This window comes from Sedimentitalea xiamensis (assembly GCF_030164465.1).
In the GTDB taxonomy this organism is placed as follows: domain Bacteria; phylum Pseudomonadota; class Alphaproteobacteria; order Rhodobacterales; family Rhodobacteraceae; genus Sedimentitalea; species Sedimentitalea xiamensis.
On the sequence record NZ_JASNJE010000012.1, the window covers coordinates 1 to 56965 of the forward strand.

53 protein-coding genes (1 of these 53 cut by a window edge) are annotated in these 56965 nt (G+C 63.8%); 25 read left to right on the top strand and 28 right to left on the bottom strand.

From position 1 onward, the window contains the following. Positions 1-207 (top strand): transposase (locus tag QO034_RS11180; RefSeq protein WP_407696758.1); only part of this gene is annotated, 207 nt, incomplete at its 5' end. Between the two features lie 42 nt (positions 208-249). On the opposite strand, the gene QO034_RS11185 is transcribed toward QO034_RS11180, so the two are convergent. The 3 genes from QO034_RS11185 to QO034_RS11195 are packed head-to-tail and all read right to left on the bottom strand — an operon-like array spanning position 250 to position 3356. Continuing rightward, on the bottom strand, positions 250-960 hold the full coding sequence (locus QO034_RS11185; protein ID WP_284485618.1) for an ATP-binding cassette domain-containing protein: 711 nt from the start codon (positions 958-960) through the stop codon (positions 250-252). A gap of 9 nt (positions 961-969) precedes the next feature. Next, a complete protein-coding gene (locus QO034_RS11190; protein ID WP_284485619.1) occupies positions 970-2139 on the bottom strand; it encodes an FtsX-like permease family protein in 1170 nt (389 codons plus the stop codon). After that, positions 2136-3356, bottom strand: coding sequence for an HlyD family efflux transporter periplasmic adaptor subunit (locus QO034_RS11195; RefSeq protein ID WP_284485620.1), 1221 nt, complete (start codon positions 3354-3356; stop codon positions 2136-2138). Before QO034_RS11195 ends, QO034_RS11190 begins: the two co-directional genes overlap by 4 nt. 258 nt (positions 3357-3614) lie before the next feature. Between QO034_RS11195 and QO034_RS11200 the strand changes: the two genes are divergently transcribed. From QO034_RS11200 to QO034_RS11240, 9 genes are all read left to right on the top strand, one after another. Next, a complete protein-coding gene (locus tag QO034_RS11200) occupies positions 3615-4199 on the top strand; it encodes an ANTAR domain-containing response regulator (RefSeq protein ID WP_284485621.1) in 585 nt (194 codons plus the stop codon). After that, on the top strand, positions 4196-5371 hold the full coding sequence (locus QO034_RS11205; RefSeq protein WP_284485622.1) for a CmpA/NrtA family ABC transporter substrate-binding protein: 1176 nt from the start codon (positions 4196-4198) through the stop codon (positions 5369-5371). The genes QO034_RS11200 and QO034_RS11205 overlap by 4 nt, the downstream gene beginning before the upstream one ends. 264 nt (positions 5372-5635) lie before the next feature. Beyond that, positions 5636-7003, top strand: a complete 1368-nt coding sequence (locus QO034_RS11210) for a CmpA/NrtA family ABC transporter substrate-binding protein (RefSeq protein WP_284485623.1) — start codon at positions 5636-5638, stop codon at positions 7001-7003. 28 nt (positions 7004-7031) lie between these two features. Then, positions 7032-8114 (top strand): ABC transporter permease, encoded by a 1083-nt coding sequence (locus QO034_RS11215; protein WP_284485624.1) that lies wholly within the window; start codon positions 7032-7034, stop codon positions 8112-8114. A gap of 5 nt (positions 8115-8119) precedes the next feature. Continuing rightward, positions 8120-9799, top strand: a complete 1680-nt coding sequence (locus QO034_RS11220; RefSeq protein WP_284485625.1) for an ABC transporter ATP-binding protein — start codon at positions 8120-8122, stop codon at positions 9797-9799. 5 nt (positions 9800-9804) lie between these two features. Beyond that, entirely contained in the window at positions 9805-12240 is a 2436-nt protein-coding gene (gene nirB / locus QO034_RS11225; RefSeq protein WP_284485626.1) for a nitrite reductase large subunit NirB, read from the top strand. Continuing rightward, complete coding sequence (nirD, locus tag QO034_RS11230) at positions 12237-12566, top strand: nitrite reductase small subunit NirD (RefSeq protein WP_284485627.1); 330 nt, start codon at positions 12237-12239, stop codon at positions 12564-12566. Before nirB ends, nirD begins: the two co-directional genes overlap by 4 nt. After that, entirely contained in the window at positions 12566-15196 is a 2631-nt protein-coding gene (locus QO034_RS11235; protein WP_284485628.1) for a nitrate reductase, read from the top strand. The genes nirD and QO034_RS11235 overlap by 1 nt, the downstream gene beginning before the upstream one ends. A gap of 237 nt (positions 15197-15433) precedes the next feature. Then, entirely contained in the window at positions 15434-15823 is a 390-nt protein-coding gene (locus tag QO034_RS11240) for a hypothetical protein (RefSeq protein ID WP_284485629.1), read from the top strand. A gap of 199 nt (positions 15824-16022) precedes the next feature. On the opposite strand, the gene QO034_RS11245 is transcribed toward QO034_RS11240, so the two are convergent. Further along, the gene (locus tag QO034_RS11245; protein WP_284485630.1) at positions 16023-16508 is read right to left on the bottom strand and encodes a flavodoxin family protein; all 486 of its coding nucleotides are present in this window, start codon (positions 16506-16508) and stop codon (positions 16023-16025) included. 189 nt (positions 16509-16697) lie between these two features. Between QO034_RS11245 and thpR the strand changes: the two genes are divergently transcribed. Both thpR and QO034_RS11255 read left to right on the top strand, forming a co-directional pair. Continuing rightward, complete coding sequence (thpR, locus tag QO034_RS11250; RefSeq protein WP_284485631.1) at positions 16698-17246, top strand: RNA 2',3'-cyclic phosphodiesterase; 549 nt, start codon at positions 16698-16700, stop codon at positions 17244-17246. Positions 17247-17359: 113 nt separating this feature from the next. Then, a complete protein-coding gene (locus QO034_RS11255; protein WP_284485632.1) occupies positions 17360-18034 on the top strand; it encodes an ankyrin repeat domain-containing protein in 675 nt (224 codons plus the stop codon). 31 nt (positions 18035-18065) lie between these two features. Here QO034_RS11255 and QO034_RS11260 read toward each other — a convergent pair whose 3' ends face one another. From QO034_RS11260 to QO034_RS11290, 7 genes are all read right to left on the bottom strand, one after another. Continuing rightward, a complete protein-coding gene (locus QO034_RS11260; RefSeq protein WP_284485633.1) occupies positions 18066-19724 on the bottom strand; it encodes a Na/Pi cotransporter family protein in 1659 nt (552 codons plus the stop codon). Positions 19725-19740: 16 nt separating this feature from the next. Further along, entirely contained in the window at positions 19741-20562 is an 822-nt protein-coding gene (locus QO034_RS11265) for a phosphodiesterase (protein WP_284485634.1), read from the bottom strand. A gap of 4 nt (positions 20563-20566) precedes the next feature. Then, positions 20567-21376, bottom strand: coding sequence for a carbohydrate ABC transporter permease (locus tag QO034_RS11270; RefSeq protein ID WP_284485635.1), 810 nt, complete (start codon positions 21374-21376; stop codon positions 20567-20569). Continuing rightward, complete coding sequence (locus QO034_RS11275; protein ID WP_284485636.1) at positions 21373-22266, bottom strand: carbohydrate ABC transporter permease; 894 nt, start codon at positions 22264-22266, stop codon at positions 21373-21375. The genes QO034_RS11270 and QO034_RS11275 overlap by 4 nt, the downstream gene beginning before the upstream one ends. Positions 22267-22337: 71 nt before the next feature. Beyond that, the gene (locus QO034_RS11280) at positions 22338-23594 is read right to left on the bottom strand and encodes an ABC transporter substrate-binding protein (protein ID WP_284485637.1); all 1257 of its coding nucleotides are present in this window, start codon (positions 23592-23594) and stop codon (positions 22338-22340) included. Positions 23595-23632: 38 nt separating this feature from the next. Then, complete coding sequence (locus tag QO034_RS11285) at positions 23633-24667, bottom strand: ABC transporter ATP-binding protein (protein WP_284485638.1); 1035 nt, start codon at positions 24665-24667, stop codon at positions 23633-23635. Continuing rightward, positions 24664-25446 (bottom strand): DeoR/GlpR family DNA-binding transcription regulator, encoded by a 783-nt coding sequence (locus QO034_RS11290; RefSeq protein WP_284485639.1) that lies wholly within the window; start codon positions 25444-25446, stop codon positions 24664-24666. Before QO034_RS11290 ends, QO034_RS11285 begins: the two co-directional genes overlap by 4 nt. A 266-nt stretch (positions 25447-25712) precedes the next feature. On the opposite strand from QO034_RS11290, the gene QO034_RS11295 reads away from it, so the two are divergent. Then, a complete protein-coding gene (locus QO034_RS11295; RefSeq protein ID WP_284485640.1) occupies positions 25713-26597 on the top strand; it encodes an HAD-IIA family hydrolase in 885 nt (294 codons plus the stop codon). Between the two features lie 335 nt (positions 26598-26932). Then, entirely contained in the window at positions 26933-27568 is a 636-nt protein-coding gene (locus QO034_RS11300; RefSeq protein WP_284485641.1) for a TetR/AcrR family transcriptional regulator, read from the top strand. A 36-nt stretch (positions 27569-27604) separates the two neighbouring features. Here the strand turns inward: QO034_RS11300 and QO034_RS11305 are convergent, their stop codons facing one another. Genes QO034_RS11305 through QO034_RS11325 form a run of 5 tightly spaced genes read right to left on the bottom strand, consistent with a single transcriptional unit; the run spans position 27605 to position 31591 of the window. Then, entirely contained in the window at positions 27605-27772 is a 168-nt protein-coding gene (locus QO034_RS11305) for a hypothetical protein (RefSeq protein ID WP_284485642.1), read from the bottom strand. Further along, positions 27769-28656 (bottom strand): NAD(P)-dependent oxidoreductase, encoded by an 888-nt coding sequence (locus QO034_RS11310; RefSeq protein WP_284485643.1) that lies wholly within the window; start codon positions 28654-28656, stop codon positions 27769-27771. Before QO034_RS11310 ends, QO034_RS11305 begins: the two co-directional genes overlap by 4 nt. Further along, positions 28656-30182 (bottom strand): tripartite tricarboxylate transporter permease, encoded by a 1527-nt coding sequence (locus QO034_RS11315; RefSeq protein WP_284485644.1) that lies wholly within the window; start codon positions 30180-30182, stop codon positions 28656-28658. Before QO034_RS11315 ends, QO034_RS11310 begins: the two co-directional genes overlap by 1 nt. Positions 30183-30191: 9 nt before the next feature. After that, a complete protein-coding gene (locus QO034_RS11320) occupies positions 30192-30623 on the bottom strand; it encodes a tripartite tricarboxylate transporter TctB family protein (protein ID WP_284485645.1) in 432 nt (143 codons plus the stop codon). Further along, positions 30620-31591, bottom strand: coding sequence for a Bug family tripartite tricarboxylate transporter substrate binding protein (locus QO034_RS11325; RefSeq protein WP_284485646.1), 972 nt, complete (start codon positions 31589-31591; stop codon positions 30620-30622). Before QO034_RS11325 ends, QO034_RS11320 begins: the two co-directional genes overlap by 4 nt. 399 nt (positions 31592-31990) lie before the next feature. Here QO034_RS11325 and QO034_RS11330 point away from each other — a divergent pair, with 399 nt between their 5' ends. Together QO034_RS11330 and QO034_RS11335 are read left to right on the top strand one after the other, a co-directional pair. Further along, entirely contained in the window at positions 31991-32866 is an 876-nt protein-coding gene (locus QO034_RS11330) for a TIGR01459 family HAD-type hydrolase (RefSeq protein ID WP_284485647.1), read from the top strand. Positions 32867-32969: 103 nt separating this feature from the next. After that, the gene (locus tag QO034_RS11335) at positions 32970-33413 is read left to right on the top strand and encodes a MaoC family dehydratase (RefSeq protein WP_284485648.1); all 444 of its coding nucleotides are present in this window, start codon (positions 32970-32972) and stop codon (positions 33411-33413) included. Positions 33414-33677: 264 nt separating this feature from the next. Here QO034_RS11335 and QO034_RS11340 read toward each other — a convergent pair whose 3' ends face one another. After that, positions 33678-33815 carry a hypothetical protein gene (locus tag QO034_RS11340; RefSeq protein WP_284485649.1) on the bottom strand — a complete coding sequence of 46 codons (138 nt, stop codon included), beginning with the start codon at positions 33813-33815 and terminating at the stop codon, positions 33678-33680. 56 nt (positions 33816-33871) lie between these two features. Between QO034_RS11340 and QO034_RS11345 the strand changes: the two genes are divergently transcribed. Then, a complete protein-coding gene (locus QO034_RS11345; RefSeq protein ID WP_284485650.1) occupies positions 33872-36061 on the top strand; it encodes a hypothetical protein in 2190 nt (729 codons plus the stop codon). 88 nt (positions 36062-36149) lie between these two features. On the opposite strand, the gene QO034_RS11350 is transcribed toward QO034_RS11345, so the two are convergent. Then, on the bottom strand, positions 36150-36515 hold the full coding sequence (locus QO034_RS11350) for a hypothetical protein (RefSeq protein ID WP_284485651.1): 366 nt from the start codon (positions 36513-36515) through the stop codon (positions 36150-36152). A gap of 199 nt (positions 36516-36714) precedes the next feature. Between QO034_RS11350 and QO034_RS11355 the strand changes: the two genes are divergently transcribed. The 3 genes from QO034_RS11355 to QO034_RS11365 are packed head-to-tail and all read left to right on the top strand — an operon-like array spanning position 36715 to position 39160. Continuing rightward, positions 36715-37647: a bifunctional riboflavin kinase/FAD synthetase gene (locus tag QO034_RS11355; RefSeq protein WP_284485652.1), complete on the top strand. Its 933-nt coding sequence runs from the start codon at positions 36715-36717 to the stop codon at positions 37645-37647. Continuing rightward, on the top strand, positions 37644-38114 hold the full coding sequence (locus QO034_RS11360; protein WP_284485653.1) for a YcgN family cysteine cluster protein: 471 nt from the start codon (positions 37644-37646) through the stop codon (positions 38112-38114). The genes QO034_RS11355 and QO034_RS11360 overlap by 4 nt, the downstream gene beginning before the upstream one ends. Continuing rightward, on the top strand, positions 38114-39160 hold the full coding sequence (locus QO034_RS11365; RefSeq protein WP_284485654.1) for a threonine aldolase family protein: 1047 nt from the start codon (positions 38114-38116) through the stop codon (positions 39158-39160). Before QO034_RS11360 ends, QO034_RS11365 begins: the two co-directional genes overlap by 1 nt. On the opposite strand, the gene QO034_RS11370 is transcribed toward QO034_RS11365, so the two are convergent. Both QO034_RS11370 and QO034_RS11375 read right to left on the bottom strand, forming a co-directional pair. Continuing rightward, positions 39157-39969: an alpha/beta fold hydrolase gene (locus tag QO034_RS11370; protein ID WP_284485655.1), complete on the bottom strand. Its 813-nt coding sequence runs from the start codon at positions 39967-39969 to the stop codon at positions 39157-39159. The two genes, QO034_RS11365 and QO034_RS11370, sit on opposite strands and share 4 nt — an antisense overlap. Continuing rightward, positions 39966-40568, bottom strand: coding sequence for a 2-hydroxychromene-2-carboxylate isomerase (locus QO034_RS11375; RefSeq protein ID WP_284485656.1), 603 nt, complete (start codon positions 40566-40568; stop codon positions 39966-39968). The genes QO034_RS11370 and QO034_RS11375 overlap by 4 nt, the downstream gene beginning before the upstream one ends. A 107-nt stretch (positions 40569-40675) precedes the next feature. Between QO034_RS11375 and QO034_RS11380 the strand changes: the two genes are divergently transcribed. Together QO034_RS11380 and QO034_RS11385 are read left to right on the top strand one after the other, a co-directional pair. Next, complete coding sequence (locus QO034_RS11380; protein ID WP_284485657.1) at positions 40676-41695, top strand: ribose-phosphate pyrophosphokinase; 1020 nt, start codon at positions 40676-40678, stop codon at positions 41693-41695. 358 nt (positions 41696-42053) lie between these two features. Continuing rightward, the gene (locus tag QO034_RS11385) at positions 42054-43697 is read left to right on the top strand and encodes an arylsulfatase (RefSeq protein ID WP_284485658.1); all 1644 of its coding nucleotides are present in this window, start codon (positions 42054-42056) and stop codon (positions 43695-43697) included. A 303-nt stretch (positions 43698-44000) separates the two neighbouring features. Here the strand turns inward: QO034_RS11385 and QO034_RS11390 are convergent, their stop codons facing one another. From QO034_RS11390 to QO034_RS11415, 6 genes are all read right to left on the bottom strand, one after another. Then, positions 44001-44417, bottom strand: a complete 417-nt coding sequence (locus tag QO034_RS11390; protein WP_284485659.1) for a F0F1 ATP synthase subunit epsilon — start codon at positions 44415-44417, stop codon at positions 44001-44003. Between the two features lie 11 nt (positions 44418-44428). Beyond that, complete coding sequence (atpD, locus tag QO034_RS11395) at positions 44429-45853, bottom strand: F0F1 ATP synthase subunit beta (RefSeq protein ID WP_284485660.1); 1425 nt, start codon at positions 45851-45853, stop codon at positions 44429-44431. Between the two features lie 18 nt (positions 45854-45871). After that, complete coding sequence (locus QO034_RS11400; protein ID WP_284485661.1) at positions 45872-46747, bottom strand: F0F1 ATP synthase subunit gamma; 876 nt, start codon at positions 46745-46747, stop codon at positions 45872-45874. Positions 46748-46758: 11 nt separating this feature from the next. Further along, positions 46759-48297 (bottom strand): F0F1 ATP synthase subunit alpha, encoded by a 1539-nt coding sequence (atpA, locus tag QO034_RS11405; RefSeq protein ID WP_284485662.1) that lies wholly within the window; start codon positions 48295-48297, stop codon positions 46759-46761. Next, complete coding sequence (locus QO034_RS11410) at positions 48298-48858, bottom strand: F0F1 ATP synthase subunit delta (RefSeq protein WP_284485663.1); 561 nt, start codon at positions 48856-48858, stop codon at positions 48298-48300. Positions 48859-49190: 332 nt separating this feature from the next. Beyond that, positions 49191-49925 carry a methyltransferase domain-containing protein gene (locus QO034_RS11415; RefSeq protein WP_284485664.1) on the bottom strand — a complete coding sequence of 245 codons (735 nt, stop codon included), beginning with the start codon at positions 49923-49925 and terminating at the stop codon, positions 49191-49193. Between the two features lie 61 nt (positions 49926-49986). Between QO034_RS11415 and gloB the strand changes: the two genes are divergently transcribed. From gloB to QO034_RS11430, 3 genes are all read left to right on the top strand, one after another. Continuing rightward, positions 49987-50754 (top strand): hydroxyacylglutathione hydrolase, encoded by a 768-nt coding sequence (gene gloB, locus QO034_RS11420; RefSeq protein WP_284485665.1) that lies wholly within the window; start codon positions 49987-49989, stop codon positions 50752-50754. A gap of 174 nt (positions 50755-50928) precedes the next feature. Beyond that, positions 50929-53250, top strand: a complete 2322-nt coding sequence (gene clpA, locus QO034_RS11425) for an ATP-dependent Clp protease ATP-binding subunit ClpA (RefSeq protein WP_284485666.1) — start codon at positions 50929-50931, stop codon at positions 53248-53250. Continuing rightward, positions 53250-54212 carry a M23 family metallopeptidase gene (locus tag QO034_RS11430; RefSeq protein WP_284485667.1) on the top strand — a complete coding sequence of 321 codons (963 nt, stop codon included), beginning with the start codon at positions 53250-53252 and terminating at the stop codon, positions 54210-54212. Before clpA ends, QO034_RS11430 begins: the two co-directional genes overlap by 1 nt. A gap of 6 nt (positions 54213-54218) precedes the next feature. On the opposite strand, the gene QO034_RS11435 is transcribed toward QO034_RS11430, so the two are convergent. Then, positions 54219-56345, bottom strand: coding sequence for a peptidoglycan -binding protein (locus QO034_RS11435; RefSeq protein WP_284485668.1), 2127 nt, complete (start codon positions 56343-56345; stop codon positions 54219-54221). A gap of 3 nt (positions 56346-56348) precedes the next feature. After that, positions 56349-56965, bottom strand: the 3' portion of a protein-coding gene (locus QO034_RS11440; RefSeq protein ID WP_284485669.1) for a biopolymer transporter ExbB. Its footprint extends 565 nt past the window's final position; 617 of the gene's 1182 nt are visible here — the last part of the coding sequence; its start codon lies off the right edge, out of view; it ends in the stop codon at positions 56349-56351.

Consider the following 56965-nt stretch of genomic DNA (forward strand, 5'->3'; position numbering starts at 1 on the left):
CTGGGCGCGACCGCGCAGATCAAGCAGAACCCATCGCGCAGCGGCGGCAAGGGGATCGACTGGGCACTCTACAAGGAGCGTCACCTGGTTGAGTGTTTCTTCAATCGGATCAAACGGTTCCGTCGTATCGCGCTGCGCTGCGAAAAGACAATCTCGTCCTTTCGGGCATTCGTTGCCCTTGCCTGTGCTATGACATGGCTCGCCTAATGCAGACGCCGCCTAGGGCGCGGCGCGGGCTGACGGCACGCGCTATCGCGGGGCGGTGTCGGACACGATCCGCCCGTCTTCCATCGTCAGGACGCGGTCGGCCAGGCCCATGATCCTGTCGTCATGCGTCACCATCAGCGTGGTCGTTCCCCGTTCCCGCCCCAGCGCCTTGAGGATTTCGACCACCACCCGCCCGCTTTCCTGATCCAGCGCGGCGGTGGGTTCGTCGGCCATCACGATTTCCGGGTTCCCGACCAGGGCGCGGGCCACGGCCACCCGCTGTTTCTGCCCGCCGGACAGGTTGCCGGGCAGGTAGTGCAGCCGGTGGTCCAGCCCGACCATGCGCAGGGCATGGGCCGCGGCGTCGTCATAGCGGTCGCGGTTGCCGTGGGTGCCGTGCACTTCCAGGCCCATGCGCACGTTCTGCTGCGCCGTCAGGCTCGCATGCAGGTTATGGGCCTGGAAGATGAACCCGATCCTGCGCCGCAGCGCCACCTGCGCCGGTTCGCTGGCGCCGTTCAGTTCGGTGCCGAGCAGCCGAAGCGAGCCGTCCATGACGTCGCGCAGGCAACCGATGAGCGTCAGCAGGGTCGTCTTGCCCGATCCCGAAGGCCCTTTCAGGATCGTGAGACTGCCGGGCGCGATGGACAGGGTCGCGTCAAAGATCACCTGGATCCGGGTTTCGCCGCTTCCATACCAGTGATTGAGGTGGCTCACGACGATCGGGTCGGGCGTGCCGGGCTTGCGATACATTGCCGTCTCCTAGAACAGGTCGGCGGGATCGGCCGCGTTCAGCCGCCGCGTCGCCACCGCGCCGGATACCGCACAGGCGGCGAGCGTTCCCAGGAACACGAGGAAGACGACCGTGCCATCCATGTTGATCGGCAACCCGGTCGCGGTCCTGAGCAGGGAGTGGACCCCCCAGGACACGAGACTGCCGGGAACGAAACCGAGCAGCGCCAGGATCATCGCCTCTTCGAATATGATGCCGAGGAAGAAGCCGGGAGCGTATCCCATTGCCTTGAAGGTCGCGTATTCCTTCAGGTGATCGGCCACATCCGTGGACAGCACCTGGTAGACAATGACGATTCCCACCAGCACCCCCATCAGCACACCGAAGCCGAAGATGATCCCGGTGGGCCGTTTGGTGGTGGAAAACACCACGTCGTCATCCGCCGCCTGCGCGATGGTCCGGATGCGCAGATCCGACGGCAGGTCGGCCCGAAGCCGGTCGATCACCGCGGCGGCGTCATGTCCGGGCGCGAGTTTCAGCAGGATATGGTTCGGCGCGCCCGACTGGCGTTGCGGAAACAGGCGCAGGAAGGTCTGGTCCGAGGTCAGCACATATCCGTCCGCCGAAAACCCGACGCCGCCGGTGAACGTATCGGCAAAGCTGATGGTGTGGCCCATGATTTCGGTGGTCAGCGGGCTGTGGGGGCGGATGCCGGCCAGCACCTGTTGGTCGATCTGGCGGGTTTTCAGGTCGATCATCGCCACGTCGGGCAAGGTCAGGGACACGATCTTGTGCCGCACCTGCGGTGAAAAGAATCCCGTCTTGACCGGGTCCATGGCCAGCAGTTGCAGCTTTGTGTCGTTGCCGTTCTGCTTCCACTGAACGGAGCCCATGTAAAGCGGCGTCGCATCGGCCACGCCCGGATCGCTCATGGCGCGGAACATCCATTGGCGCGGCACGTTGCTGCCTTCGGAGATGGTGTTGGCGTCCTTTGCCGACAGGATGATGTCGGCGTTCAGCATCTTGTAGGTGTCGCGCGTCGCGGTGTTCATGCTGCCCATGATGCCCAGTTGAACGAAGACCAAGACATTGGCGAAGGCCACGCCCGCGACCGCCGACGCCAGCCGTCCGTAGTTGTGTGTCAGTTGCAGCCAGCCGACCGGCATCCGGCCCAGCAACCGGGCGAGAAGCGCGGTCACGGCTCCATCTCGCGGGTGTCGATGCGGGCGACAAGTTCCAGGTTGGTGAAACGCGCCGCGCGCGCGCTGTCAGGGGCATCGAGCGCCACCAGAACCTTGACCACGCGGGCATCGGTATTGGCGGCGATATCGCCGGCGACGATCGCCTGCTGCTGCACCAGCAGGCCGACCTGCCGGACCTCGCCGCGCAGGGTCAGGTTCAGCGCCTCGCCCAGAAGTTCGACCTTCTGGCCGGTCTTCACCGCGTCGATCCGGGATTGATGCACTTCGACTTCGGCCATCATCTGGGACACGTCGCCCAGCGTCATCACCCCATCCTGGCCGGGGGTCTCGCCCGGTCGCGCCGCGATGTCGAGCACCGTGCCGTCGATCGGCGCCACGATCCGGCCCTTGTTCAGGTCGAGCCGCGCGCGTTCCAGTTCGGCCTGCGCCGCTTCGAGATTGCGCAGGGCGACCACCACGTCGGGCTGTTCGTCGAGCACATCGCTGAGGTATTGCGCCAGCGCCGCCTCCGCCCGTTCGACACCGCGCGCCGCCTGATCGGCGCGGGACAGGGCCTGGTCCAGTTCCGCCTGGGTGGTGAACCCGCGGTCAAACAGCGATTGCGTGCGCGCAAGGTCCGCCGCCGCCACCTTGGCAATGGCCTGGGCTTCGGCCAGATGCGCCTTGTCGACGGCCAGATTGGTCGAGATCGTCTGCCGGGTCTGCACCAGCGCCGCCTCGCGCACCGCGACATTGGCCACGGCGGTCGCCAGTTGACTTTGCAGTTCGGGCAGGTTGTCCAGCGTGGCGAGCAGGTCGCCCTTGGCGATGGTGTCACCGACCTTGACCACGATCTCCGCAAGGCGGGCGTTCTGTGCCCCGAACGGCAGCGCCACGACGCTGGTGTCGCCGCGCGGCATCAGGCGCGCCAGCCCGATCACATCGGTCGGAACCAGGGTGTCCGCGACCTCGTCGGGCAGGGCGACCCCGGCGGGCAGGGCGAACGGCCGGGACGTTCCGCCGCCGGGTTCCAGCCCGGTCACGGAGAACAGGGCGCGCAGGCCCGGCGGCTGGAAATAGATGCCGATGAAACCGCCAAGCATGAGGGTGAGCATGCAGACCGGCAGCAGCCAGAGCCGCCGCCATTTGCGTCTGGCGGCAGGCGGCGCGCCTTGCGTGTCATGGTCGATGATGTCCAGCGTCAGATGGTCATTCGGTTTTTCGGACTCGGGCATGAGCGCCTCGTGGCAATGGATTCCACCGCAAGAGTGGCGGCGCCGTGACCGACATGCAATGGGTCGTTCGGGCGCAGTCGGGCCCGTGCCCGCGGTTCGGGGGGAGAGGGGGATTGCCTGTCGAGTCGCCGGTTCGAACATCGCGGTCTGGCCGGGGATGCACAAAATCCAGGCAGTTGCCGGGATTCCCGATCTCCCCTGCACAATTCCTCGGCGGGGAACTTGCCTCGCTTCTGTCTTGCCGCCCAAAAGGTTCACATGGAAAGCAAGCTGATCATTGTCGTTGTCGAGGAGGACCGGGGCCATGCGCTCGGGATCGTCGAGGCGCTGAAGGACAGCGGAGAGCACGAGGTACATGTCATCGGCGCCAGCACCGGTCTGGCGCGAAAGATCGCGGCCCATGCGCCGGACGTGGTCCTGATCGACGTGGACAACCCGACCCGCGACATGCTGGAGGAACTGACGCTGGCGTCCGGGCCGCTGGAACGCCCGGTGGCCATGTTCGTCTCCGGTGCCGCCAGCGGACTCGCGCAGGCGGCGATCGATGCCGGATTGTCCGCCTATGTGGTCGACGGGCTGAAGCCCGAACGGCTGCGGCCGGTGATGGATACCGCCATCGCGCGGTTTCGCATGATGCGCCAGATGCGCACGGAACTGGCCGAAACGCGGCGTGCGCTGGAAGAACGCAAGGTCATCGACCGCGCCAAGGGCCTGCTGATGAAGGCCCGGGGCATCGACGAAGACGCGGCCTACATGCTGTTGCGCCGCACCGCGATGGATCAGGGGCGCCGGCTGGCCGATGTGGCCGAGGCGCTGGTCACGGCGTCGGGGCTGCTGAGATGAAGCCGGTATCGCTGTCCGTCGCCTACATGCCGCTGGTGGACGCCGCGCCGCTGATCATCGCGCAGGAAATGGGCTTTGCCGACCCCGAGGGGCTTTCGCTGGACCTGATCGCCGCGCCGTCCTGGTCTTCGGCGCGCGACATGCTGGCATTTGGCCGGGTCGACGCCGCGCATCTTCCGTCTCCGGTTCCGATCGCCATGGCGCTGGGGCTGGGTGGAGTGGCGACGCCGCTTTCCGCCGTCCTGGTGCTGTCGGTCAATGGCAATGTCATCGGCGTCAGCCGCGCGCTTGAATCGCGCCTGCGCGACCTTGGGTCCGATTTCGATTTCGCAGACGCACGCAAGGCCGCCACCGCGCTTGCCAAGGCCGCGACCGGGCCGCTGGTCTTCGGTGTGCCCTTCCCGTTTTCGATGCATGCGGAACTGCTGCGCTACTGGTTTGCGCGCACCGATCTGGCCGACAGGGCAATCGAGATCCGGACCGTGCCGCCGCCGCTGATGGCCAGGGCGCTCGCCGACGGAGAGGTGGATGCCTTCTGCGTCGGGGAACCCTGGGGATCGGTCGCCGTGGACATGGGGGCCGGGGCGCTGCTGCTTCCGGGCAAGGCCATATGGGCCTTCGCGCCGGAAAAGGTGCTGGCGGTGCGCACCGAATGGGCGGAAACCGAACAACGGCTGCTCGGCGGCCTGATGCGCAGCGTCTGGCGGGCGGGGCGCTGGTTGTCGCAGCCCGGCAGCCGCACGATTGCCGCGGAAATCCTGTCGCGTCCCGCCTATCTCGACCTGCCCGCGGAGCTGATCGACCGGGCCTTGACCGGGCGCTTCACCATTTCCGGACAGGCGGAACAGCGCGCCGTTGGCGATTTCCTGCATTTTCACAGCGGCGCGGCCAATTTCCCCTGGCGCAGCCAGGCCCGTTGGATCGCGCATCGCCTGAGCCGGCAAAACGGGCTGGACAGCGCCGCGGCGCAGGATGCGGCGGCGGCGGTATTTCGCACCGACCTGTTTCGCCGGCATCTCGCCAGCACCGACGCCGACATGCCCGGCGCGTCAGAGAAAATCGAAGGCGCGATTCGGCACCCGATGGCCGTTGCATCGCAGAAAGGCCGGCTGAGCCTGCTGCCGGATGCGTTCTTTGATGGCTCGAATTTTGATCCAAAGACCGCCGATTGACCAAAATTCTTGCAGGTTCGGGCGCCGTTCCGGGAAAAATCGCTCCAAAATGCCGCAGGTTCCCCACTTTGCTGTTCCGCTGGCGCTGCGCTGCGGCATAACTAGACCATCGGTTCGCAACGGGGTGGGCCGAGACGAAATTCTCCCAATGACAGGGATATCCTGAGCAAGGCCGCTCGCTTTCCGCCGACATCCGGCGGGCAGTGACGTGGCCTTTTTTCGTTTGCCCGGTTCCTCCTTCCGGGCGCACCGAAAGGAATGACGATGAAAAGACTGATACTGGCTTTGACCGCCACAACCGCTTTGGCCAGCCCTGCATTCGCCGGAATGCTCGAACTGGAAAAGGATGAACTGACCTTCGGCTTCATCAAGCTGACGGACATGGCGCCGCTGGCGGTGGCGTATGAAAAAGGCTTCTTCCTGGACGAAGGGCTGTTCGTGACGCTTGAAGCGCAGGCCAACTGGAAAGTGCTGCTGGATGGCGTGATCGACGGCCAGCTGGACGGCGCGCATATGCTCGCGGGGCAACCGCTGGCGGCGACCATCGGCTTCGGCACCGAGGCGCATATCGTGACGCCGTTCTCCATGGACCTGAACGGCAACGGGATCACCGTGTCCAACGAAGTCTGGGAGATGATGCAGCCGCATATCGCGAAGACGGAAGACGGCCGGCCGCGGCATCCGATCAGCGCATCGGCCCTGGTCCCGGTGGTCGATGCGTTCCGCGCCCAGGGCAAGGCGTTCAACATGGGCATGGTGTTTCCGGTGTCCACGCATAATTACGAACTGCGTTACTGGCTGGCCGCCGGCGGGCTGCATCCGGGCTACTACAGCCCCGAGAACGTCACCGGGCAGATCGGCGCCGACGTGTTCCTGTCGGTCACGCCGCCGCCGCAGATGCCGGCGACGCTCGAGGCGGGCACGATCCACGGGTATTGCGTCGGTGAGCCGTGGAACCAGCAGGCCGTGTTCAAGGGAGTCGGTGTTCCGGTCATCACCGACCACCAGATCTGGAAGAACAACCCCGAGAAAGTCTTCGGGATCACGGCGGAATTCGCCGAGGCCAATCCGAACACGACGCTGGCCGTGACCAAGGCGCTGATCCGCGCCGCGATCTGGCTGGATGAAAACGACAACGCCAATCGCCCCGAAGCGGTCGAGATCCTGTCGCGGCCGGAATATGTCGGGGCGGATTACGAGGTGATCGCGAATTCGATGACCGGGTTCTTCGAATTCGAAAAAGGCGACAAGCGGGATATCCCCGATTTCAACGTCTTCTTCCGCTACAACGCCACCTATCCGTTCTATTCCGATGCGGTCTGGTATCTGACGCAGATGCGCCGCTGGGGCCAGATCTCTGAGCCCAAGAGCGACGGCTGGTTCGACGAGGTGGCGAAGTCGGTCTACAGGCCGGAGATTTACCTTCAGGCCGCGCGGCTGCTCGTCGAGGAGGGGCTCGCCAATGAGGCCGACTTCCCATGGGACAGCGACGGCTACAAGCCACCGACGCCCGGCTCCGACATCATCGACGGCATTGCCTATGACGGACGCCAGCCAAACGCCTATCTGGAAAGCCTTCCGATTGGGCTGAAGAGCGACGAGCGCGTCATCGGAAACGGCGTCGAAGGCTGACAGGCGCAGGACAAAAGGAACTTATTCCATGACGACCATAGACCCCGATTTCGCCGGTGCGGAGGCAAAACAGGCCCGCAAGGAGGCGTTGTTCACCCGCATCAACACCGCCGACAAATGGTTCCAGATCCTCGGTCTGGGCTGGATCACGCCGGTTCTGAAAGTCGCGGCGGGCGACAACCCAAAGGCCCAGGCGGCGGAAATCTGGCGGCTGCTGGCCGTCCCGCTGCTGTCAATCTGCGCCTTTCTGCTGCTCTGGGGCATCCTGGCCCCCAAGGTGCAGACCAGCCTTGGCGCCGTGCCGGGCCCTGCGCAGGTCTGGGCCGAGGCGGTCAATCTTCACGAGGATGCAAGGGCCAAGGCCGAAAGCCGTGAAAAATTCGAAACCATGGTCGAGAAGCGCAACCAGAAACTGATCGATGCGGGCCGCGCCGACGAGGTGAAGCAGATCGCCTATACCGGCGCGCCCAGCTATTACGAGCAGATCCTGACCTCGATCAAGACGGTGTTCTTCGGGTTTCTGATCGCGACCGTGGTGGCCGTGCCGTTGGGGATTGCCGCCGGACTGTCGGCGACCGCGAACGCGGCTCTCAATCCGCTCATCCAGATATTCAAGCCGGTCTCGCCGCTCGCCTGGTTGCCCATCGTGACCATGATCGTATCCGCGCTCAACGCCACCAACGACGGTTTGTTCGCGAAATCCTTCCTGATCTCGGCGATCACGGTGACACTTTGTTCGCTCTGGCCGACGCTGATCAACACATCGTTGGGCGTGGCCTCGATCGACAAGGACCTGGTGAACGTTTCCAAGGTTCTCAAGATGAACACCTGGACCAAGATCACCAAGCTGGTGCTGCCGTCGTCCCTGCCGTTGATCTTCACCGGGTTGCGCCTGTCTCTCGGGGTGGGCTGGATGGTTCTGATCGCCGCCGAGATGCTGGCGCAGAACCCCGGTCTCGGCAAGTTCGTCTGGGATGAATTCCAGAACGGGTCGTCCAGTTCGCTCGCCAAGATCATGGTCGCCGTGTTCACGATCGGGATCATCGGGTTCCTGCTGGACCGGGTGATGTTCACCCTGCAATCCCTGTTTACCTTCACGAACAACCGGTGATCGCCATGAGCATTCTCAAGTTCGAAAATGTCACGCGGAGCTTCGGCACAGGCGAAGAGGCGGCGGAGGTTCTCAAGGATATCAACCTGGATGTGGCCGAGGGCGAGTTCCTCGTGATCCTCGGGTTCTCGGGCACCGGAAAGACCACGCTGATCAACCTCATGGCCGGGCTTGACCGTCCGAGCAGCGGTCGGGTCACGTTCAAGGGCGCGCCGGTCACAGGCCCCGGCCGCGAGCGCGGCGTGGTGTTCCAGAGCTATTCGCTGATGCCCTGGCTCACGGTGAACGGCAATGTCCAGTTGGCGGTGGACACGGTGTTTCCGGACCTGTCGAAAGCCGACAAGGCCCGGAAGGTGGCGCATTACGTCGGCATGGTCGGGCTGTCCCATGCCGCCAACCGGCGTCCGGCAGAACTGTCTGGCGGAATGCGCCAGCGGGTGAACGTCGCACGCGCCCTGGCCATGAGCCCCGAGATGCTGTTGCTGGACGAACCGCTTTCGGCGCTGGATGCCCTGACGCGGGCCAATCTCGCCACCGAGATCGAACAGATCTGGGAGGCGGACAAGAAAACCTGTGTCCTGATCACCAATGACGTGGACGAAGCCATCATCCTCGCCGACCGGATCATCGCGCTGGACCCTGACGGGTCGTTGGGCCGGGAATTCGCCGTGACCATGCCGCGCCCGCGCGACCGGGGGGCGATGAACCAGGACGATACGTTCAAGCGGCTGCGGGCCGATGTCACCAGGTATCTCATGGATGTCGGAATCGAAGCCAGGGTGGAAGGCACCCGCCGGCTGCCCGACGTGACGCCGATCCATTCCGTGCCGACCGCGGTCAAGGCGGCGCAGAAAGGGCTGATCGACGACCGGTTCCTGGATTTTTCGCAGCTCCACAAGATCTATCCGACGCCCAGAGGTCCGCTCACCGTGGTCGAGGATTTCGATCTCAAGATCGACCGGGGAGAGTTCATTTCGCTGATCGGCCATTCCGGCTGTGGCAAGTCGACGGTGCTGACGATGGCCGCCGGACTGAACGAGATATCGAGGGGGGCCATCAAGCTGGACGGTCGCCACGTGGAAGGTGCCGACCCGGAACGCGCGGTGGTGTTTCAGTCGCCGAACCTGTTTCCCTGGCTCACCGCCCGCGAAAACGTCGCGGTGGGTGTGGACAAGGTCTATCCCCGCGCCAGCCAGGGTGAACGGCAGGATGTCGTCGAATACTATCTCGAACGTGTCGGGCTGGCGGAGTCGATGAACAAACCCGCCTGCGAGTTGTCCAACGGCATGCAGCAGCGCGTCGGCATCGCGCGGGCCTTCGCCCTGTCGCCGAAACTGCTGCTGCTGGACGAGCCTTTCGGAATGCTGGACAGCCTGACCCGCTGGGAATTGCAGGAAGTCCTGATGGAAGTCTGGTCCCGGACCAAGGTGACGGCGATCTGCGTGACCCATGATGTGGACGAAGCGATCCTGCTCGCCGATCGGGTGGTGATGATGACCAATGGGCCGCAGGCCACGATCGGCAAGATCACCAATGTCGACCTGCCGCGTCCGCGCACCCGAAAGGCGCTGCTCGAACACCCGGACTACTACACGTACCGGCAGGAAGTTCTCGATTTCCTGGAGGAGTTCGAGCACGGCGCGAAACCGAAATCCAGATCGCCCAAGGCGATTGCTGCGGAGTGAAGGCCATGAAACAGAAACTCATCATCATTGGCGCGGGCATGGCGTCGGGCCGCCTGATCGAACAGGTTCAGGCGCGCGATCCGGAGGCCTTCGACATCACGCTTTTCAACGCCGAGCCGCGCGGGAACTACAATCGCATCATGCTGTCGCCGGTCCTGTCGGGCGAAAAGACCTATGCAGAGATCGTCACCCATGACGACGCCTTTTACGCGGAGAACGGGATCACCTGCCGCTTTGGCGAACATGTGGTCGCGATCGACCGGGCCAGAAAGGTGGTTGTCGGCCAGAAGGGCGAGGTGGCCTATGACAAGCTGGTCATCGCCACCGGTTCCGCGCCGTTCATCATTCCGGTTCCGGGAAAGGATCTGCCCGGCGTCGTCACCTACCGGGATCTTGACGACACCAACGCCATGATCGAGGCGGCGACGAAAGGCGGCAAGGCGGTGGTGATCGGCGGCGGGTTGCTCGGCCTGGAAGCCGCCGCCGGGCTGAGCGACCGCGGCATGGACGTCACCGTGCTGCACCTGATGGGACATCTGATGGAACGGCAACTGGACGAGGCCGCAGCGCATCTGTTGCGCTGCGACCTGGAAAAGCGCGGCCTGCGCATCATCACGCGGGCGTCCACGGCGGCGATCCTGGGGACCGACCGCGTCGAAGGCGTCATGCTGGAAGACAACACCGGGCTTGAGGCCGATCTGGTCGTCATGGCCGTGGGAATCCGCCCGGAAACGCGGCTGGCGACAGATGCGGGGATCGAGGTGGCGCGCGGGATCGAGGTCAACGCGCAGATGCAGACATCGGACCCGGATATCTTCGCGGTCGGGGAATGCATCGAGTTCGATGGCCACCTGTTCGGGCTGGTCGCGCCGCTCTACGATCAGGCGCGCGTGCTGGCCGGCAGCCTTTTGAACGGGCCGGATGCCTTCGTGGTCAAGGACACCGCCACCAAGCTGAAAGTGACCGGCTGCGACCTGTTCAGCGCCGGCGACTTCTCGGAAGGAGAAAACCGCGAGGACATTGTCTTCCGCGATCCGGCGCGGGGGGTCTACAAGCGGCTGGTGATCGAGGACGACCGGCTGGTTGGTGCTGTGATGTATGGCGACACCGCGGACGGAAACTGGTTCTTCGATCTCATCAAGAACGAAACCGGGATCGAGGAGATGCGCGAAACGCTGATCTTCGGCCCGGCCTACCAGGGGGGAGATCAGGCAAACCCTCTGTCGGCCGTTGCAGCCTTGCCGCCTGAAGCGGAAATCTGCGGCTGCAACGGCGTTTGCAAGGGAACCATCGTCGAGGCGATCCACGCCGGCGCGAACGAGCTGGGCGCGCTGCGGAGCGCGACGAAGGCCAGCGCGTCCTGCGGCACCTGCACGGGCCTGGTGGAACAGTTGCTGCAGGTCACGCTGGGCGATGCGTTCCAGATGCCGACCGTGCAGCCGGTCTGCGGCTGCACCGATCTCAGCCACGAGGACGTGCGCCGCCTGATCAAGACCAAGGAACTCAAGAGCCAGCCCGCGGTCTGGCAGGAACTGGGCTGGACCACGCCGAACGGCTGCCACGTCTGCCGACCTGCCATCAATTTCTACCTGCTGGCGGACTGGCCCCTGGACTATCGCGACGATCCGCAAAGCCGTTTCGTCAACGAACGCAAGCACGCGAACATCCAGAAGGACGGCAGTTTCAGCGTCGTGCCGCGCATGTGGGGCGGCATCACCAACCCGCGCGAATTGCGTGCAATTGCCGATGCGGCGGACAAATACGGCGTTCCGACCGTCAAGGTCACGGGCGGGCAGCGGATCGACCTGCTGGGGGTCAGGGGCGAGGACCTGCCGGCGATCTGGAGCGATCTCAACCGTGCCGGTCTGGTGTCGGGACACGCCTATTCCAAGGGATTGCGCACCGTGAAAACCTGCGTCGGCACCGATCATTGCCGGTTCGGAACCCAGGATTCGACCGGGCTCGGCATCAAGCTGGAACAGATGCTCTGGGGATCGTGGACCCCGCACAAGGTCAAGCTCGCCGTGTCGGGCTGCCCGCGGAACTGCGCGGAGGCGACCTGCAAGGACGTCGGGATCGTCTGCGTCGACAGCGGCTACCAGATCGGCGTGGCCGGGGCGGCGGGCATGGACGTGAAGGAAACCGAACGTCTGGCCGATGTCGCGACCGAACAGGAGGCGATCGACCTTACCGTTGCGTTCATCCAGCTTTACCGCGAGAACGCGAAATATCTGGACCGGCCCTACAAATGGGTCGCCAAGGTCGGGCTCGACTGGGTCAGATCCCGCGTAGTCGATGACCTTGCGGAACGCTCCCGGCTGATCGACGCGTTCGAACTGTCCCAATCCGTTTACCGCAGGGACCCATGGGCCGAGCACGCGCAAACCCGCGCGCAAAGCTATACTCCGCTTGCCGATCTGACGCTGGAGGCCGCCGAATGAGCTGGATCGACATAGGCGCGCTTGCCGACATCCCCGAACGCGGCGCACGGGTGGTCAAGACGGAACTGGGCTGCGTCGCCGTATTTCGGACCGCCGAAGCCGAAATCTTCGCGGTTTCCAACGCCTGCCCGCACAAGGCCGGCCCCCTGTCCGAAGGCATCGTTCACGGCCGCCGCGTGACCTGCCCGCTGCACAACTGGGTCTTCGATCTCGACAGCGGCGAGGCGGTCGGGGAAGACGCGCGCATCGCGACCTATCCCACGCGGATCGCGGCGGGGCGGATCCTGCTGGACGGCACTGCCCTGCGCAAGCGGAGCGCGGCGTGATGGACGGGTCAGGCCCGCCCGAGACACGGTCGACCTGTCCCTATTGCGGGGTGGGGTGCGGCGTGCTTCTGCGCGCGGATGGCCGGGGCGGTCTTTCCGTGCGCGGCGATCCGGACCATCCGGCGAATTTCGGGCGGCTCTGCTCGAAAGGGTCGGCATTGGGTGAGACGGTGGGTCTTGACGGGCGGCTCCTGACACCGATGATCGATGGCCAGACCGCCGGCTGGAACGAAGCGCTTGGGCATGTGGCGGACCGGTTTCGCGAAACGATCGCGACGCATGGACCTGACAGCGTCGCCTTCTACGTCTCGGGGCAGCTTCTGACCGAGGACTATTATGTCGCCAACAAGCTGATGAAAGGTTTCATCGGATCGGCGAATATCGACACCAATTCGCGGCTCTGCATGGCCTCGACGGTGGCGGGCCACAAGCGCGCCTTCGGAACCGACACCGTGCCGGGCACCTATGAGGATATCGACGAAGCCGATCTGGTCGTTCTCGTGGGCTCGAACCTGGCCTGGTGTCACCCGGTCCTGTTCCAGCGCCTGCTGGCGGCGCGGAAGGCGCGGGGCACGAAAGTGGTCGTGATCGACCCGAGGCGCACCGCAAGCTGCGATGCCGCCGATATGCATCTGGCGCTGCGGACGGGCAGCGACGTGGCGCTGTTCAACCGGCTGCTTGCCGCAATCAGGGACTGCGGAGCCGTGGACCCGGAATTCGCGGCGTATGTGGACGGCGCCGGCGAAGCCTTTGCCGCGGCGCGAGACGAGGACGGCGCGGCGACCGGGCTGAGCGAGGCGCAGATACGCGCCTTCTGCGATCTCTGGCTGGGCACGGAACGGGTCGTGACGGTATTCAGCCAGGGTGTGAACCAGTCCACCTCCGGCACGGACAAGGTCAACGCGATCCTGAACTGTCATCTCGCCACCGGACGCATCGGGCGCGCGGGCATGGGTCCGCTGTCCGTCACCGGACAGCCCAATGCGATGGGCGGCCGCGAGGTCGGCGGTCTCGCCAACATGCTGGCCTGTCATCTGGACATCGGGAATGTCGGTCATCGCGCTGCGGTGCAGGAATTCTGGCGCGCCCCGACCATGGCCGACAGGCCGGGTCTCAAGGCGGTCGAGATGTTTCGGGCCGTGGCGGACGGGCGCATCAAGGCGCTGTGGGTCATTCATACCAACCCGGCCGTTTCGATGCCCGATGCGGATGCGGTGCGGGACGCCATCGCGGCCTGTCCCTTCACCGTCGTCAGCGACGTGACCGCCGCGACGGACACCGCGCGCCTTGCCCGTGTCCTTTTGCCGGCGGCAGCCTGGGCCGAGAAAGACGGCACCGTCACCAATTCCGACCGCACGATCAGCCGTCAGCGCGCGGTCCTGCCCGCACCGGGCGCGGCGCGGCCCGACTGGGCCATTCTCGCCGGGGTCGGCCGGCGCATGGGCTGGAGCGCGGCCTTCGACCATCAAAGCCCGGCCGAGATCTTCCGGGAATATGCGGCGCTGTCAGGGGTCGCCGGAGGGTTCGGCCGGGATTTCGACATTTCCGCCCTCGCCAGTCTTGACGCCGCCGCCTATGACGCGCTGGAACCCGTCCGCTGGCCCGTGACCGCCCGGCAGCGCGGCGGACGTTTCTTTGCCGACGGGGCGTTCTTTCATCCGGGCGGCAAGGCGCGGATGCTGCCGGTGCGCTGGCAACCGCCGGCAGCCCGCACCGGACCCCGCTATCCGTTCCGCCTGAACACCGGACGGATTCGCGATCAGTGGCACACGATGACCCGCACCGGGTTGAGCCCGCGCTTGTCGTCCCACCTGGCGGAACCCTTCCTTGACATCCACCCCGCCGACGCGGCACCGCTGAACATCGCGGCCTCGGACCTGGTCTTGGTGGAAAGCCCGACGGGCCGCTGCATCCTGCGGGCGCGGATCACCGACACGGTCCGGCCCGGAGAGGTCTTCGCGCCGATGCACTGGACCGGTGAAACCGCGCCCAGTGCGCGCATCGGCGCGTTGGTCGCCGGCGCGACCGATCCGGTTTCCGGCCAGCCCGAAAGCAAGGCGGGAGTCGTTTCGGTGCGGCGCTTTGATGCGGCCTGGTACGGGTTTGCCGTGTCCAGATGCGGCATGAAGCCGGTCGCGCCCTATTGGGCCGTTGCGCGGACGCAGGCCGGTTTTCGCGTCGAACTGGCCGGGAGCGAGCCGGTTGACGATTGGGAAAGCGAAGCACGCCGCCTGTTCGCGGCGAATGCGGGGACGCTGTCCAGCTTTCATGACGCGGCGCGCGGAGTGCATCGCATCGCGCTCAGCGATGGCTCCGGTCTGGTCGGCGCGCTCTTTGTTGCGCGCGAACCGGTCGCCATCATGCGCGACTACCTGGCAACCCTTCCCGGCACCCTGTCCCCGCAGGTTCTCGGGGGCCGCCCGCCCGCCGGAGTCCCCGATCCGGGACCGGTGCTCTGTTCCTGCTTCGGCGTCGGCGTGAATTCCATCGTCGCGGCCGTGGAAACGCGTGGCCTGATGAGTGTGGATGCCGTCGGCGAGGCCTTGCAGGCTGGCACCAACTGCGGATCCTGCCGGCCGGAGATCGCCGCCTTGCTGTCCGCCCTGAACGCGCGGGAAGCCGCGGAATGAGCACCCTGCCCCTGCTTGCGGACCCGGACGTGACACCGTCGCGGATGAGCGGCAAACGCGCGGGCATGCGCCCCGCCGGCTGGCTCTGACCCCAGTGAGGAAGTCGCCTCGTCTACCGGTCCGAGGCGGTGGTTTCCGGGGACCGCCGCGTAGGAGGTCTTCAGCACAAAGGCGACCAGGGTTCTCAGGGCGAGCACGACAAGGAACCTGGGGAATTCGGGCAGGTCCATCTGCCGGGTGACGGTGCCGGGTGGAGAAGTTCACCTGATCCAGTTGCAGAACCCAGGCCAGAACGACGACCGCAAGGCTCGCCAAGCCGGCGGCGAAGGAGGTGCGGGCAAAGAACGCGCGCGGGGACGGGTTCAGGAACGGCAGGGTGAACAGAAGGACGATCTGCACATAGGCGCAGACGAACCAGCAGGGGGTCAGCCCTTTCGGGCTGATATCCTCGACGAAATTTCCGAGAAACAGGAACCAGTGCCAGTCGACGGGCGACCAAAGCGCCGCCGTCATCGTGACGAGCGCCAGATAGTACAGAACGATCGGAACGAGCATGATGCGCCATGTCCGAAAGACCGCTCCGGTGAACAGCGGCTCGCTCTGAAACCGCGCGATCGAAAATCCTGACAGGATCAGCAGGAGATAGGCGCCGCCACCGGTCGACCGCTTGTGCTGTGCAGTGCGATCACCGTCACCAGCGCGACGACCCGGCCGATCAGATAGGCGCCTCTGTCGGAAAAATACAGTTCGACTTCCAGGTAGGACAGGCTGTCGCCGCCATGCCCGACGAAGGAGTGGTCGGGATCGGGCCGGTCCGGGCTGGGTTTCAGAAAACACCCATGGCGAGACCGGCGCCGATGGCCGCGCCAAGATCCCGGCAAAGCGCGAGTTGGTCTTCCGGAATCGTCTTTTCGGCCAGGATTTCCTCTGGCGTCTGGGCGTGCGTGCAGACGATGAGAGGTGGCTGCACTTCCCGCAGGCGCCAGCCTGTGGCGATCCGGGCGGTTTGCCGGGCCGCGTTTCCTCCGTCCGAACCCGCGCAGACCATTTGCGCATAGGGTCGCCCCTCGATCCGTCCGAGGACCGGGTAGTAGCACCGGTCGAAAAACTCCTTCATGACGCCGGCTATGGCCGCGAGGTTCTCCGGTGCGCAGAAGATATAGCCATCGGCGCGAAGCAGGTCATCGGGTTGCGCATCGGCGGCGGTCTTCAACAGGACCTCGATTTCGTCTTCCGCGGCCCTTGCCGCGGCCTCGGCCATCTGACGGCTGCCGCCGGTCCTGGAATGAAAGACGATGAGAAGCTGCGCCATGACGGTTGATATCTACATGGCTGGACGCGGGCTTCCAAGGTTCGAGTGACGCGCGCGGGAAAGGTGGCGCAATGTCCCTTTTCGGAAATATCTGCTACCCTTGCCAGGCAGGCCGGCAAGCTCTGCATCGACGGGACAGCATGCCGTCTGCGGGCGCACCGGACGATCTGGACGGAAATCGGAACGCATATGCGAGTCTTTGTGGCCATCGACATCCCCGAACAGGTTCGCGCCGAGCTTGAAGCCCTGCAATCCGAATTGACGATTGGCCGCTCCGTTCCTTCGGATAACCTCCACCTGACCCTGTGCTTTCTTGGGGAGCAGCCCGAACAGGCCGTTGAAGAGGCGCACCTGGCCTTGTCGGTCCTTCGCGCGGCTGCGTTCGACCTGCAACTGGCGGGTGTCGGCAGCTTTGGAAATCGGGCGCCGCGGGTGATTTTCGCGGATGTGGCCCGAAACGCGGATCTCGCGGCGCTTGAACAGCGGATAGCCCGGAGCCTGAGGCGTGCGGGGCTTCAGTTCGAGAAGCGGCGGTTCCGTCCGCATGTGACGATTGCACGCCTGCCCAGGGCCGTGCCGCCGTCCGAACTGGCCATGGCGCGCGATTTCCTTGCGGATCATGCCGCTTTTAAGGGATCTCCTTTCCGGGTGGCGGATTTCCGGTTGTATCGGTCGGTCCTGACGCCCAGGGCGGCTCTGCACGACACGCTTGCTTGCTACCGGCTGGCGGAGTTCTGACAGTGCGCGGATGCCGGTCTTGACGCATGCACAATGACGAACCACGCTGTTCGAACCTGAATCCGGTGCGTCGTTCTGCCTCCAAACGCCCGTTTCACAAGAAAGGCCACCTCATGCTTCGTTGTCTGTCCATTGCGCTCTTGATTGGAACCGGATCGGCAACGATCGCCCAGACGGCACCTTCGCCGCGCGAAATCGCCACCTATGACGGGTTGTTCAAGGCAGCCCATGAGGGCGATGTTTCCGCGATCCGGCAACTGGCGGCCGCCGGTGCGGATGTCAACGCGCGCGACGCCGCGGGGCGCACGCCGATACATGTGGCGTCTTTCGCATCCCGGGACGATGCCTTGCGCGCCTTGGCCGCGGCCGGGGCGGACATGAACGCGCTGGACGGGGATGCCTATGACGTGGTGACAATCGCGGCGGTGGCCGACGATCCCGACCTGATGTCGCTCGCCATCGAACTTGGCAACGATCCGGGCCTTGTCACCAGCCCCTACGATGGCACGGCGCTGATCGCCGCGGCGCATCTCGGGCACGCGGAGGTCGTCCGGAGGCTGATCGGCGCCGGCGCTCCGCTCGATCATGTCAACAACCTGCGTTGGACGGCGGTGATGGAATCTGTCGTGCTCGGCGATGGCGGGCCGGACCATCAGGCGGTGCTGGACGCATTGCTCGATGCGGGGGCCGACAGGTCGCTTGCCGACAGTGCCGGCGTGACGCCGCTCCGGCATGCCGAAAGCCGGGGATATGCGGAAATGGCAGAGCGGCTCCGGATGGGCGACTGAACCGACCGCCGCCGGGACGATGCTTGCCCCGTCAGGCATCCGCCAGCCGGCTTTCGAGAAGTTCGCCATGTTCCTCGAGCAGCGGATAGGCGATCATCGCGAATGAGGTGTTGAGCATTTTCAGGGCGCGCAGCAATTCGAGGTGAATCGCGCTGGTTTCGAAGGATTCGGTCAGCCCCTGGCGCAGCCGCTTCAGGTGCTTGCGCACCAGGGCCTGTTCCAGGTCGCGAACCTTTTCCTTCTGCTCCACCAGTTCGCGCGCAAGCCCCACATCTTCGGAAATGAGAACCGTGATTCCGTGCTGCACGTTCCGTAGAACCGTGTCGTAAAAATCCGAAAGCTCGCGCCAGCCCTCATCCGAGAAATTCAGCTTCTCGGCATTTTTGCGCCGCGCGAGGTCGACCATCTTCCGCACGATCGCATCGGCACCGGCCTCGAGGTTGACGGCGACCCCGGACAGGTTGAACGCGCGCGTTCCGGTATCCTCGTCGGGGTCGTCGCTGCGGATACCCGTCAGGTAGATCCGCAGGTCCATCGACATGCGGGCGATGTCCTTCATGTCCAGAACCAGTCGCTGGGCGATGGCGTCGTCGTAGCTGTCAAAAAGGCCGATGGCCTCACGCAGCATGATCTCGATCCGGTTTCCGATCTCGACGAGTTCGCGTTGCGCGCAGGCAAAGGCCCGTCGTGGCTGGTTCTGGACCGTCTGGTCCAGCGCCGACCGCGCCAGGGTATCGGACAGGGCGCCGGCGCGACTGGGAAGAAGGCGGGTTGCGAGCCGCATGAGCGGCGCGACGAGCGGAAGCCCCAGGGCCAGAAGCGCAAGGTTGAAGAACAGATGGATATTCAGGATCTGCTGGGCGGCGGAAGACCCGACAAGCAGCGCGGATGCGCCGAACTGTGTCAGCAAGACCAGGGCCAGCGCTGCGCCGCCGCCGCGCAACGCGAGGTTTGTCCAGACGACCCGCTGCACCGTCACATCCGCCTTGAGGGTCAGAAAGAACGCGATCAGCGCTCCCCCGAGATTGGCGCCGAGCACCATGGCGGCCGCGGCCTCGACCGACAGGAGACCCTGTTGGGCAAGCGTCGCGAAAAGCAGCACCGCAGCGACGCTCGAATGAAACAGCCAGGCGAAAATCGCGGCAATGAGAAAGGCGGAGACCGGATCGCCCGCGAGATACACCATGGCCGCCTGCGCCGCCCCGCTTTCCGAAAGCGGCGCGCTCGCCTGTCGGATCAGGTCCAGAGACAGAAAGATCAGCGCGAGCCCGATCAGAATCCGGCCAATCTGGCGGAGATTCCGGCGCGAGCTGCGCAGAAAGAACATGACGCCCACGAGAAGCAGCAGCGGGGTCAGAAGCCCGACCCTGGAATTGAGGATCTGCGCCACGATGGCCGAGCCGAGATCGGCGCCCAGAATGATCGCCAGCCCGGTGACGCCCCCGATTGCACCCGCCGACATGAAGCCCGCCAGAAGCATTGCCACGGCCGTCGAACTTTGCAGCAGGACGGCCGCCGCGGCGCCGGTAGCCGCTGCCGTGAAACGGTTCTTCGTGGATCGCCGCAGCCACCGGCGCAGGTGCCCGCCGAATGCCCGTTCGAATCCGGTGCGCACAAGGCGCACGGACCAAAGCAGCAGCGCCGCCGCCGCCGCCATGTTCAACAGAACTATCACCGGGGAACTGATCATCTTCTCTACATGCCTTCTACCGGACGGTCATCGGAATTTCCTGGAACGGAAACGGGCCGCTTGCAATTTCAAGCGGCACCGCGGCCCAGACCCCGTCCGGTCCGGTGTCGAATACGGCGCAGCCCGTCGGTCCGGTCATGAACCCCACGGGCGCGTCCGGCCGCAGGTCGAGCGCGAAGGCGCTGGAGACCGCCGGCGCGGTGGCGACCGGGTGACGCCCGATCCGGCCTTGAAAAACCCCGTGGACGTGACCGGCCACCACAATGATCTCTCCGCCGGCCTGCGCGAGCGTCGCCTGCAACGCGGGGATGTCTTCAAGCCCGATCGCGTCCATGAACCGGATACCCGTGCGCAAGGGCGGGTGATGGACCGCGACGACCACCGGCCGCGACCCGGCGCGCGCCAGGGCTTCGGACAGAAAGGCGAGGCTTTCGGGACGCAACGCGCCGCCACCCTGGCCTTCGACCAGCGTGTCAAGCCCGATGACGACAGTGTCGCCGATTTCGGTGGTCCAGTCGATCAGCCCGCTCGACGGCATGGCGGGGCTGTCGGCGAAGGCTTTCCGAAATTCGGCGCGGTCGTCGTGGTTGCCGGGAATGGCGAGAAGCGGAAGCCCGAGACGGTCAAGTTGGCCGCGCGCGAAGCGGTAGCTTTCCGCGGTGCCGTCGTCGCTGACATCGCCCGTGACCAGCACCGCGTCCAGATGCCCCAGCGCCGCCCGCCGGTCGATGAGCCGTTCCACCGCGGTGCGCAGGATCGCCCGTGTGTCCAGAACGCCCGAGGCCCGCGCCCCTGCCGCGACCACATGCAGATCGGTGAGTTGAAGGAACCGCGCCATCGGACTACTTGATCCCGGCGCGCAGGAAGGCCTGCACGAACTGACGCTGGAACACCAGGAACGCGACCAGCAGGGGCGCGATGGACATCATCGTTGCGGCTGAGATCACCGAAATGTCCACGCCGTTCTCGGGTGCCCCGAAAATCGAAAGGCCGACCGTAAGCGGCCGGGTATCGGGCGAATTGGTCACGATCAGAGGCCACAGGAAATTGTTCCAGTGGGTCGATACCGACACCAGCGCATAGGCCAGGTAGGTCGGACGGGCCAGCGGGACGTAGACCCGCCAGAGGATGCCGAACCAGCCGCAGCCTTCGACCCGCGCGGCCTCGTGAAGCTCTATCGGCACGCCCTTGAAGGCCTGGCGCATGAGGAAGATGCCGAAGGCGGACGCCATGTAGGGCATGCCGACGCCGGGGATCGTGTCAAAAAGCCCCAGCCGCGAAACCATGGCGTAGTTTTCCACGATCAGCACTTCGGGCAGGATGAAAAGCTGCATCAGCACCAGGATGAACACGAGATCGCGGCCGGGAAACCGGACTTTGGCGAAAGCGAACCCGGCCAGCGTGGTGACCACGAACTGGCCTGCCAGTATGACCGTGACCAGAACGAACGTGTTCAGAAAATACCGCAGCCACGGCGCACCGGCCCAGGCGGTGCGGAAATTGTCCAGCGTCCAGGGCGCGGCGACGTTGAAATTGACCGCGTCGGATGTCGTGTGGAACGCCGCCCAGAACGCGAAGAGAAGCGGCGATATCCAGATCACGGCAAGCAGCAAGGCGCCGAACATTTCGATGCGGCGGAAAAAGGCGTTCATTGATAATGCGTCCGCTTGTCGAGGTAGGAAAACTTGATCCCGGCGACGATCCCGAGCACCACGAGCACGAGGATCGTCATCGCCGCGGCATGGGGCGCATCGAAGAAGGCGAAAGCCATCTCCCAGATGTAGTAGAGGATCAGTTTCGAGGCGTCGTTCGGCCCGCCCTTGGTCAGGATGAACAGGTGGTCGATGAGCTTTACCGAATTGATCAGGGCATTGACCATGATGAAAAGCGTCGTCGGCATCAGCAGCGGCAGCACGATCCGGCGGGTGTAGGTCCAGCGGCTTGCCCCCTCTATGTCGGAGGCCTCTTTCAGGTCTTCGGGTATGGTCTGAAGCGCGGCAAGGTAGAAGATCATGAAGAAACCGGCCTCTTTCCAGATCGTCACGATGATCACTGCCCAGAGCGCGGTTTCCGGCTGGCCCAGCCAGTTGACCGAGGGCAGCCCGAAAAGCGATCCGATCTGATCCAGCACGCCAAGACCCGGTGTGTAGAAGAACAGCCACAGGTTCGCGGCGGCGATCATCGGCAGAACGGTCGGGGTGAAATAGGCCGTGCGCACGAAACCGCGCGCGGGAATCCTGGAATTGGCCCAAAGCGCCATCGCGAGCGCGATGGCGATGGACATCGGGATCGTGACCCCGGCATAGACGAGGTTATTGCCGACGACCTTCCAGAAGGTCGGATCGGCGAACAGGTCGGCGTAGTTTTCGATGCCGACGAATTCGCTGGGACGGCGGCGGGTGCCGCGCGAGAACAGGCTCGACCAGAATGTCGCGACCGACGGATATAAGGCAAAGAGCGTGAGCAGGATCGCGGCGGGCGACAGCAGGAGCCAGCCGTAGACCGCCTGCCTTCGCTTTTCGAGATCGACGTGCTCCGCCATGGATCGGTCCTTTGCCCGCAGGGGGCCATGATTGCGGACGCCCGGCCAGAACCGGACGCCCGCGGATTGGGTTATTGGTAGTCGCGCAACAGCCGTGTGGCCGCCGCCTGCGCCTCGGCCAGCGCGTCGGCAGGGGTTTTGCTGCCGGTGAGCGCGGCCTGGATGGCGTTGTTCAGCCCCTCGCGCACCCGCGCCGTTTCGAAGGTGGAGAATTCCGCCACCGCGTTTTCCAGCTGATTGCGCGCCACCAGCGCGGGCGGGAATTCCTGGGTATAGGTTTGCAGCGCCTCGGTTTCATAAGCGGCGGGCGAGACGCCCATGTAGCCGGTCCGGATCGACCAGTTCGCGGCCTGTTCCGGCGAGGTCATGAACGCGATGAGCTTGAGCGCCGCGGCTTTCTCTTCGTCGGTCGTGTCCTTGAAGACATAGAAGTTGCCGCCGCCGGTCGGAGACCCTTTCCTGACATTCGCCGGCAGCTCTGCCACGCCGAAATCGAAGCTGGCGTCGTTCTTCACCGCCGTCAGGTTTCCTGTGGAATGCCACATCATCGCGGTCTGCCCTTCAAGAAAGGCCTGGCGCAAGGTGCCCCATTCGACGGTGCCCTCGGGCATGATGCCATGTTCCGTCGACAGCGATTTCCAGAATTCGAGCGTGTCCACGACCGCCGCGTCGTCGAAATAGGTCGTCAACCCGTCGTTGGACATGACTTCCTTGCCGTTCTGGATCGCCAGGGCCTGGAACATCCAGTAGGGATAGCCGGTCGACGGGATCATCAGCCCGTAGGTACCATCCTTTGTCAACGCCTTGCCCATGCTGACCATCTCGTCCCAGGTGCTTGGCGGCGCCTCGGGGTCAAGGCCGGCCGCGCGGAACTTGTCCTTGTTGTAGTATGCTACTATGGTGGAGCGCTGGAACGGGATACCCCAGGTCTTGCCTTCGATCTGACCATTCGCCATCAGCGCCGGATAAAAGCTGTTCAGCCAGTCGTCGCTCACGCCGTCGATGTCGTCAAAGGCGACGATCAGGTCCTGTTCGATGAGGTCGTATGCATCGATCGAGAACATCACCGCAAGCTGTGCAGGTTCGCCCGAAGCCAGCGCGGACAGGGCGCGCACGCGGGTGTCGTCGTAGTTTCCCGAATAGATCGCGTTGACCTTGATGTCCGGATTTGCGGCCTCGAATTCGGCCACCATGCCGTCCACCACCTCGGTCAGCGCGCCGCCGACCGCGATGGGATAGTACATGGTCAGTTCCGTTTCCGCCGCCGCCGATGCGGCGATGGCGGTGGCCGAGATGGCGGCCAGGCCGATCTTGTTGAATGTGTTCATTTTTCTTCTCCGAGATGCGTCGTGTTTTGGGTCGGTCGTTAAGCAGATACCCCGGTCGGCTGCAAAAGCCGCAGGCCTCCTTCGTCAAAAAAGTGGAGATCCTCGTCGGCGAAGGTGATTTCCATCTCTTCACCGGTCGGGATGTGTTTCAGTCCGGGCATGCTCACCGTCAGACCGCTAGCCGCCGGGTGTGACAAACCGATGAAGGTTTCCGATCCGAGAAATTCGCATTCCGAAACATGGCAGGTCAGACGCCCGGTGCCCGGATCGGCCAGGCGCATGTTTTCCGCGCGCAGCCCGATCGTCGCCGCGCCAGGGAACCCCGGCAATATCCGGCCGTCGATCAGGGCCATCGGCGGCGCACCCACGAATTCGGCAACGAAGGTGTTGGCGGGCCTGTAATACAGATCCTCCGGGGCGCCGGTCTGCTGGATGCGCCCGTCTTTCATCAGGACGACCATGTCGGCCATGCTCATGGCCTCGGTCTGGTCGTGGGTCACATAGACGACGGTAATTCCCAGATCCACCTGAAGCTTCTTGATGTCCTTGCGCACAGAGGCGCGGAGCTTCGCGTCCAGGTTCGACAGCGGTTCGTCCATCAGGCAGAGCGGCTGGTTCGCGACAATCGCCCGCGCCAGCGCCACCCGTTGCCGCTGGCCACCCGAAAGTTCGCCGGGCCTGCGTGCCTCGTAGCCCAGAAGCCCGGTGATATCGAGGGCGCGCTTCAGTTTTTCGCGCCGTTCCGCCGCCGCGACCTTGCGCACCTTCAATCCGAAAACCACGTTCTCGGCGACGCTCAGGTGCGGGAAAAGGGCGTAGGACTGAAAGACCATCGACAGATTGCGCTCTGACGGCGCCGCCAGGGTCACGTTCCGCCCGTCGATCGTGATCTGGCCCTCGTCGGGAAGTTCGAGCCCGGACAGAAGCCGGAGCGTCGTCGATTTTCCGCAGCCGGACGGTCCGAGAAGCGCAACGAACGATCCGCGCGGGATCGAAAGCGAGATGTTCTCGACGCCCAGCTGACTGTTCCAGCGTTTGGCGACATTTTCCATGTGAACGAAGGGATCGGTCATTCCCCGTCCCTATCCTCTGCGTAGATGACATGTTCGCCAAGTCCCGCGACGAGGTCGGCAAAGGCGGGCGGAGGCGGATGGTCGCAGATCACCAGGTCGACGTCGGCAAGATTGCAGCCGGCCGCCGGGGCAAGCCGGCCGAACTTGCTGCTGTCGATGACCAGGATGGATTTCTGCGCGTTCCTGCGCATCTGTTCGGTGGCGCGCACTTCGGCCCGGTGAAACTCCAGCAATCCCCCGTCGGCGTCGATTCCGGCGGTTCCGAAGATCGCATATTCGGCCCGGTAGCGGGCAAAGAATTCGACCACCTCTTCGCCCACGAAGTCCCGGTCCGGCAGCCGGATGTCGCCGCCCGGCAATATGATCCGGTTGGACACTTCTTCGCTCAACGCGACTGCCGCGCTGAGGTTGTTGGTTATGACCGTCAGTTCCTTGCGGCGGTGCAAGGACCGCGCGACGCTCAGCGCCGTCGAACCGATCGAGATGAACAGGGTGGCCCCGTCGGGGACCTGCGCCGCGGCCACCTCGGCAATGGCCCGCTTGCCGATCAGATTGGTGCCGGCACGCTGATCGAAGGGCGTGTTCAACCGGCCCTCCGCCAGTTCGATGCGCCCGTGCGCGCGGCGCAGGCCTGTCCCGCGGCAAAGGATGTCGAGATCGCGCCGGATCGTCTGTGTCGATACGCCCAGCATTTCGGCAAGTGCCCCCACGCTCACGCCTCCCCGTTCCTGAACGACCTGCTGAATCAGGTCGCGCCGTCTGGTTTTCTTGGACGCCATCGAATCCCTGTCGTTTTGTTCATATGATGCACAAGTAAAGCTACATAACAACAAAATTTACTATCGTTTGTGGTTATGAATCCAACCGCTGTTCTCGACCATTCTTTTTACATAGTTGTTACAAAAGATTGCGCTTGTTTCCGATTTCCGGTCTGATTTCGGTTATGTCGTATTGTGCTTTTTTCTTCCATTTTGACATGCTCTCGCTACCATGGGCAAGAGCGGCGTCCCCAGGGCGCAATTTGAACAAGGGGCCGGCCAGATACATGGATGACGCTGTCAGCATTTTCGACCGTTACCAGGCCGTTCGGCACAGGCTCCCCAAGGCGCGGTGCGGCGCAGCGACGGTCGATGTGGAATCGCTTCTGGACATCGCGCCGGAAGTCGACGCCTTTGTCTTCGACGCCTTCGGAGTGCTGAATGTCGGGGAAACCCCGATTCCGGGTGCGGCAGAGCGGCTGGATCAGCTCCGCGCCGCCGGGCATATGATCCGGATCTTGTCCAACGCGGCCAGCTACGATCATGCCGGCGCCACAGAAAAATTCCGAAAACTCGGTATCCGGATCAGTCCGGATGAGATCGTCACCAGCCGTGACGCGGCGATCCGATGTCTCGGGCCGGGTCTTTGGGGATGCATCGCCGCCCCTGATGACGATCTTTCGGACATTCCGGCCGACACCATCCGGCTTGACGACGGTCCGGCAGAGTATGACCGGGTCGACAACTTTCTGTTCCTGTCCACGGAATCATGGCGGCCGGAACGCCAGGCCATGCTCAGAAACAGCCTGATGTCCCACCCGCGCCCGGTCGTGATCGCCAACGCCGATCTCGCCGCGCCGCGCGACTTCGGCTTCTCGCTGGAGCCGGGGCATTTCGGCCATTTGCTTGCCGATGACGGACTCGCCGATATCAGGTTCCTGGGCAAGCCGTTCCCGGAGGTTTACGAAATGGTGGAATCGTCCTTGGCCGGTGTTCCGCCCGAACGGATCGCCATGTGTGGCGACACCTTGCACACGGATATACTGGGTGCAGTGGCGCGGGGCTGGCGCACCGTTCTCGTGACTCGGGACGGCATGTTTTCCGGCATGGACACGCGTGGGTTCTGCGACCGATCTGCGCTTGTTCCGACGTGGCGCCTGCCGCGGATATGACGGGCGGACGCACCGCATCACGTCGTCGAACGGATCGGGCAGAGCAGCAGGAATGCATTGGGCCGTGAACCACTTCGCGTCCTTTGGAACCTTCAGGGAGCCCGGCCTATTGGCGGCGTATGGCGTTTCAAGAGACTTCGGAAGTAGGCGCTGAGATGCGCCGAAAGGCCGATACTCGTTACGTCCAACCCAACCCCAGCGACTGATAACACTCGTTGGTCTCGCGACCTTTCGACACCAATCATATGGGAATTGCCGAATATGATATCAACATTCTGAACGTAACGTAAGATAACAATGTTGACGAAATGGATTTGATCTGGGACACGGTTGCCATGAAACGGAATCCGCGCAGGCGTCCGGGTGGACCGACGCTGAAGGACAAGCAAAGCGAGGAAACCAGACGGAGGCTGATCGCGGCCGCGCGAGACCTGTTTGACGATTACGGTTATCATGCGGTCAGCGTCAGCGACATCGCGCGGGCTGCCGGTGTCACGCATTCGATGATCAACGTATATTTCAACTCGAAAGCCGGGTTGCTGTATCAGATCGTCAACGAAAGGATCGTCATCGACACCACCGCGGCGACAGAGATCGCCGCCCGGAGCGGCCCTGTCCGCGAACGCCTTGAAAGCATCGTGCGGGTGTTCGCGGAGCACGATCTGCGGGACCCGGAGCAACTGGCCGTGACGATGTCGTATTTCTGGACCTGGCCCGAGGAAACCGAGGCGGAGAACCAGCTTCAGATCGCGCAGGTTTTCACCCCGGTCAAAAAGGTTCTGTGCGAGGCCATCGCAGAAAGCAGTCTCTCGGCGCAGATTGATCCGGATGTCGCGCTTCGGGCGATTTTCGCTATCTACACGATGGGTCTGCGGGCCGGCGTGTACGGGAATGCATCGGTCGAGGATTGTGTTGCCGGGATCATGGCGCAGATCGGACTGTTGTTGCGGCTGCCGGCAGCCGGGTCCTGACCCGGACGCCCGGGCAGGGGAGAGACGGCGCCAGGCTCAGAATGGCGTGCCCCGGTCCGGAGGGATCCGCATCACCCCGCAACCGCCGTGCGACACGAACAGATTGCCGGACCCGTGGGCCAGCACCGATTCCGGCCGCCGCAGCCCGTGTCCGATGGTGCAAACGAAGGTTCCAGGGGCTTGGGTCAGGCCGCCCTGGATCATCGGCTCGCATTCCTCATGGGGGCCGCACGGAATTCCGCGCCGAGCAGTTTCTCGAACACCAGGATCATCGCGCCCTTGTCCTTGTCGCCATGTCCTTCGAGCAGGGCCCTTTGATAGGTTTCAGTGGCGGCATCCAGAACCGGGGTCGGGATTCCGCGCCGTGCCGTCAATTCGGCGCCGCTGACCAGATCCTTGTAGGCGTCGCGCATCGGATAGCCTTGCCTGAAATCGCCGTTCAGGACGTTGGGAAGGAAGAATTCGGACGCAAAGCTTCGTCCGGTGCCCGAATTCACCACCTGTTCCACCTGTTCGGGGTTCAGTCCCAGCCGGGTCGCCAGGGGCAGGATTTCCGCGAGCGCGGCGGCGTTGATGTCAAAGAGCAACTGGTTGACGAGCTTCATCAGCTGTCCGCTGCCGACCGGACCGACGTGCAGGATCTTGCTGGCCATGGCGGACAGGGCCGGGTGCAGCGTGGCGATGAGATCGCCGTCACCGCCGCACATCATGGTCAGGGTCGCGTCTTCGGCCCGTTTTCGCATGCCGGACACCGGCGCATCGACAAATCGCAGGCCAAGGGTTTCAAGCCGTTCGGCTAGGCCGCATGTCGCGTTGTATTCCGTCGTGCCGGTATCGATGACCACCGTGCCTTTCGCCAGCTTCCCGGCCAACCCGTCCGCGCCGAAAAGCACGTTTGTCACGATTTCCGCTGAGGGCAGGCAAAGGATCAACCTGTCGCATCCGGCCAGATCAGCGAGACCCGCCGCGCAGGTCAGCCCGGAGAAATCGCCATCGGTGGCGAAGGCCGTGACCCGGTGGGCGCGCGACAGGTTGCGGGCCATCGGCGCGCCCATCTGGCCCAGTCCGACAAATCCGAAATGCACCATCAGTCCAGTGCGCCCCCCTGGTGAGCCGGATCCGCCTGCCGCCGGCGATCGCGCAGCGACAGCCAGACGGACACGGCAAGGAACAGCGCCGTCAGGGCATAGAGCGTGACCGCGATCGGGCTTGCGACCAGGATCGAATAGTCACCGCCGGAAATCGACAGGGCGCGGCGCAGGTTGTTTTCCATGTCGATGCCCAGAAGAAGCCCCAGAACCATTGGAACAAGCGTGATGTCGAGCTTGCGAAACACATAGCCCAAGAGCCCGAAGCCGATCATCAGGTAGAGATCGAAATGCGAATTGCTGATCGAATAGACCCCGACGAAACTGATCGCGACGACCACCGGCAGCAAGGCCCATGTCGGCACCGTCAGGATACGGATGAAAATGCCGATCATCGGGATGTTGAGGATCAGAAGGGTAAAGTTCGCCATGTAGAGTGATGCGACCAGCCCCCAGACCAGATCGGGCTGTTTTTCGAACAGCAAGGGGCCTGGCTGCACGTTCAGCGTGATCAGCATCGCCAGCATGACCGCTGTCGTGCCGCTGCCCGGCACCCCCAGCGACAGCATCGGGATCAGCGCGCCGCCGGAGGCCGCGTTGTTGCCCGATTCAGGTGCCGCGACGCCGCGCGGATCACCCTTGCCAAAGGTGTTCCTGGCGTTGCTGATCTGCTTTTCGATCGTGTAGCTCATGACCGATCCCAGCGACGCGCCGGCCCCCGGCAGGATGCCCGCGAGAAACCCGATGACCGAAGCGCGCCCGGACGCGGGCAGGGTGTGCCGGATGACCGACCACCGCGGCATCCGGAAGCGGACGCGGAGGCCATCATTGGCCTGAACCAGCCGCTTTTCCAGAAGGATCAGGATTTCCGAGATCGCGAACAGCCCGACCAGCGCCACGATGGCGTCTACCCCGTCGTAGAGTTCAAAGGAATTGAAGGTGTATCTCGGAATGCCGGTCCCCGGATCAAGACCGATCGTGGCGATCATCAGCCCGATCAGCGCCGACAGCAGCGTCTTGCGCGGGTCGACTCCGGCGATGCCGCCGATGGTGGCGAAGGCCATGCAGTAAAGCGCGAAATAGTCCGCCGGTCCGAAATGGATCGCGGCGCGTGCCAGCAGCGGCGCGAAGAGCGTCAACCCGATGGTCGCGAGCGTGGCCCCTATGAATGACGCGACGCCGGAAATCGCCAGCGCATCGCTGGCCTGTCCCTTCTGCGCCATCGGGTAGCCGTCCAGCGTTGTCATGACCGCCGGTTCATCGCCGGGAATGTTCAACAGGATCGACGAGATCCGCCCGCCATACATGCAGCCGTAGTAGACCGCGCTGAGCAGGATCAGCGACGAAGTCGGATCGAAGCCGAAGGCGAAGGTCAGCGGGATCAGGATCGCGACTCCGTTCACCGGGCCAAGTCCCGGCATGGCCCCGATCAGGGTGCCGGCAAAGCAGCCGGAGACCAGCAGAAGCAGGTTCAGGGGGCTGACGGCTACGGAAAAGCCGTGCCCGAGCAGGCTGAGGGTTTCCATCTGTATTTCTTATCCGAACCAGGAGCCAAGGAGGTCGAGCGGCAATCCCAGAAGCCGGTCGAAGAGGACGAACAGGCCAAGGGACAAGGCGGCTCCGACGGCCAGGGACTGTGGAACCGGCCCGCCCATCAGCACCGCCAGCGCGGCGATCAACCCGAAGGTGGCGATCGGAAAACCGAGCTGCCCCAGGAACAGCACATAGAGGCCCATGACCGCCAGCGCCGCCGCCTGCCGCGCGATCCGGCGCGGTTCGGGCCAGGACACGGACCCGCTGGGCGCGATCACCAGGGAAGCGCTCAACACCAGCGCGATCAGGCCGATCATGGTCGGAAAAACGGACGGCCCCAGTATGTCGCCGAAATTCGCCTGGAACCCGCGGGCCTGCCACAGATAAAGCGCCGCGATCACGAAGATCGCGACGCCCATGAGCCGGTTGCTCATTCGATGATGCCGATGTTGCGGGAAACGTCTGCCATCGCCTTCTCCTGTTCGCGCACATAGGCTTCGAACTCGGATCCGCCGCGCCAGATCGGAACCAGACCGCTGCCGGTCGCCGCGTCCTGCCATTCGGCGGAGTCATAGACGGTTTTCAGCCTTTCGACCCAGCCGTCATATGTCTCGTCGGACACGCCGCCGGGGATGTAGAGACCGCGCCAGTTGTACCCGGTCACGTCATAGCCCTGGCTTTTGGCCGTCGGGATGTCCGGAAAAGCCGGGATCGGGTCGTCCGACAGGGCCGCGAGGATGCGGATATCGCCGGATTCCACGAAGCCCGCGATTTCGCCGAGATCGGTGGACACAACGTCGATCTGCCCGCCCATCATCTGCGTCACCGCATCGCTGCCGCCGTCGAACTGGACCCAGCGCAAGGCTTTCAGGTCTTCGAATCCGCCCGCCTGCGCGAGCAGCAGAAGCCGGATATGGTCCCAGCCGCCGGCGCTGCTGGAACCGGCCGTGACCACGGCGGACGGATCGGCCTTGATGGCGGCCATCAGGTCATCGATCGATTGCAGCGGGCTTTCGTCGTCGACCGCGATGACGCCGACATCGGCCCCCAGCATCGCGGCATAGCGCATGGTTTCAAGCGGCGCCGGATAGCGGCCCTGCGCGATCTGGGTGATGCCGACGGTCGATGTGGCGACGATCAGATCGGGGTCGTCGTTGCGCTCCGCGGCGACATAGGCGAATGTCACAGCCCCGACGCCCCCCGCCTTGTTCGTCACCTGGACCGTGCCGTCGACCAGGCCCAGATCCCCGAGAATCCGGCCGATGGACCGGCAGGTGAAATCCCAGCCGCCGCCCGGATTGGACGGTGCGATGCATTCGGTCGCCGCTGAAACCGGTGCGCTTCCCAACATCACGCCCGCGGCCAGGACCGAAGCCGCAATCAAACCATTTGTCTTCTTCATATTTTCCTCCCTGAGAAACCGAACGGTTTTTCTCCTGTCGCACATGCCGCGGTGTCGGCATGCCTGCGTGGGCACGTTAGCGGCAGTTTTTTCGTTGCGCCAGACGGGGATCCGGTTTTCTCCGGCGGCCTCGCGTCTTTCCGGGCCAACCTGCGGTTGAGGCCGGTCAGGCGATCAGGAACCTGTCGTCAAGGCTCACCGTTTCGATGTCGGCGAGGGCATCGGCATCGCTGGTCCGAAGATCGGTAGTGATCCAGAAACCGGCGGGCGCCTGTTGATTGAGGCTAAAGGGACGGATTTCGCAAGCGCGCCCGGCCAACAGCTTGAATTTCGCGCGATTTGGTGATTGCTGTTCAGCGATCAGCCGCGCCCATTCGCGCTCCGCAGAAAGAACAGCTCATGACCCAGATCATATCCGCGCTCGACGAGATCTCCGACCGCTACCAGGCCTTGTTCGTGGATCTCTGGGGCTGCGTCCATGACGGCGTCCGCGCCCTGCCGGACGCGGTTGCGGCGCTGCAGGCCTATCGGCGCGCCGGGGGCGGTGTGATCCTCGTGACGAATTCACCGAAACCGCGGGCGCAGGTGGCTTTGCAACTGACCGAGTTCGGCGTGCCGGATGATGCCTGGGACGCCATAGCGACTTCGGGCGACAGTGCGCGCGCCGCGATGTTTCGCGGCGTGGTCGGCGAGAAGGTCTGGTTCATGGGCCAGGAAAGCCGCGACGCCGCGTTCTTCGAGCCGATGGCGGTCATCGAAGACCCGGTGTCGATCACGCGGGTTCCGCTGGATCAGGCGGATGGCATCGTCTGCTGTGGACCGTTCGACCCGATGGCGGACCCGGCGGTGAACCGGCCGGAATTCTTGTATGCCAAGCAGAAGGGCCTGAAACTTCTCTGCGCCAATCCGGACATCGTGGTGGACCGCGGCGAGACCCGTGAATGGTGCGCCGGCGCGCTGGCGCGGCTCTATACGGAAATGGGCGGTGAAAGCCTTTACTTCGGCAAGCCGCATCCGCCGATCTATGACCTGGCGCGGCGGCGGATGATCGAGGCCGGGTTCCATGTGGCGGATTCGTCCGTTCTGGCGATCGGGGACGGGATCCATACCGATATTCTTGGGGCGATGGGCGAGGATATCGATTCCCTTTTCATCACCGGCGGGCTGGCCTCGATTGAAACCAAAACGTCGCACCAACCCGACGCGAATGCCCTAAGCGATTACCTCGAAAGGGAAATGTCCAATCCGACCTTTGCGATAGGTAAGCTTCGCTGATCTAATAAAAGCTTGCTTTTCTGCATCTGCAAAGTAATAAAGTTACAAACTTGGCCCGTATGGGCGTTGTAAAATTACTCTGCCGATGGCGAACGAGGACACCATGTTGGACAATCTGCCCCGCGGAACGATCTGTATCGAAGACATCGAGATGGGTATGTCCCGCTACCTGCGCAAGACGGTGACGGATCAGGATATCGAAATGTTCGCGCAGGTCTCCACCGATCGGAACCCGGTGCACCTGGACGACGATTACGCCCGCGACACGATCTTCGAGGGACGGATCGCGCACGGCATGCTGACGGCGGGCCTGATTTCGGCGGTGATCGGAGAACAACTGCCGGGACACGGGACGGTCTACATGGGGCAGTCGCTGAAGTTTCTGGCCCCGGTGCGGCCCGGCGATACGGTCTATGCCGAAGTCAAGGTCGTGGACATCGACATGGCCAAGCGTCGTGTCAAGCTGGATTGCCACTGTGCTGTCGATGGCAAGAAGGTGCTCGTCGGCGAGGCGATGGTTCTGGCGCCGAGTCGCAAGTTCGACTGATCCCGGTCTTTCCGGCGGCCCGCGCGTTTTCCGCTGCGGATGGCCGCGAAGTCACGCAATCGAAGGCGATTGCCCGCCTTGGGTGATCAACCCCTATGAGAATGTGCCGGAAGTGTGTTAACCTTCTTGCATTTTTCAGAACATGGTGCCGTTGATACAGGCGATGACCTACGCGACATTGATTTGGCCGATTGCGGTTTTCCTGTGTAGTGCTCCTTCCTACGGTGCAGCCCAGGGAGAGACTCCGGACAATCCTGCCGCCGTTCAGCCCGCCCAGCCGGCCGATCCGCCGCCCGCCCCCGTGACCTGCAAGTGGAACGGCGTGGCCGCGATACCGGATCCGAACTGCCCAGGCACACGCCAGCGCCGCGTCCTGTCCTGTTCGGACGGCTCCGAAGGCATGGGGAGCTGCCTGCAATGACAAGTTTTTTGCCCGCGGGCGGAGTAGGGCGTTCTGCATGAATGAAAAGCTCAAGTCATTGCTGGAACGGATCGAAGCGCTGCTTGCCGCGATCCCCTTTTTGCGCACGGTTTTCACATTGGCGCTGGTCATTCTGTTGCTGGTCAACATCTGGCCATGGATCCAGAGACTGCCGCTATGGCCGATCACGACCAAGGGGCACATTTTCGTCGAAAGCCCCGAAATCTATACACGTGAACGGCTGGTCAATGATCGCTACAGCCAGGCTTTCTGGCTGGAACAGCAGTTGCGGAAACTGGACGAGGCCACGAATTTCACCGCTGTGAACCGCGATCTCGCGCTCAAGCTGACCGTGGGCACGGGTGGGGAAGCCAATCTGCCGACGCTGACGCAACTCTCGACGCCGCCGTTTCAGCATGAATACGAGATCCGTTCGGCGCTGCGGGCGCGGATCCGGCAGGCGCTGCTGGAAAACCAGCTCGACGACCGGCACGATCTGACCGGGAACTCGGTCTACGGATTGAAATTTGACACATCCGTGATCCCGGGCACCAACACGCGGACCAGGGCATATGTTCGCGTCCGGGTCGTGCCGCCGGAACAGCCGGGTCCGGAACTGCTGCCGGATCTGCTGAGCCAGAGCCTTGACGAATTGCGCAGCGACACGCCGGACAACAAGTTCAGGCATTTTCCCGAGCATTACGAGAATTGGATCGCCAGCATCGAATGGCGTCTCAATTCCTACCTTGCCGACATACCCGAATACGACGACCGCGAGGCGGTCTGGCCCTGCATCAAGGGGGAACTGTCAGACGGCCAGAAGGAACTGACCCGGAAAATCCTGGCCGAAGCGCTGGCAAAGGTGCTCGCCATCGACGAACGCAAGGTGGTCTTTCCGGATCAGCTTTTTCCCGAGACCCCGGATGGCGGCAAATTCGGCGCGAACGAAAAATTCGACCTGCCGGAGCCCTGGAAGCGCTATCTGCAAGTCGCGTTCGTGCACAACGACACCTGCCGGAACTGGAAACAGTTCGAAGTCAGCCCGTTGCGGCAGTATTTGCTGATCACCGAGGATGCCGAGATCGGCAAGCTGGATGATGTGCAGCAGGGCGAATTCTCAAAAGCCTATTTCCAGAACACGCGGCAGGGCCTGACCGATGCCGACGGCGCCGAAACGACATATGTTATTTCCAGCCAACGGACCAATCCGGATGGCAAGCCCTGGCCCAGCCGGGAAGAATTCGAAGGACTGAAGCTTCAGTTCAAGCTGGATGGAACGTCTCTGGCCAAGCTGATATCGCATTCCGCCGCCTACGACCGCTGCATCGCGCCCCTGGATTTGCCGGCCAGCGCGGAGGATTGCGCGGCGACCGGGAAATCCATCGCGGTCGAGGTCGGCATGTACAACTTCGCGCAAAAGATCCTTGACGCGGATTCCTATCTTTACACGGTGTTTCCGAAATCCGACGTTTCGGGGGTTCTGGAACGCAGCCTGATGTCCAGCGTCATGGGGCTGGACATCACCGGCGGGCAGGGCAGCCTGTCGTCGAGCTCTGCCGAGGCTGCAAGCCAGCTGGTGGCGTCGCAACTGAGCTTTTCGGACGAGGAGGTAAGCGGCGAAATCGTGTTCGGCTGGATCGTCGGTTCGGAAGGCGTGCAGCAGCCCGTCCAGAAATCGCAGTTTGTCCTGCTGTCCTTGCCGGCGCACCTGCCGTTGCTCAACCTGCAACTGGACACGGGATGGCTCGATCGCAATTCGGCCTTCCATCCTGACAAGACCGGCATGACGATGAATGTTGCCCTGCCTCCGGATTACGAGGCGTTCGACACTCTGATAAGCGGATCAAAACGCTATGGCCCGGCGATTTTCGACCGCCTCATGGAACGCAAGAGCATCCATGCCTGTCGGTCGGCATCCATTCTCATCCCCGGCGCCCGGCTGTGGCGGTCTTCGCTTGTCACCCTGGCCGGTCAGCCCGCGGATCAGATCTCGGTCATGCCGAACATGCGGGGAATAATCGCGCATTACAAACAGGTGCCGCCGTTGGAATCGGGCGCCGCGCTGCTTCAGGTTTGGACCAGCGAGGGAAGCGACAGGATCGACGACCGGGTGACGATCATCAACGAAGGATCCGACGATTGCCCGCCAAATCCGGCTGCCGGTCAGGAACCCGCCGCCAAAGACGCGAAATCGGAAGACGCCGACCAAACCGTTTCGAAAGATTAGCGGTTTCGGCAAATTGCAACGTCAACCATGCCGCTGAGACCCCGCGCGCGGCGTCGGCAGGCCGGCCCGCACGGGTCCGCAACTCGTCCTACCAGACGATGACGCCCTTTTTGGATCCGGGGCATTCGCATGACGCGCCGACGGGCTGTGCCGCGACATAACAGATCGACCCGTCCGGGATGCGGCATTTGTTGCTGTAGGATTGGGCCAGGTCAGAGGAAAGCCCCCTTGTCTTCGGCATCGGTTCCGGGGCGGTCCCGGCTTGCGGCGCCACGCGTGCGGGCGCGGCCTGCGGTTCGATCCGAAGCGGTTCGATCGGCGCTGTTTCCATCGCGGTAGAGGCGAGTTTTGCCGCGCCGGACGTAGAGAACGGGGTTTCACCGCCGGTCCAGGCAAATCCCAGTCCCGCAGCCACCAGTCCCGCGACAGCCAGCAATATTGCTCCACGCACCACGATATCATCCTTTCCATTCGGTCCAATCAATCATATCGCATCGACCGCAAACGGTCATCACGCAAAGCCGATTGTCTGTCGAATAGGTAAACAATTGCCGACTTCCTGCCACAGTGGGAATTTTTCCCCGGCTTTCCCCGGCTGGCCGGTCGCCAAGCGGGGTCTTGCGCCTCTGGCCGCGGGTCGCTACGCCTGCGCCATGCGGATCATTCGGGATCATCGTTTCGTCACTTGGCAGGATCGCGGGGCCAGCGCCGCCATCGGCAATTTCGACGGTGTCCATCTGGGGCATCAGTCCGTGATCGGGCTTGCCCGCGAGGCGGCACCGGACGCGCCTCTTGGCGTGCTGACCTTTGAGCCGCATCCGCGCGAGTTCTTTTTCCCCGATGCGCCGCCGTTTCGCCTGATGAGCCGGCAAGCGCGGGCCAGCCGTCTTGAAAAGCTGGGAGTGGAGATTCTTTATGAGATCGCCTTCAACGCGTCCCTGGCGGGATTGAGCCCGCGCGACTTCGCGCAAACCGTCATACATGACGGGCTGGGGCTCACCCATGTCGTGGTGGGCAGCGATTTTCGTTTCGGCAAAGGCCGCGCCGGGCAGGCCGCGGACCTGGTGCGCTACGGGGCCGAAATGGGGTTCGGAGTCACCGTCGCCCCGCTGCTCGAAAAGGCCGAGAACACCGTGTCGTCGACCGCCATCCGGCAGGCCCTGACAGAGGGGCGGCCGCGCGACGCCGCGGCCATGCTGGGCCATTGGCACCGGATCGAAAGCAAGGTGATCAGCGGGGAACAACGGGGGCGTGACCTGGGGTTCCCCACCGCGAACATGTCGATTGACGGCATTCATCCCCCGGCCTTCGGCGTCTACGCGGTGCTGGTGGACGTTCTGGATGGCCCGCACAAGGGAAGCTATCACGGCGCGGCTTCGATCGGAGTGCGCCCGATGTTCGGTGAGAACCGCCCGAACCTTGAAACCTTCATCTTCGATTTCGCTGGCGATCTCTATGGGGCGACCCTGTCCGTCGGATTGGTCGAATACCTGCGCCCGGAACGGAAACTCGACAGCCTGGATGCGCTGATTGACCAGATGGGGGCCGATTGCGACCGTGCCCGCGTCATTCTGGGCGCGCTATGACGGACCCGATCAAGCGGACGGGGCTCGCCAGGCGGTTCTGGGAACACAAACCCCTGGACAGGATGACCCGGCAGGAATGGGAAGCCCTGTGCGACGGCTGCGGCAAATGTTGCCTGAACAAGCTGGAAGACGAGGACAGCGGAGAGGTCGCACTGACCCGCGTCGCCTGCCGCCTGCTCGACGATACGACCTGCCGCTGCGCGCAATATGACATCCGCCACCAGTTCGTGCCCGAGTGCATCGTTCTGAGGCCCGACAATCTGGACAGCCATGCCTACTGGATGCCGGCGACCTGCGCCTATCGCCTGCTTTGGGAAGGCAAGCCGCTGTATGGCTGGCACCCGCTGATCTCGGGCACGGCGCAGTCGGTGCATGATGCCGGGGTTTCGGTCCAGGGCTGGACGGTGCCCGAATTTGAAGTTCCCGAAGAAGAATGGGAAGATTACGTGATAGAGGAGCCGACCTGATGTATTTCGCCTCTGACAATTCCGGGCCGGTGCATCCGCAGGTTCTCGCGGCGCTCACAGAAGCCAACGACGGATATGCCATGGCCTATGGCGCCGATGCGCTGATGGAGGAAGTCCGCCAGCGCATTCGCGACATTTTCGAAGCGCCCGATGCCGCCGTCTACCTGGTTGCCACGGGAACAGCCGCAAATTCGCTGGCGCTGGCGACCCTGATGCAGCCCTGGCAGACCGTGTTCTGTTCCCCGGTCGCGCATATCCACGAAGACGAGTGCAACGCGCCCGAGTTCTTTACCGGAGGGAGCAAGCTGACCCTGGTGCCGGGTTCGGACAAGATGTCGCCCAAGGCGCTGCAAGCGGCCATCGCGAAGGAAGAAAACCGTGGCGTGCACGGTCCCCAAAGGGGGCCGGTATCGATCACCCAGGTCACGGAACGCGGTTCGGTCTATTCCCTGGCGGAATTGCGGGCCCTTTCCTCGGTCGCCCGCGAGCGTGGGTTGCCGGTGCACCTGGACGGCGCGCGGTTCGCCAACGCGCAGGCGGCGCTGAACTGTTCGGCGGCGGAGATGACCTGGAAGTCCGGGGTGGACGCGGTGTCTTTCGGCGGCACCAAAAACGGGCTGATGGGCGTCGAGGCGGTGATCTTCTTTGATCCCGGCAAGGCGTGGGAATTCGAACTGCGCCGCAAGCGGGGGGCGCATCTGTTCTCAAAGCACCGCTACCTGTCCGCGCAGATGGCGGCCTATCTGCGCGATGACCTTTGGCTGACGTCGGCGCGGGCAGCCAATGCCAACTGTGCCCGCCTGGCTGCGGGACTGCGGGCGGCGGGGGCGGATTTCCTGCATTCTCCGGATGCCAACATGATCTTCGCGGCCTTCCCGCGCGCCGCGCACCGGCGCCTGCGCGACGCGGGCGCGATGTATCACATCTGGGACGGGGGGGTGATCGAGGGCGACGATCCGGACGAGATGATCGCGGCCCGGCTGGTCTGCGACTGGTCGATCAGCGGAGATCAGATCGACCGGTTCCTGGCGCTGATCCGGGGTTAGAGCGGGGTTCTCGCGAACAGGTCCCGGACATGCCGCGCCGTTTCCTGCGGGTGCGAGATCGGCAGCATGTGCCCGGCGCCCGGAACGATGCGGTTGTCGGCGCCGGGAATGCGCCGCGCAAGCCCGTCGTTGATGATGCCGATGACCGGATCGGTTTCGCTGCCGCGCAAAAGCAGTGTCGGCAGGTTCAGTCCCTGCAACCGTCCCGGCGCCAGCAGGTCGGCGCGGTCTGCGAACAGCGCGGCGTCGCAAAAGGGGACGACATGGATGCCACGGGTCATCGCGGCGCGGGTCGCTTCGGGCAGATCGGGCCAGCGCGGGCCGCCATGACTCCATTTGCGGTTGAATAGCCGGGCGGCCAGGGCCGCGTCTCCGCTGGCGAGCGCCTCCCAGGCTGGCGCGGCTTCGGCCTTGTGGCGTTCGACCGCTTCCGGGCCGTCCTCGATCGCCACGGCGAAGAACACCGGTTCGATCATCGTCAGGCTGCGAACGAGGTCAGGGCGTTCGACCGCGAGCCGCAGCGCCACGGCCGCACCAAAGGAATGGCCGATCACATCCATGCGTTCCGTCAGAAGCGGCAGGATGGCCTCGACGAGGCGGTCCTGGAAATCGCCTTCGCCGTCCCAATCCGGGCTGCGCCCGTGCGACAGCATGTCGGGGGCGAGGAAGCGCGCGTCGCTGGCCATCGCGTCCGACAGCCCGCGCCAGGCGCCGGAATGCGCGATGGTGCAATGCAGGGCCAGAATCCTGCGGGCGCCGTGCCCGATCTCGCGGTGAAACAGCGGCTGCTTCGGAAGGTCGTTGTTCACGCGGATGTCCCGGCGAGATGCGCATCGAGATCCGCAAGGCGGTCCTGTCCCCAGAACTTTTCCCCGTCGCCGGTGATGTAGAACGGCGCGCCGAACACGTCGCGTTCGACCGCTTCTTCGAGGTTGGCGGCATAGGTTTCCGCGCCCTGCAACAGTCCGCTGTCGGCCAGCGCCGGGTCGAACCCGGCGGATTTCAGGCAAGCGCGAACCACTTCGTCCTGCGCGATGTCCTTGTCTTCGGCCCAGCAGGCGCGCAGGAACCCCTGCACCAGCGCCCCCACGTCGCCGCCACCCGCATCCTGCGCCGCGATCACGGCGTAGGAGGATGGGGCCGGATTGGTGGGCCAGTGCGCCGGAGACAGGTTGAACGGCATCCCCAGCTTGCGGGACTGGCGGGTCAGTTCGATGGCGCGATACGCCTGCCGGGCCGGGTGGCGCTGAGGCACCGGCGTACCGCCCGTGCGCCCGAACAGGGCAATCAGGTCCAGGGGCTTGTATGTCACCGCCGCGCCATGCTTCGCGGCGATCCGTTCCAGCCGGTCGCCGGCCAGATAGGCATATGGCGACAAGGTCGCAAAAAAGTAGTCGATTGTCGTCATTTCCCGATTTCTCCCCGCCAAATTCTTTGCGGGACGGTAAGGCCATGCTAAGCGGTGTCAACATCACGAATCTGTCACAGTGGCCCAGCAGGCCGGGAACTCATCGTATGCCGACATTGACCGAACCCAAGCTGATCGCCGGGAATGCCAACCTGCCGCTGGCCACGGCCATCGCGAAACGCATGACAATGCACCGGGGCATCCATACCGGGCTGGTCGATGCGCGGGTCGAAAGGTTCAACGATGGCGAAATATTCGTCGAGGTGTTCGAGAACGTGCGCGGCGAGGATATGTTCATCATCCAGCCCACGTCCAATCCGGCCAATGACAACCTGATGGAACTCCTGATCATGGCCGATGCGCTGCGCCGGTCTTCGGCGGCGCGGATCACCGCCGTGCTGCCCTATTTCGGCTATGCCCGGCAGGACCGGCGCACCAAGGCGCGGACCCCGATCTCGGCCAAGCTGGTGGCCAACATGCTGGTCGGCACCGGAATAGAACGGGTGCTGACGATGGACCTGCACGCGGCGCAGATCCAGGGCTTTTTCGACATTCCGGTGGACAACCTCTATGCGAGTCCGGTCTTCGCGCTCGACATCAAGACCCATTTCCGCGACAGCATGGACGACCTGATGGTCGTGTCGCCGGATGTCGGCGGGGTTGCCCGCGCCCGCGAACTTGCCAAGCGCATCAATTCACCGCTGGCCATCGTGGACAAGCGCCGCGAAAAGGCGGGCGAAGTGGCGGAAATGACCGTGATCGGCAACGTGCAGGGCAAGATCTGCCTGATCGTGGACGACATGTGCGACACGGCCGGCACGCTCTGCAAGGCGGCCGAGGTGCTGCTGGAAAACGGCGCCAAGGAAGTCCATTCCTACATCACCCACGGCGTGATGAGCGGCCCGGCGGTCGAACGGGTGACGAATTCGGTGATGAAATCGCTTGTCATCACCGACACGATCCAGCCCAGCCCCGCCGTGCGCGGCGCGCCCAACATCCGCATCGTGCCGACGGCGCCGATCTTCGCCCAGGCGATCCTGAATATCTGGAACGGCACGTCGGTGTCTTCGCTGTTCGAGGATTCGACCCTGAACCCGATCTACGAGTCGCTGTATTCGGCGGCCTGAGAGCGACAATAGACGGCGGTCGCGCCTCTGTCCGCAGGCGGTTATCCTGGGGAACACGATGCTTGCAGACCCGCCTGCCGGACAAGTCTGACCCTTGCGGATGCGGCGCGTCGTCCATCGCGGTTGTGTTCAACGTCAAGCCGGTTCCGGCAGCTTCTCCGCCTCGGGCATGCAAGACGCGCCGTGCGTCTGCCGCCAGCATCGGACGCATGGGTCGGCCTCGCAAACCGGGGCCGAGCATCGTGAAAGACCTTGACCCCGATCATTGAAATGTCCCGAGTTCGTGTTAGCGTTCGAAGTAGGTCGAACACGGGCGGACCCCGGTAGGATCAACCGGCGGCAATTGAAGGAAAACGTTATGCGAAGAGCAACCTTGGCGGCGGTCATGACCGTTGCCGTAGCGGGGTTTGCGGCCAGCACGGTCGCTGCCCAGGATCAAACGGAGAAACCCAATATCCTGTTCATCGTGTCCGATGACACCGGTTATGGCGATCTTGGCGCCTATCTCGGCGGCGAGGCGCGCGGCATGCCGACACCGAACCTGGATCGGCTTGCCGATGAGGGCATGATGTTCACCCATTTTTATGCCCAGCCGAGCTGCACGCCCGGCCGCGCTGCCATGCAGACAGGGCGTATCCCGAACCGCTCCGGCATGACCACGGTGGCCTTTCAGGGCCAGGGCGGCGGTCTTCCGGCGGCGGAATGGACGCTTGCCTCGGTTCTGAAGACCGCAGGCTACAACACCTATTTCACCGGCAAGTGGCACCTCGGCGAAGACGATTACGCGCTCCCGAATGCCCAGGGCTACGACGAGATGAAATACGTTGGGCTTTATCACCTCAACGCCTATACCTATGCCGACCCGACCTGGTTCCCGGACATGCCCGACGATCTTCGCGAGATGTTCGTGAAGGTGACCAAGGGGTCGCTGTCCGGCAAGGCGGGTGAACAGGCGGTCGAGGACTTCAAGATCAACGGGCAATATGTCGATACGCCCGACAAGGGCGTCGTCGGCATTCCGTTCTTCGATGGTTACGTCGAAAAAGCGGCGATCGAGTTTCTCGACAAGGCCGCGCAGCAGGATGCGCCCTGGTACATCAATGTGAATTTCATGAAGGTGCACCAGCCGAACATGCCGGCGCCGGAATTCGAGCACAAGTCGATCTCGAAGACCAAATACGCGGATTCGGTCGTCGAACTGGATACGCGGATCGGGAGAATTCTCGCCAAGCTGGAAGAAGTCGGCGAGGCGGACAACACCATCGTGTTCTACACCACCGATAACGGCGCGTGGCAAGACGTCTATCCGGACGCCGGCTATACGCCGTTCCGCGGCACCAAGGGCACCGTCCGCGAAGGCGGCAACCGCGTTCCGGCCATGGTGCGCTGGCCTGGTCATGTCAAGCCCGACAGCAAGAGCGCGGCGGTCGTTGGCGGGCTCGACCTGATGGCCACCTTTGCCGCGGTGGCGGGCATTGACCTGCCGACCGAGGACCGCGAAGGCCAGCCGATCATATTCGACAGCTATGACATGACCCCGGTCTGGACTGGCGCCGGAGAGTCCAAGCGCTCTGCCTGGTTCTATTTCACCGAAGTCGAGCTCACCCCCGGCGCAGCGCGCGTCGGGAATTACAAGGCCGTGTTCAATCTGCGCGGCGATGACGGGGCCGCGACCGGCGGTCTTGCCGTGGATGCGAACCTCGGCTGGAAAGGCCCGGAAAGCTATGTCGCAACCGTGCCGCAGGTGTTCAATCTGCTGGACGACCCGCAGGAGCGCTATGACCTGTTCATGAACAACTTCACCGAACGGACCTGGTATCTGCCGGTGATCAACGATCAGGTGAAGGAACTGATGCAGACCTATGTCAAGTATCCGCCGCGCAAGTTGCAGAGCGAGGTCTACACCGGTCCGGTCACGCTCTCGCAGTACCAGCGGTTCCAGTACATCAGGGATTCGCTGGAAAAGGACGGTGTCAGCATCGGCCTGCCAACGGGCAACTGACGGCCATCGGGGCGGATCGGAAAACAGGCAACGGCCGGACTGTCGCGGTCCGGCCGAATGCCTTGGCAAAGAAGTCTCGAATGTCCGGCCGGCCGGGCGCTGCGCCGGGGGGTGGATCCTGAAACCTGCGAGGGTTTCGCAGTGGCGCTGTCTTGCCGGAACGAAAGCGATTGTCGCGGTTTCGCGCCTTCGCACCCCGGAAATAGCGAGCGGGCGACATTGGTTCCGGGTATCGGCCCAGATTCCGCCCAAACGAAAAAGGCCCCCGAAACGGGGGCCTTTTCCAGTCCGTGCTGTCCGGGTTCAGACGTTGATGTGATCGCCCATGGCGACCATGTCCGCCAGCAGTTTGGCGGCGTCGTCGACCGGACCCGGTTCGTTCTTGAACGTCTCCTTGGCCGCTTCATGAGCGGCGCGGGCGTCCTCGATCATCTCGTCGATATGTGCGCGGGTCACTTCGTTCAGCGGGATCGCCTTTTCGGCCAGGACCGACAGGCTGGTCGCGTTGATCTCGGCAAAGCCGCCGGACACGACATATTCGGCCGTGCCTTCGGGGCCTTCCACGTGCAACACGCCGGGACGCAGGGTGGTAATGACGGGGGCATGATCGGGCATTGCCGTCATGTCGCCATCCGCACCCGGAATCCGGACCGCGCTGACCCGAAGCGACGCGAGGCGACGCTCCGGGCTGACGAGATCGAATTGCATTGTATCTGCCATCAGGCTGCTCCTCAGGCTGCGTCTGCGGCCATGCGCTCGGCTTTGGCCTTCACTTCGTCGATGCCGCCGACCATGTAGAACGCGCCTTCGGGCAGGTGGTCGTATTCGCCGGCCACAACCGCCTTGAAGGATGCGATCGTGTCTTCTAGCGGCACCTGAACGCCGGGCGAACCGGTGAACACCTGGGCCACGTCGAAGGGCTGGCTGAGGAAACGCTGGATCTTGCGGGCGCGGGCCACGGTCAGCTTGTCCTCTTCGGACAGTTCGTCCATCCCGAGGATCGCGATGATGTCCTGAAGCGACTTGTAGCGCTGGAGGATCTGCTGAACGTCGGAAGCCACCTTGTAGTGTTCTTCACCCACGACAGCCGGGTCCATCAGGCGCGAGGTCGAGTCCAGCGGGTCCACGGCGGGGTAGATGCCGAGTTCGGAAATCGCACGCGACAGAACCGTGGTGGCGTCGAGGTGCGCGAACGAGGTCGCCGGGGCAGGGTCGGTCAGGTCGTCCGCAGGCACGTAGATCGCCTGCACCGAGGTGATCGAACCGGCCTTGGTCGAGGTGATGCGTTCCTGCAGGGCGCCCATGTCGGTGGCCAGCGTCGGCTGGTAGCCCACGGCGGACGGGATACGGCCCAGCAGGGCGGACACTTCGGAGCCGGCCTGGGTGAAGCGGAAGATGTTGTCAACGAAGAACAGAACGTCGGTGCCGGACTGGTCGCGGAACTGCTCGGCCAGGGTCAGACCGGTCAGGGCGACGCGGGCGCGGGCTCCCGGAGGTTCGTTCATCTGACCGTAGACCAGGGCCACCTGGGATTCTTCCAGGTTGTCCGGCTTGATCACGTTGGATTCGATCATCTCGTGGTAGAGGTCGTTGCCTTCACGGGTCCGTTCGCCCACACCGGCGAAGACCGAGTAGCCCGAGTGCACCTTGGCGATGTTGTTGATCAGTTCCATGATGAGAACCGTCTTGCCCACGCCGGCGCCGCCGAACAGGCCGATCTTGCCGCCCTTGGAGTAGGGGGCCAGCAGGTCGACGACCTTGATGCCGGTGACGAGGATTTCGGATTCGGTGGACTGTTCCGAAAAGGCCGGGGCTTCGGCGTGGATCGGGCGGTGTTCGGTTGCATTGACCGGGCCGCCTTCGTCGACGGGTTCGCCGATCACGTTCAGGATGCGGCCCAGCGTTGCGTTGCCGACCGGCACGGAGATCGGTGCGCCGGTGTCTTCGACGACGGTTCCGCGGACGAGACCTTCGGTGGCGTCCATCGCAATGGTGCGAACGGTGTTTTCACCCAGGTGCTGAGCGACTTCCAGCACCAGTTTCTTGCCGTTGTTTTCGGTGGTCAGCGCGTTCAGAATTTCGGGGAGCGTGTCCTCGAACTGAACGTCGACGACGGCGCCGATGACCTGAGTCACTTTGCCTTTTGCGTTTGCCATTTAGTTGTCTCCGGTTCCTTAGAGCGCTTCCGCGCCCGAAATGATTTCGATCAGTTCGTTGGTGATCACGGCCTGGCGCGACCGGTTGAATTCGATCGTCAGCTTTTCGATCATTTCGCCCGCGTTGCGGGTCGCGTTGTCCATGGCGGACATCCGCGCACCCTGTTCGCTGGCGCCGTTCTCCAGCAATGCAGCGAAGATCTGCGTCGCCACGCCCCGCGGCAGAAGATCGGCCAGGATGGCCTCTTCATCGGGCTCGTAGTCGTAGATCGTGCTGGCTTCGGCGCCTTCGGGCGCTTCGAACGCGGCAGGAATGATCTGCTGCGCCGTCGGGTTCTGGGTCACGACGTTGACGAATTTCGAGTAGAAGATCGTCGCCACGTCGAATTCGCCCGCATCGAACCGCGCCAGGACGTCCTTGGCGATGCTCTGGGCGTCAGAATAGGCGACCCGCTTGATCTCGGTCATGTCGACATGACCGACGAACTTGTCCCTGAAGTCGCGTTTCAGCGCATCGCGGCCCTTCTTGCCGACGGTCAGGATCTTCACGGTCTTGCCGGCGCGGATCAACTCGCCTGCCTTGATGCGGGCGAGCTTTGCGATGTTGCTGTTGAACCCGCCGCAGAGACCGCGTTCGGCGGTCATCACGATCAGGAGGTGCACCTGATCGCTGCCCGTGCCGCTGAGCAGCTTGGGCGCGGAATCGGATCCACCGACCGACGCGGCCAGTTGCCCCATCACGGCGTTGAACCTTTCCGTGTAGGGGCGCGACTGTTCCGCACTTTCCTGCGCGCGGCGAAGTTTCGCCGCGGCAACCATTTGCATGGCCTTGGTGATCTTGCGAGTGCTCTTGACACTCTCGATCCTGTTTTTCAGGTCCTTGAGGCTTGGCATATCTCAGACCCTCAAGCGAAATCAGCGGCGAATTCGTCGAGAGCTGCTTTCACTTTTTCTTCGGCCTCGCCCTTGATCTTGGGATCTTCGGTGGTGAGGAATTTCAGCAGATCGGTATGCTTGCCGCGCAGATGCTTCAGCAGCCCGGTTTCGAACCGGCCCACATCGCTGACCGGCAGCTTGTCGAGATACCCGTTCACGCCGGCATAGATCACGCAGACGATTTCCGCGTTGGTCAGCGGCGAATACTGCGGCTGCTTCATCAGCTCGGTCAGGCGCGCGCCGCGGTTCAGCAACTGCTGGGTCGCCGCGTCGAGGTCGGAACCGAACTGGGCGAAAGCCGCCATTTCGCGATACTGCGCCAGTTCCAGCTTGACCGGGCCGGCGACCGATTTCATCGCGTTGGTCTGGGCCGAGGAGCCCACGCGCGACACCGACAGACCGGTGTTCACGGCGGGGCGGATGCCCTGATAGAACAGTTCGGTTTCCAGGAAGATCTGACCGTCGGTGATCGAGATCACGTTGGTCGGAATGAACGCGGACACGTCGCCGCCCTGGGTTTCGATGATCGGCAGCGCGGTCAGCGAACCGGCGCCATTGTCTTCGTTCAGCTTGGCGGAACGTTCGAGCAGGCGGGAGTGCAGGTAGAACACGTCGCCCGGATAGGCTTCACGTCCCGGCGGGCGGCGCAGCAGCAGCGACATCTGGCGGTAGGCGACAGCCTGCTTGGACAGGTCGTCATAAATGATCAGCGCGTGGCGGCCGTTGTCACGGAAATGCTCCGCCATGGCCGTTGCGGCATAGGGCGCGAGGAACTGGAGCGGCGCCGGATCCGACGCGGTCGCGGCCACGACGATGGAGTAATCCATCGCGCCGTTTTCTTCCAGTTTCTTGACCAGCTGGGCCACGGTCGACCGCTTCTGGCCGATGGCGACATAGACGCAATACAGCTTCTTGGATTCGTCGTCGCCGGCAGCGTCGTTGTAGGATTTCTGGTTCAGGATCGTGTCGAGCGCCACGGCGGTCTTGCCGGTCTGGCGGTCGCCGATGATCAGTTCCCGCTGGCCACGGCCGATCGGGATCATCGCGTCGACCGATTTCAGGCCTGTCGCCATCGGTTCATGCACCGATTTGCGCGGGATGATGCCCGGTGCCTTGACGTCGGCGACGCCGCGCGCCTTGGCGTTGATCGGACCCTTGCCGTCCAGCGGGTTGCCCAGACCGTCGACAACGCGGCCCAGGAGTTCGTCGCCGATCGGAACGTCCACGATCGAGTTCGTGCGCTTGACGGTGTCGCCTTCCTTGATTTCCCGGTCCGAGCCGAAGATCACGATGCCGACGTTGTCGCTTTCCAGGTTCAGGGCCATGCCCTGGATGCCGCCCGGAAACTCGACCATTTCACCGGCCTGAACGTTGTCGAGGCCATAAACGCGGGCGATACCGTCGCCAACGCTCAGCACGCGACCGACTTCGGCCACCTCGGCTTCCTGACCAAAATTCTTGATCTGGTCTTTCAGGATCGCAGAAATCTCTGCTGCTTGGATACCCATTTATCCGACCTCTTTCATTGCATTCTGAAGGGAGTTGAGTCGCGAGCGGATCGATGTGTCGATCATTTTCGATCCGACCTTTACGACAAGACCGCCGATGAGGCTTTCATCGACGGTCGCATTGACGGTGACGGTCTTGCCGACGCGCTCTTTCAGCGTCGCGGCGAGTTTTTCGGTCTGTGCCTTGGTCAGCGCTTTGGCGCTGGTCACCTCGGCGGTGACTTCGCCGCGTTCGTCGGCCAGCTGTTCGCGCAGGGCGCTGACCAGTTGCGGAACGACAAAGAGCCGGCGTTTCTGCGCCATCAGCGCAAGTGCCTGGCCCAGCACCGGGGCGAGGTCCATTTTCTTCGCAATGGCGGAAATCGCGGATTCCTGTTCGTTGCGCGAGATCAGCGGCGACTGGATCAGGCTGCGCAGCTCGGCGCTTTCGGACAGCGCGGCGGCCAGGTCGTTGATGCTGGTTTCAAGGCCATCGAGGTTCTTGTTGTCTTGCGCGATCTCGAAGATCGCCGTGGCATAGCGCGCTGCTATGCCCGCGGAAATCGAAGCTGGTTCGGACACGTCCACCCTTCCGATACTTGGCCCCGGTTTGCTGCGGTCGCGCAGTGTCCGGGGGCGTGAAGACGCCCCGCCAAACGGCAGGGCAGCAAAATCAGCGTGGATGTAGCAGAGCCCCTGCTTGCCCGCAACAACCTATAGCGATAACATCTGCAGCCATAAATTCCATGTTATTAAGGCGTTAGTCCAGGTGCGACCGTATGCGCCTTCTTTGCGCATCTTAAAAATACAGGGATTTTGCGCAATTAGGCGATTCCTGAACGTGCGCGACGCCGAAAAGCCGTGCTCCGGTGCTGTCTGGCCCGCATGGCCACCCGGCGGGGCGGCGGGGCGGGTCAGGCCGGTTTCGCCAGCCCCTCCAGCGCCTTTATCGGCCGCTTCCCGGCTTTCCGGGCGACCGTGCCGGTCGGCGGCAGAACGCGTTTGCTCGCCTCGACCATGAACACCCCTCCCGGAAAGACGGTTGGCAGCCGGCTGCCATATTTCTCGAAGAGCGGCCCGGACTTCAGCCAGAACCGGCGCGAGGATGGCGGCTGGTAGAGCGCGGCGCCGTTGCGTTCCGGCAGGAACTGGTGCTTCTTCAGCTGGGTTTCCAGCTGCCCGAGCGTGTAGGGCCTGCCGTAGCCAAACGGTGTCCGGTCGCTGCGCGACCACAATCCGGCCCGGTTCGGAACGATGAACATCGCCTTGCCGCCGGGACCGAGGACGCGCCAGCATTCGTCCAGCAGGCGCGAGGGGCGTTCGGAGGTCTCGAGCCCGTGCATCACCACCAGTTTGTCCACATGACCGGTTTCGATCGGCCAGAGCGTTTCCTCGGACAGGACCGAGACATTGGGCAGAGCCGGCGGCCAAGGCATGACGCCCTGCGGCGCGGGCATCAACGCGATCACCCGGCGCGCATCCGCAATATAGGGCCGCAGCAGCGGAACCGCGAATCCGAACCCGAGCACTGTCTGCCCCTTGGCCTCGGGCCAAAGCGCGATCAGGCGTCCCCGCACAGAGGCCTGCGCCGCGCGTCCAAGCGTGCTGCGGTAGTAGAAGTTCCTCAGATCCTGCACATCAAGATGCATTGCGGGTGCCCGTCTGATCGGCCAAGCTGCCGACAATGTAACAACGAAAGGGCGAAAGACCATGCCTATCGAGATCGTGACGATCCCCTGTCTCAACGACAACTACGCCTTTCTGGCGCATGATCCGGCCAGCGGAGACACCGCGCTGGTGGACGTTCCGGAAGCGGCGCCGATCCTTGCGGCGCTCGGGGAGCGGGGCTGGACGCTGAGCCATGTTTTCCTGACGCATCATCATGCCGATCACGTGCAGGGCCTGAAGGAAGTCCTGTCGCAGCACCGCGCCAATGTCGTTGGGGCGGCGGCGGATGCCCACCGCCTGCCGAAGCTCGATATTGCCGTGGCCGAAGGCGACACCGTGCATGTGGGCAAGGAAGTCGGACATGTGATGGACGTCTCGGGGCATACGGTCGGGCATGTCGCTTACCACTTCCCGGACAGTGCGGCGGTCTTCACAGCCGACAGCCTGATGGCCCTGGGCTGCGGGCGTCTGTTCGAAGGCACCGCGCCGCAGATGTGGGCGTCCCTGGGCAAGCTCGCGGCCTTGCCTGACGAAACCCTCGTCTATTCCGGCCATGAATACACAAGGGCCAACGGCGCATTCGCCCTGACCATTGAACCGGACAATCCGGACCTTATATCCAGGGTCCGCGACATCGCGGCGGCGCGATCCAGGGGCGAACCGACGGTGCCGTCTTCCCTGGCTCTCGAAAAGGCCACCAACCCCTTTCTGCGTGCGACGGTGCCTGCGGTTCAGGCGAATGTCGGGCTTTCGGGGGCCGACCCGGTCGAGGTCTTTGCCGAGATCCGTGCCCGCAAGGACCGGTTTTGATGCCGGATTTCTGCGCGTCAAGGTGACGAGTGCACTTTTTGTGACCATAAATCGAAATAAAAAACTTGAAGCCGGGGCGTGATCAACCAAACTCTAATACTATGAGGACATGGTTGGTTCAGGAACGCAGCAAAGATTTGCGTCCCACCCGACCCAGACAAGAGGAGCACGCCCGTGCCTTCATTCTCGAGCACACTTGAACAGGCCATCCACGCCGCGCTCGCGCTGGCGAATGAACGGCGCCACGAATTCGCTACGCTGGAACATCTGCTGCTGGCCTTGCTGGACGAACCGGACGCGATCCGGGTGATGAAGGCGTGCAGCGTCGATCTTGGCGAATTGCGCAGCACACTGGTCGAATTCGTGGACGAGGACCTGTCCAACCTCGTGACCGATATCGACGGGTCGGAAGCGGTTCCGACCGCCGCGTTCCAGCGGGTGATCCAGCGTGCCGCGATTCATGTGCAGTCTTCGGGACGCACCGAAGTCACCGGCGCCAACGTGCTGGTAGCCATTTTCGCCGAACGTGAAAGCAACGCGGCCTATTTCCTGCAGGAACAGGAAATGACGCGCTACGATGCGGTCAATTTCATCGCGCACGGGGTGGCCAAGGATCCGGCGTTCGGGGAATCGCGCCCGGTGAGCGGCGCGCCCGAGGCGGAAGAAGAACCCCAGGGCGTGACCGAGGGCGAAAAGAAGGAAAGCGCCCTTGCCAAGTATTGCGTCGACCTGAACGCGAAATCGCGCGAAGGCGACATCGACCCCCTGATCGGCCGCGATCAGGAAGTGGAGCGGTGCATCCAGGTTCTGTGCCGCCGGCGCAAGAACAATCCGCTGCTCGTCGGCGATCCGGGGGTCGGCAAGACCGCCATTGCAGAAGGGCTGGCGCGCAAGATCGTTGCCGGTGAAACGCCCGAGGTCCTGTCCAGGACGACGATCTATTCGCTGGACATGGGGGCCTTGCTGGCCGGAACCCGGTATCGCGGCGATTTCGAAGAACGGCTCAAGGCGGTCGTCACCGAACTCGAGGCGCACAAGGATGCGGTGCTTTTCATCGACGAAATTCATACGGTGATCGGCGCTGGGGCGACCTCCGGTGGGGCGATGGACGCCTCCAACCTGCTGAAGCCCGCGCTTCAGGGCGGCAAGCTGCGCACCATGGGGTCCACCACCTACAAGGAATTCCGCCAGCATTTCGAAAAGGACCGCGCACTGAGCCGCCGGTTCCAGAAAATCGACATCAACGAACCGTCGATCGAGGATTCCGTCAAGATCCTCAAGGGCCTGAAGCCCTATTTCGAGGAGCATCACGGCGTCAAATACACTGCGGACGCGATCAAGACCGCCGTGGAACTGGCGGCGCGCTACATCAATGACCGCAAGCTGCCGGACAGCGCCATCGACGTGATCGACGAAGCGGGCGCCGCCCAGCATCTGGTCGTCGCTGCGAAACGGCGCAAGACCATCGGCACCAAGGAAGTCGAAGCCGTGGTGGCCAAGATCGCCCGTATTCCGCCCAAGAACGTCAGCAAGGACGACGCCGAGGTTCTCAAGGATCTCGAAGGGTCGCTCAAGCGCGTCGTCTTCGGTCAGGATGCAGCCATCGAAGCCTTGTCGAGCGCGATCAAGCTGTCGCGGGCCGGGCTGCGCGAACCCGAAAAGCCGATCGGGAATTATCTCTTCGCCGGTCCGACAGGCGTCGGCAAGACCGAGGTGGCGAAACAGTTGGCGGATACGCTGGGCGTCGAACTGCTGCGCTTTGACATGTCGGAATACATGGAAAAACATGCGGTATCCCGCCTGATCGGCGCGCCTCCGGGCTATGTCGGATTCGACCAGGGCGGCATGCTGACAGACGGTGTGGACCAGCATCCGCATTGCGTCCTGTTGCTGGACGAAATCGAAAAGGCGCATCCCGACGTCTACAACATCCTACTTCAGGTGATGGATCACGGAGAACTGACGGATCACAACGGGCGCACGGTCAGCTTCCGCAACGTGGTGCTGATCATGACATCCAACGCGGGGGCGCAGGAACAGGCGCAATCGGCGATCGGTTTCGGCCGGGATCGCCGCGAGGGCGAGGATACCGCAGCCATCGAGCGCACATTCACGCCCGAATTCCGCAACCGTCTGGACGCGGTGATTTCCTTTGCGCCGCTGCCGAAATCCGTCATTCTTCAGGTGGTGGAAAAGTTCGTTCTGCAACTGGAAGCGCAGCTGATGGACCGCAACGTGACCATCGAACTGACCAAGGCCGCAGCGGAATGGCTGGCGGATAAGGGATACGACGACAAGATGGGAGCCCGCCCCCTCGGCCGCGTGATCCAGGAACACATCAAGAAACCCCTGGCCGAAGAACTTCTGTTCGGAAAGCTGGCCAAGGGTGGCGTCGTCAAGGTCGGCATGAAGGACGGCAAACTGGATCTTCGGATCGAGGGGCCGGACAAGCCGCGCCTGTCGGGAAACAAGCCGCCTCTGTTGACTGCGGACTGATGCGGGCGGCGTTGGCCGCTGTGATCCTGTCGCTCGCCGCGCCCGTCGCGGCGGGCGATTTCGTTCTGGACCTGCCGATTGGCTGCGATCTGGGCGAAACCTGCCACATACAACATTTCGTCGATCGCGATCCCGGCAAGGGAGCGATGGATTTCCGGTGCGGGCATATGACCTATGACGGTCACAAGGGAACGGATTTCGCACTCGCGACTCTCGCGGACATGCGCCGGGGCGTCGACATTCTGACCGCCGCGCCGGGTGTCGTGACCGCCCAGCGCGACGGGATGCCCGACATGGCGTTCGACGACGGCAATGCGGCACAGGTCGAGGGAAGGGAATGCGGCAACGGAGTCGTGATCGAACACGAGGGCGGATGGGAAACGCAATATTGCCACATGAAATCCGGCTCGATCGCCGTGTCCGAGGGGGACAGGCTCTCCGCCGGCGCCGTGCTCGGGCAAGTGGGGCTGAGCGGCAAGACGACCTTTCCGCACCTGCACCTGTCCGTTCGCCGCGAAGCGGCCGTGATTGATCCTTTCGATGTCGATCCGGCAGGGAACTGCGGCTACAACCCCCTGTCGATCTGGCGCGAGACGCCGCCTTACCGGGCGGGCGGTCTGATCGGCGCGGGATTCGCCGATGGCGTGCCAACCTATGATGCAATTCGCGACGGTTCTGTCCCCGAGACCGATCTGACGCGCGATTCAGCGGTGCTGGTTCTGTTCGGATTTGCCTATGGCGGGCGAGAAGGTGACGAAATGCGCCTGATCCTGACCGGCCCGGAGGGCGAGATCCTGTCTCATGCCGAACGGCTGGACAGGGCGCAGGCGCAGTTCTTCCGCGCCGCCGGCAAACGCAGGCCCGCCGCCGGGTGGCCCGCCGGACCTTACGAGGGCCTCGTGATCCTGCTGCGCGACGATGTGGAGCTGGACAGAAAACCGATCCGGATCAGGGTCGATTGACCCTCATCATTTCTCGGTCAGTTTCAGTTCGATACGCCGGTTCTGCGCTCGGGCTTCGGCGGTGTCCGCGGGATCGACCGGCTGATACTGGCCAAAACCGTTGGCCGACAGGCGGTCCGGAGGGATGCCGAGGAAATCGACCATGTAGCGTACCACCGACAATGCGCGCCCCTGGCTGAGTTCCCAGTTGTCCCGGTATCGTCCGGAGCTGATCAGCGGAATGTCGTCGGTGTGACCGTCGACCCGGATCACCCAGTCGATTTCGGGCGGTATGTCCCGCGCGACACCGCGCAGGATGCTGGCCACCTTGGCGATCTCCGCCTCGCCTTCGGGCGACAGATCGGCGCGGCCCGGCGGAAACAGCACTTCGGAGGAAAAGACGAATCGGTCGCCTTCGATCCGCACCCCTTCCTGGTTACCCAGAAGGTCGCGCAACCGCCCGAAGAATTCCGATCGATACCGTTCCAGATCCTGCGCCTGCGCCGCCAGATCCCGCGTTTCCGCTTCGAGCGCCTCGGCCTTGGCTTCCAGTGCGCGGGCCTCTTCCTCCAGCCGTTTGCGTTCGGCCTCTTCCAGCAGACGCCGTTTGCGTTCTTCCGACGCGGCCCGTGCAAGGGCCGCGTTGAGATCGGACCCCAGGGTTTCCAACTGCACCTTGGCGGCGGCATCGCGTTCCTTGAAATCATCCAGCAGCGCCTGCAATCCGCCCAGTTGCGTGCGAAGAGCCGCGACCTGTTGGTTGAGCAAAGCCGTCTGGCGCTGCGCCTGTTCGGAAATCCGTTCCTCTTCGGACAGGCTCGCCCGCGCCTGCGCCAGCAGCGCGGCCCGTTGCTCGGCCAGCGTCGCTGTGTCTTCGGCCCTGGTTTCGGCATCCTGTTGCGCCGCAAGGGCGGCCGCCAGCCGGGCCTGCAGCACCTCGCGGTCTGTGGCCTTGACCTGCGCCCGTTCCAGCGACTCGAGCGCCGCGAGCAGCCGCGCTTCGACCGCGGCGCGGTCCAGTTCCGTCTGGTCGGCGTCGGACACCGCCGCGGCCAGGTCGGCCTGCGCCCTGGCCAAATCGGCTTCCAGTTGCCGGCGCGCGGATTCGGCTTGCGACAATTGCGCCGCGAGATCGGTTTCGGTCGCTTTCCCGTCGGCGCGGGCCTTGTCCAGTTCGGTCTGAAGCCGGGCGAGGGCGCGATCGTTTTCGGCCTGCGACGCCTCCATCTGCGTCAGCACGCGGGTCAGCCTGTCGACCAGGGCGTCGCGTTCGCCGGCTTCGCTGCGCGCCGCCGCGATCCGGGCCAGCGCGTCCGTCAACTTGCCGTCCAGCGTCTCGCGGGCCGCCTCCGCGGCGGCGAGCAGCGTCAGCGTATCCTCGGCCTCCTTGCGCTGACGTTCCAGTTCCAGCGTCATGGCGGTCAGTTCCGTGTCCGCGTCGCGCAACCGGTCCCGCAGCGCTTCGGCGGCGGCCGCTTCGGCGAGCCGTCCGGCTTCTTCGGCGTCCAGTTCCTGTTCGAGTGATGCGATGGTTTCAGACGTCTCGGCCGCGTCCCGCCGCAGATCGGCGACCAGCGCTTGCAGGGCCTCGCGCCGCGCCGCGGCCAGCCGTGCGGCTTCGGCCTGGGCATCGATCTCGCTCCGGCTTTCGGTGAGCGCGAGACGGAGCGCCTCCTGATCCGATATCAGCCGGTCGCGTTCAGCAGAGAGCGACGCGATATCCTCCCGCGCCTTGGTCCGGTCGGTCAACAGCCCCGCGACCTGAGCTTCAAAATCCGTGATCCGCTCCCGAGCCGCCGCCAGAGCCGTGGCCTGCTGGTCCCGCTGCGTCGTCAGGGTCGCGATGACGTTCGCCTGATCGGCCAGATCGTCTTGCGCTTGTGCAAGGGTCGCATTCAGGGCGCCCATCCGGGCTTCGAGTTGTGCGGATTTGCGTTCTTCGAGACCAAGCGCGCTGGCCAGCGCGCTGACTTCGGAGGACAGCGCGTCCAGTTCGCTTTCCTGGCCCGAAATGGTTTCGCGCAGCACGAACTGAACCACCATGAAGATGGTGAGCAGGAACATCAGAACCAGCAGGAGCCCGGTCATGGCGTCCACGAAACCGGGCCAGATCGAGGCCTGGAACCGGGCTCCTGTGCGACGGGACAGGGCCATGGCCTAGGTCTCGCCCGCGTCCGTGGGCCGCGCGGCGCCGCGGGGGCGGGCCAGCGCCCGCACCAGCAGGTCGATGTCCTTGCGCAGTTCGGCCATGCTTTCCTGCCGCCCGGCGGACATCTCTTCGAGGATCCGCAGCATCTGCACGTCGATGGACCGCAGGCGCATCCGGCTTTCCGCGTCGATCCCGTCGCCGCTGCCGTGCGACCGAAGCGCCTCGATCAGCGTTTCCTGACCCAAGGCCACGCGATCCAGCGCGGCGGCGGTGCTTTCGGACTGTTCGGCGCGCCGGTTCATGTCCCGGATCGCGTCGACCAGGTTGCCCAGCTTGTGATCGACCGAGGCGCGGCTTTCATCGGACAGGGCGAACATCTGGTGCAGGGAATCCATCTGCTCGGCCATGTGGTCCATGACGCGGGACATGGCGTCGGCCTCGGAAGCGCCGTCCTCGCCCGACGAAAACCCGACCCGCGTGATCGACGACAGCCATTCTTCGAGTTCGCGGTAGAACCGGTTCTGTCCGTGTCCGGCGAACAGTTCCAGCAGCCCCACGATCAGCGATCCTGCCAGTCCCAGCAGAGAAGATGCGAAGGCGACCCCCATGCCGCCAAGTTGCGCTT

Bases quoted from the DNA above. Each gene is read 5' to 3' on its own strand.
- QO034_RS11185 (WP_284485618.1), bottom strand. From the start codon at position 960: ATGTATCGCAAGCCCGGCACGCCCGACCCGATCGTCGTGAGCCACCTC.
- QO034_RS11195 (WP_284485620.1), bottom strand. From the start codon at position 3,356: ATGCCCGAGTCCGAAAAACCGAATGACCATCTGACGCTGGACATCATC.
- QO034_RS11200 (WP_284485621.1), top strand. From the start codon at position 3,615: ATGGAAAGCAAGCTGATCATTGTCGTTGTCGAGGAGGACCGGGGCCAT.
- QO034_RS11205 (WP_284485622.1), top strand. From the start codon at position 4,196: ATGAAGCCGGTATCGCTGTCCGTCGCCTACATGCCGCTGGTGGACGCC.
- QO034_RS11210 (WP_284485623.1), top strand. From the start codon at position 5,636: ATGAAAAGACTGATACTGGCTTTGACCGCCACAACCGCTTTGGCCAGC.
- QO034_RS11215 (WP_284485624.1), top strand. From the start codon at position 7,032: ATGACGACCATAGACCCCGATTTCGCCGGTGCGGAGGCAAAACAGGCC.
- QO034_RS11220 (WP_284485625.1), top strand. From the start codon at position 8,120: ATGAGCATTCTCAAGTTCGAAAATGTCACGCGGAGCTTCGGCACAGGC.
- nirB (WP_284485626.1), top strand. From the start codon at position 9,805: ATGAAACAGAAACTCATCATCATTGGCGCGGGCATGGCGTCGGGCCGC.
- nirD (WP_284485627.1), top strand. From the start codon at position 12,237: ATGAGCTGGATCGACATAGGCGCGCTTGCCGACATCCCCGAACGCGGC.
- QO034_RS11235 (WP_284485628.1), top strand. From the start codon at position 12,566: ATGGACGGGTCAGGCCCGCCCGAGACACGGTCGACCTGTCCCTATTGC.
- QO034_RS11245 (WP_284485630.1), bottom strand. From the start codon at position 16,508: ATGGCGCAGCTTCTCATCGTCTTTCATTCCAGGACCGGCGGCAGCCGT.
- thpR (WP_284485631.1), top strand. From the start codon at position 16,698: ATGCGAGTCTTTGTGGCCATCGACATCCCCGAACAGGTTCGCGCCGAG.
- QO034_RS11255 (WP_284485632.1), top strand. From the start codon at position 17,360: ATGCTTCGTTGTCTGTCCATTGCGCTCTTGATTGGAACCGGATCGGCA.
- QO034_RS11260 (WP_284485633.1), bottom strand. From the start codon at position 19,724: ATGATCAGTTCCCCGGTGATAGTTCTGTTGAACATGGCGGCGGCGGCG.
- QO034_RS11265 (WP_284485634.1), bottom strand. From the start codon at position 20,562: ATGGCGCGGTTCCTTCAACTCACCGATCTGCATGTGGTCGCGGCAGGG.
- QO034_RS11270 (WP_284485635.1), bottom strand. From the start codon at position 21,376: ATGAACGCCTTTTTCCGCCGCATCGAAATGTTCGGCGCCTTGCTGCTT.
- QO034_RS11275 (WP_284485636.1), bottom strand. From the start codon at position 22,266: ATGGCGGAGCACGTCGATCTCGAAAAGCGAAGGCAGGCGGTCTACGGC.
- QO034_RS11280 (WP_284485637.1), bottom strand. From the start codon at position 23,594: ATGAACACATTCAACAAGATCGGCCTGGCCGCCATCTCGGCCACCGCC.
- QO034_RS11285 (WP_284485638.1), bottom strand. From the start codon at position 24,667: ATGACCGATCCCTTCGTTCACATGGAAAATGTCGCCAAACGCTGGAAC.
- QO034_RS11290 (WP_284485639.1), bottom strand. From the start codon at position 25,446: ATGGCGTCCAAGAAAACCAGACGGCGCGACCTGATTCAGCAGGTCGTT.
- QO034_RS11295 (WP_284485640.1), top strand. From the start codon at position 25,713: ATGGATGACGCTGTCAGCATTTTCGACCGTTACCAGGCCGTTCGGCAC.
- QO034_RS11300 (WP_284485641.1), top strand. From the start codon at position 26,933: ATGAAACGGAATCCGCGCAGGCGTCCGGGTGGACCGACGCTGAAGGAC.
- QO034_RS11305 (WP_284485642.1), bottom strand. From the start codon at position 27,772: ATGATCCAGGGCGGCCTGACCCAAGCCCCTGGAACCTTCGTTTGCACC.
- QO034_RS11310 (WP_284485643.1), bottom strand. From the start codon at position 28,656: ATGGTGCATTTCGGATTTGTCGGACTGGGCCAGATGGGCGCGCCGATG.
- QO034_RS11315 (WP_284485644.1), bottom strand. From the start codon at position 30,182: ATGGAAACCCTCAGCCTGCTCGGGCACGGCTTTTCCGTAGCCGTCAGC.
- QO034_RS11320 (WP_284485645.1), bottom strand. From the start codon at position 30,623: ATGAGCAACCGGCTCATGGGCGTCGCGATCTTCGTGATCGCGGCGCTT.
- QO034_RS11325 (WP_284485646.1), bottom strand. From the start codon at position 31,591: ATGAAGAAGACAAATGGTTTGATTGCGGCTTCGGTCCTGGCCGCGGGC.
- QO034_RS11330 (WP_284485647.1), top strand. From the start codon at position 31,991: ATGACCCAGATCATATCCGCGCTCGACGAGATCTCCGACCGCTACCAG.
- QO034_RS11335 (WP_284485648.1), top strand. From the start codon at position 32,970: ATGTTGGACAATCTGCCCCGCGGAACGATCTGTATCGAAGACATCGAG.
- QO034_RS11340 (WP_284485649.1), bottom strand. From the start codon at position 33,815: ATGCCTTCGGAGCCGTCCGAACAGGACAGGACGCGGCGCTGGCGTGTG.
- QO034_RS11345 (WP_284485650.1), top strand. From the start codon at position 33,872: ATGAATGAAAAGCTCAAGTCATTGCTGGAACGGATCGAAGCGCTGCTT.
- QO034_RS11355 (WP_284485652.1), top strand. From the start codon at position 36,715: ATGCGGATCATTCGGGATCATCGTTTCGTCACTTGGCAGGATCGCGGG.
- QO034_RS11360 (WP_284485653.1), top strand. From the start codon at position 37,644: ATGACGGACCCGATCAAGCGGACGGGGCTCGCCAGGCGGTTCTGGGAA.
- QO034_RS11365 (WP_284485654.1), top strand. From the start codon at position 38,114: ATGTATTTCGCCTCTGACAATTCCGGGCCGGTGCATCCGCAGGTTCTC.
- QO034_RS11375 (WP_284485656.1), bottom strand. From the start codon at position 40,568: ATGACGACAATCGACTACTTTTTTGCGACCTTGTCGCCATATGCCTAT.
- QO034_RS11380 (WP_284485657.1), top strand. From the start codon at position 40,676: ATGCCGACATTGACCGAACCCAAGCTGATCGCCGGGAATGCCAACCTG.
- QO034_RS11385 (WP_284485658.1), top strand. From the start codon at position 42,054: ATGCGAAGAGCAACCTTGGCGGCGGTCATGACCGTTGCCGTAGCGGGG.
- QO034_RS11390 (WP_284485659.1), bottom strand. From the start codon at position 44,417: ATGGCAGATACAATGCAATTCGATCTCGTCAGCCCGGAGCGTCGCCTC.
- atpD (WP_284485660.1), bottom strand. From the start codon at position 45,853: ATGGCAAACGCAAAAGGCAAAGTGACTCAGGTCATCGGCGCCGTCGTC.
- QO034_RS11400 (WP_284485661.1), bottom strand. From the start codon at position 46,747: ATGCCAAGCCTCAAGGACCTGAAAAACAGGATCGAGAGTGTCAAGAGC.
- atpA (WP_284485662.1), bottom strand. From the start codon at position 48,297: ATGGGTATCCAAGCAGCAGAGATTTCTGCGATCCTGAAAGACCAGATC.
- QO034_RS11415 (WP_284485664.1), bottom strand. From the start codon at position 49,925: ATGCATCTTGATGTGCAGGATCTGAGGAACTTCTACTACCGCAGCACG.
- gloB (WP_284485665.1), top strand. From the start codon at position 49,987: ATGCCTATCGAGATCGTGACGATCCCCTGTCTCAACGACAACTACGCC.
- QO034_RS11430 (WP_284485667.1), top strand. From the start codon at position 53,250: ATGCGGGCGGCGTTGGCCGCTGTGATCCTGTCGCTCGCCGCGCCCGTC.
- QO034_RS11435 (WP_284485668.1), bottom strand. From the start codon at position 56,345: ATGGCCCTGTCCCGTCGCACAGGAGCCCGGTTCCAGGCCTCGATCTGG.